Below are 40,935 nucleotides of genomic sequence, written 5' to 3' on the forward strand. Positions count from 1 at the left end.
GCCTTCGCCGGGACGACGAGGGAGAGATCGAACCAGTTCGCTTGTCCGGGATGACGGGGGATTGGATGGCTCGCGCACCATGCGAAAGGTCGCCTTTGACCTGTTCCGCCAGCCTGTTATGGTCGCCGTCGGCGATCGCCTGACGGACCGTAAGTCCATCGGGCTTGCCGGAACAGCGCTTCCGCCGGTCGCAGCCTAACTCAACCAACGCCGTCTTGCGCGCCGCCCTTGCGTGCGCCCGAGCGCGCATGGAGCGCTTCTGATGTCCCGCCTTTCCACATTGTTCTCCGCCTTTATCGTTCTGCTCTCGGCCGTCGCGCCTGCCGCCGCCGAGGACAAGACCATCACCGTGTTCGCCGCCGCCTCGATGAAGAACGCCCTCGACGAGATCGACGCGGCCTACACCGCCAGGACCGGCGTCAAGTTCAGCGTCAGCTATGCCGCAAGCTCGGTGCTGGCCAGGCAGATCGAGCAGGGCGCGCCGGCGGGCGTGTTCGTCTCCGCCGATACCGACTGGATGGACTACGCCATCAGCAAAAAGACCATCAACGAGCCGAGTCGGGTCAATTTGCTCGGCAACAGCATCGTGCTGATCGCGCCGAAGGATTCAGCGATCGACAACGTTACCATCGCGCGGGGATTTGACCTCGCCAAGCTCGCCGGCGACGGCAGGATCACGACCGGCGACGTGAAGTCCGTGCCGGTCGGCAAATACGCCAAGGCGGCGCTGGAGAAGCTGGGCGCATGGCAAGCGGCCGAGCCGAAATTCGCGATGGCCGAAAGCGTGCGCGCCGCGCTGACGCTGGTCACCCGCGGCGAGGCCAACCTCGGCATCGTCTATTCCACCGACGCCAAGGTCGAGCCCGGCGTGAAGATTGTCGGCACCTTCCCGGCGGACTCGCATCCCGCGATCATCTATCCCGTCGCAGCGACCGTGACCGCGAAGGGCGAGACCGGCGATTATCTCGCCTTCCTGCGCTCGGCCGCCGCCAAGACCATCTTCGAAAAATACGGCTTCAAGTTCCTGATCAGCCCCACCACTTGAGAGTTTCCGACTTGAGGTTCTGTAACTCGATGCCTGCGGCGTGATGACCGAGATTTCTCCGGCCGAATGGACCGCGATCCTGCTTTCGCTCAGGGTCGCCGTCATCGCAACGCTGGTGGCGACGCCGTTCGGCATTGCGCTGGCATGGTTGCTGGCGCGGCGCGATTTCTGGGGCAAGTCGATTCTCGATGCGCTGGTGCATCTGCCGCTGGTGCTGCCGCCGGTCGTCACCGGCTATCTCCTGCTGCTCACCTTCGGCCGGCGCGGCCTCGTCGGCGGTTTTCTGGCCGACACTCTCGGCATCGTCTTCTCCTTCCGCTGGACTGGAGCTGCACTCGCCTGCGGCGTGATGTCGTTTCCGCTGCTGGTGCGCCCGATGCGGCTGTCGATCGAGGCGATCGACCGCCGGCTCGAGCAGGCAGCCGAGACGCTGGGCGCAGCTCCATTCAAAGTGTTCTTCACGGTGACACTGCCGCTGGCGCTGCCCGGCGTGCTCGCCGGCATGGTGCTGGGCTTTGCCAAGGCGATCGGCGAGTTCGGCGCCACCATCACTTTCGTCTCGAACATTCCCGGCGAGACCCAGACAATTTCCTCGGCGATCTATTCGCTGATCCAGACGCCGGACGGCGACGCGGCAGCGGGCCGTCTTGTCATCGTCTCGATCGTGCTCGCGCTCGGCGCGCTGATTGCGGCAGAGTGGTTCGCACGCCGCGCCACCGCGCGCCTGCACGGGAACTGATCATGCTGCGCGTCGATGTCGAAAAGCAGCTTGGCGAATTCTCGCTCGCCGCGTCCTTCACCAGCGAAGGCCGCGTGACCGGGTTGTTCGGGGCGTCCGGGGCCGGCAAGACTTCGCTGGTCAATATGATCGCGGGCCTGTTACGCCCCGACCGCGGCACCATCGTCATCGACGGCGACGTCCTCGATGACAGCGCCGCCGGCATTCACGTCCCGACCTGGCGCCGCCGCATCGGTTATGTGTTCCAGGATGCTCGCCTGTTTCCGCATCTCAATGTCGCGCAGAATCTCGACTATGGACGGCGGATGAACGGCCTCGCCGCCGATCCGGCGCAGTACAAGCGCATCGTCGACCTGCTCGATATCGGCGCCCTGCAGGATCGCCGTCCCGGAAAACTCTCCGGCGGCGAGCGCCAGCGTGTCGCGCTCGGACGCGCGCTGCTGTCGCGGCCGCGCCTGCTGCTGCTTGACGAGCCGCTCGGCGCGCTCGACGAGGGCCGCAAGCTGGAGATCCTGCCCTATCTGGTGCGGCTGCGCGACGAAGCCAACGTGCCGATGGTCTATGTCAGCCACGACGTGGCCGAGCTGCGCCAGCTCGCGACCCAGATCGTGATGCTGAAACAGGGGCGGGTCGTGTCGTTCGGCGGGGTGAAGGTGTTGACGTGAGGGGGCGCCAAAGCAACATCTACCGCTCTCGTCCCGGCGAAGGCCGGGACCCATACCGCGTGATCTATCAAGAGAGCACAGTGCAGGTACCGGCAAAGAAAGAGTAACTGCTAGCCGTCGCCAAACTACTTCCTGTGGTTATGGGTCCCGGCCTTCGCCGGGACGACACACCGGGGCTCACCGCGCCTTCCGTCGCTTCGGCTTCACCGCCGCGAACATGCTCGTCAAATCCTCCGCTGCCGGCGCCGCATCATCGTCCAGATGCAGGCGGCTTTCGACGTGGATGAAATGCTCGCGCGAGACGGCGATGGCGCGCGTCCGGCGCCGCGTGGATCGTGCCGCGCGCGGCGATCGCGCCGCATTGGATCACAGCGGTGCTGGCGGGGGTGTGAACCTCGCCGACACCGTTACGGGTGACCGCAACTACCAGCCGCGATTGACGTTACGCACCTCACCGGTGTTGGCGTCCACGTAGACCTCCATCCAGCGGCCGGCGCGGTCGCGGCCTTGGATCTGCCATTCATCGCCGAGGAACTGGGTGTGCGAGACAGTCATGACGCCGATATCGGTGGCGACATCGAGCGCGGCCTGCATCGATATCTGGTCGCCTGTATCATAGGCCATCGCCGGCGCCGCCGATCCGAGGCCGATTGCGACGATGGCCGGCAAGACGAGTTTTCGCATGGATTGCTCCTGTCGAATAGTTTGACCGCTATGTCTTGAGAACGAGCGGCGTGGCGGAGCGTTCCGGGGGGTAGGGGTCACGAAGCCGCGCAAATCCACGGCGGTTGCGGCGATTCGGTGGCGGTTCCTCGCCCGAAACCGTCATTCCGGGGCGCCCGACTTGTCCGCCGAAGCTAAGAGCAAAGGCGGAAGGGTGAACCCGGAATCCATTTCGCCACACGTTCTGAGGTGAGATGGATTCCGGGTTCGCGCTAACGCGCGCCCCGGAATGACATTGGGAATTAAACCCCCGCCACCGACGTCCACAGCTCTGCCAGCTTGCGCCGCAGGGACTGCGCGCGCGTCAATGGCGCTGGTGCCTCCTCGTCTTCCGGCAGGCGCAGGCCGACGACGTTGACGCGGCCGCCGGAGATGCTGCGTGCGACGAGCACGATCGTGTCAAGCGCAAGCTCCGCTCCCTCCTTCGGGGCACGGTCGAGATGGACGTCGAAATAGTCGGCCAGCGTCAGCTTGCCCTCGTCGTCACTCACGTTCACGCCGTAGATCTCGGCAAGCTCGGCGAGGGTGTGCTCGCCGGAAACCATGAAGTCGCCGAGCAGATGCGGATCGGGCGCCGAGCTCGGCTGCATGTCGACGAAGAAGCGATCCAGCGACTCCGCTTTTTCCGGCGGCGCCAGCAGATAGATGTAGTCGCCCGGCGCGATCGGGTCGGCTTCCGTGGGCGTCAGGATGCTCTCGCTGCGGATCACCAGCGTCGGCTTGGACCAGGACGGGATCAGCCCGCGGCGGAAATACAGGCTCTTGGGCCGCACCGGATAGCCGACGAGCTGCTGCTCGAGCTGGCCGGGCAAATCGAGCTCGACCCGGCGCGGGCCGCGCTCGGCGCGCGGCAGCGCCACGTGCAGCTTGCGCGCCGCCGGCGCCAGCGTCCAGCCTTGCAGCAGCAGCGAGATGATGACCACGACGAAGGCGACGTCGAAATAGAGATAGGCCTTCGACAGGCCGACCAGCATCGGGATCGACGCCAGGAAGATCGCGACCGCGCCGCGCAGGCCGGTCCAGGCGATGAAGACCTTTTCGCGCCAGTTGAAGCGGAACGGCGCGAGGCAAAGGAAGACCGCGATCGGCCGCGCGACCAGCATCAGGACAAAGGCGATCGCGACCGCCGGCAGCACGCTGGCGCCGAGCCGGCTCGGCGAGACCAGCAGGCCAAGCAGGACGAACATCACGATCTGCGCCAGCCAGGTCGCCGCGTCCAGGAAGGCAACCACCGAATTATGCGCGCGCGTCGGCCGGTTGCCGATGACGATGCCGGCAAGATAGACCGCGAGGAAACCGGAGGCATGCATGATCTGCGAACCGCCGAAGATGACGAGCGCCCCCGTGGCCACGAACGGCGCGTGCAAGCCCTGCGGCAGCGCCACCTGGTTGAGTGCAATGACGACCAGTCGCCCGCCGATCACGCCGACGATGGCGCCCAGCACCGCCTCCTGGACGAACTCCATCAGCACGTGCCCCGCCGTGCTCGACCCCAGCGAGATGTATTCGACCAGCATCAGGGTGAGGAAGATCGCGAAGGGGTCGTTGGTGCCGGATTCCGCCTCCAGGGTCGCACCGACGCGCGGGCGCAGGCGAAGACCCTGGGTATGCACCAGCAGGAACACTGCGGCCGCGTCCGTCGAGGCCACCACGGCGCCGATCAGCAGCGACTCCGTCCAGTTGAGGTCGAGCGCATATTTCGCGAACGGCGCCGTGATCAGCGCGGTCAGGAGCACGCCGGCGGTCGCGAGCATCACGGAGGGCGCGAGCACGGTGCGGATGCTGGCAAAGCGTGTCCTTAAGCCGCCGTCGAACAGGATCAGCGCCAGCGCCACCGAGCCGACCAGATAGGTGGTGCGGACGTCGTCGAACTGCAGCTGCCCTGGACCGGAATCGCCGGCCAGCATGCCGATCACGAGAAAGACGAGCAGCAAGGGCGCGCCGAAGCGCAGCGCAAGCAGGCTTGACAGGATACCGGCCAACACCAGGACGGCGCCGAGCAATATGGCGAGGCTGACAGAGTCGAGGGAGGCCATCCACCTTCCGGGTGCAAATCGCTGGAAAGGCATCCTTATCGTCGGCACACTCCCGCGCCAACTCATTTTCGCCCGCTCGCGGCAATCTGCGCGTATTTTGCGGTCTTAACTCGGATCGCATGCCGGTGTATCGATGGCCCGGCCGCGTGCTTTGTGGGATTCTGCGGCCCCTCGAATCAAATCTTCCCACCCGCTTCCCGACGAGACCTCACGATGGACATGGACCTCAAAGACTTCATGGAGTTCGTGCAGACCACCGCGCGGAGCGTCGGGGCGGAAATCTCTTCGCCGTGGTTCTACCTGCAATTCGGTCTCATTCTGGTCGCGGCCGGCATCGCCTATGCCGCCGAGGCCGGCGTTCGCAACCGCGTCGACATGACCTCGCTGGCGATGCGCTGGCCGCTGCCGCTCCGGCATTTCGTCCGCGTGATGGTCACGAGTGCCTCGACGGCAGTGTTCACCCTGCTCGTGATCGTCTCGCGCGTCGTGATGTATCACGCCACGTGGCCGAGCCGCAGCTATCTGCTGACGGTCGCCGCCAAGCTGGGGTTCGCCTGGCTCGCGATCCGGCTCTTGACCTCGGTGCTGCGCAACGCCTTCATCGTCAAGCTGGTGTCGATCACGGCATGGTTCGTTGCAGCGCTGTCCATCACCGGCCAGCTCGATGCGACCGTCGATTTGCTCGATTCCTATGCGATCGTGCTCGGCGGCTTGCGGCTGACGCCGCTCCTGGTGATCAAGGCCGGCGCGCTCCTGCTGTTCGCGCTCTGGCTGACCAACATCGCCAGCAATTTCGCCGAGAGCCGGATCAACTCGACCACCGACCTGACGCCGTCGGTGCAGGTGCTGCTGGTCAAGATCATCCGCATCGGGCTGCTCGCGGTCGCCATCGTGATCGCGCTCGGCTCGGTCGGCATCGACCTGTCGGCACTCGCGGTGTTCTCCGGCGCGGTCGGCGTCGGCATCGGTATCGGCCTGCAGAAGATCGTCGCCAATTTCATCTCGGGCATCATCCTGCTCGCCGACAAGTCGGTGAAGCCGGGCGACCTCGTTACCATCGGCGACAATACCGGACGCATCAGCGCGATGAAGACGCGCTATATTTCCGTCGCCGCCGGGGACGGGCGCGAATTCCTGGTGCCGAACGAGGATCTGGTGACGCAGAAGGTCGTCAACTGGACCTATACCGACAAGAACACGCTGGTGAAGATCGCCTTCGGCACCAATTATGACGCCGACCCAAAGCTGGTCTGCAAGCTCGCCGCCGAGACCGCCGCCGCCCATCCCCGCGCGCAGAAGGGCAAGCCGCCGAACAGCATCCTGACCGAGTTCGCGGAAGCCGGGATGAAGTTCTCGCTGACCTTCTGGATCGCCGATCCGGACGGCATGGACAACGTCAAGAGCGACGTGATGCTGGCGTTGTGGGACGCTTTCAAGCGCGAGGGCATCCGGGTTCCCTATCCCGTCCGCGAAATCCGCATCCGCGGCGGCGCGCTGCCGGTCGAAACCACCGTAGAAGTCCCGAATTGAGCCAGCTTTCGGGCGCATGGCAGGCTTTGGCTTGCATGAAGGCCCGCGATCATTAAATTAGGACCCGAAATCAAGCCTTTCCGCCGACATCGAGATCAGCCCCGAGCCCGTAAAGACCGTATGATGAGCTACGTCGAAGCCTCCGATACCTCCCTGCGCAAGACCGGACAGATCAAGCTGCATGGGCCAAGTGCCTTTGCCGGTATGCGCAAGGCGGGCGCGCTGGTGTCGAAGTGCCTCGATGAGCTCACCGACATCGTCAAGCCGGGCGTGCCGACCGAGCGCATCGACGAATTCGTCCGCGAGTTCGCCTTCAGCCATGCCGCCTATCCGGCGACGCTGATGTATCGCGGCTATCGCTACTCGACCTGCACCTCGCTCAACCACGTGGTCTGCCACGGCATGCCCGGCGACCGCCCGCTCAAGGAAGGCGACATCGTCAACATCGACGTCACCTTTATCCTCGACGGCTGGTATGGCGATTCCAGCCGGATGTATGCAGTCGGCCCGATCGCACGCAAGGCCGAGCGGCTGATCGAGGTAACGTATGAAGCCATGATGCGCGGCATCGCAGCGGTGAAGCCCGGCGCCACCACCGGCGACATCGGCCACGCCATCCAGAGTTTTGTCGAGCCGCAGGGCATGAGCGTGGTGCGCGACTTCTGCGGCCATGGCCTCGGCCGCATGTTCCACGACGAGCCGAACATCATCCATATCGGCCGGCCCGGCGAAGGCGTGCAGCTCAAGCCCGGCATGTTCTTCACCATCGAGCCGATGATCAATCTCGGCAAGCCGCATGTAAAGATCCTGTCCGACGGCTGGACCGCGGTGACCCGCGACCGCTCGCTGTCGGCGCAGTTCGAGCACTCCGTCGGCGTCACCGCCACCGGCGTCGAGATTTTCACACTGTCGGAGCGGCACGGCGAGAAGCAGGTCGGGTGAACATTTGGGGCGCCGGCTGCTGCCGCCGTAGCCAAATCAGTATAAGGCAGATTTGCCGTCGCAATTGACGGTTGCAAAAGAACCGACCCGCGGCGATGCTGGCGGCCGATGCCCGCCAAAACCGACCACGACAAGAGCAAGCCGGAAGAAGCGCCGCACTATCTCGGCCATCGCGAGCGGCTGCGCGAGCGCTTCTACAGCGCGGGGGCGGATGCGCTCAGCGACTACGAGCTCTTGGAGATGGCGCTATTTCCGGCGCTGCCCAGGCGCGACACCAAGCCGCTGGCAAAAGCGCTGATCAAGACCTTCGGCTCGTTCGCCGAAGTCGTGCACGCGCCGGTGGCGCGGCTGCGTGAGGTCGAGGGCGTGGGCGAGCCCGCGATCAATCAACTCAAGCTGATCGCGGCGGCGGCGCATCGCGTCGCCAAGGGCGAGGTGAACAGCCGCAACGCGCTGTCGTCCTGGAATGAGGTGATCGACTATTGCCGCACCAGCATGGCATTTGCCGACAAGGAGCAATTCCGGCTGCTCTTCCTCGACAAGCGCAACCAGCTGATCGCCGACGAGGTGCAGCAGACCGGCACCGTCGACCACACCCCGGTCTATCCGCGCGAGGTGATCAAGCGCGCGCTGGAATTATCCGCAACCGCGCTGATCCTGGTGCACAACCACCCCACTACCCCTTCTTCGAGCACGCTGGATCACGCTCGATCCCTCTGAAACACTTATAGAATTAGATGTTTTATCGCATTGCGCATTGGGGGCGGCCATGGCAAATTGGGAGCGGTTAAAGGGATAGAGAACGGCTTTCCGCTCCCAGCAAACGCCCCCCGTTTCTCCCCGACCGATCCCAGTTGCGGAACAGAAGAAACGCCATGCCAAGCCTGACCGACACCGCGATCCGACATGCGCTGAAGCGCGTCGAACTCAGCCAGAAACAAGAAAACCTCGCAGATGGTGAAGGCCGCGGCACCGGCCGACTCGTCCTCGTCCTCAAGCCGATGCCGAAGCGCGTGACCGCTGATTGGATGGCGCAGCAATGGCGCGACGGTAAACGCGCTAAAAAGAAGCTCGGCGCTTATCCGTCGACGTCCTTGGCTCAGGCGCGCGAGATATTCAAGCGCGACTACGCCGATGTGATCCAGAAGGGCCGGAGCATCAAGATCGCAACAGACACCCGCCCCGGCACCGTCGCTGATCTGTTCGAGGGTTATGTCGCGTCGCTCAAGGCCGCCGGCAAGCCGTCCTGGACGGAGACAGAGAAAGGCCTCAACAAGATCGCCGACACGCTCGGGCGCAACCGACTCGCGCGCGAGATCGAGTCTGAGGAAATCGTCGAACTTATCCGGCCCATCTACGAGCGTGGCGCCCGGTCGATGGCGGATCACGTTCGATGTTACATCCACGCGGCTTATGGTTGGGGGATGAAATCGGACAACGACTATCGGAATACATCCCCGCGCCGCTTCCGTATCCCATACAATCCGGCCTCGGAAATTCCGACCGAACCCAAGGTCCAGGGCACGCGCTGGCTTAATGAGGAAGAGTTCGTGCAACTCTATCGCTGGCTGGAATGCCCCGATACGCCGGTTCATCCCTCCTATCCTCGCGCTGTGCAACTGATCATGCTGACCGGTCAACGCGTCGAGGAAATCGCGCGCCTGCATGTCGATCAATGGGATGCGCCGGAGAGGATCATCGACTGGTCCAAGACCAAGAACCTTCAGCCGCATGCCGTTCCAATGCCGTCGCTCGCCACCGAGCTGATTGCGTCGATCAAGCCAAATAAGTACGGCTGGTTCTTTCCCTCAGCGAAGGACCCATCCAAGCCCGTGAGCCACGGCACGCTCTATAGCTTCGTTTGGCGCCAACGGGACCGCGGCGTGATCCCCTATGCAACAAACCGGGACCTCCGGCGGACCTTCAAGACTCTGGCCGGCAAAGCCGGTGTGTCAAAGGAAATTCGAGATCGTCTGCAAAATCATGCGCTGCAAGACGTCAGCTCCAAGAACTACGACCGCTGGCATTACATGCCTGAGAAGCGTGCCGGTATGGCAAAGTGGGACAAGTTCGTGCGCTCCATGCTTATCAAGAAGCGCCTGAAGGCGGCGGCATGACCAAGCGCCCCTCCAGGCCCACGGCTCCGCGCAATGGCGCGGGATCGGCGACCGAGATCGACGCGCAGAGCTACTCGGCATTCGTTGGCGATCTCAAGAGGAAGATCGCCGAGGCGAGGCATCGTGCCGGCCTATCGGTGAACCGCGAATTGATCCTGCTGTACTGGACGGTCGGCCGCGACATTCTCTTCCGGCAGGAGCAGGAAGGTTGGGGCGCCAAGGTCATCGATCGCCTCGCCGGCGACCTTGGCCGCGCTTTCCCCGAGATGACAGGCCTGTCCGCCCGAAATCTCAAGTATATGCGGGCGTTTGCGGAGGCCTGGCCGGACGGCGAATTTGTGCAACAAGTTGTTGCACTATTGCCCTGGGGCCATAACGTCCGACTGCTGGACGCCGTCAAGTCGCCTGAGGAACGCGCCTGGTACGCTCGCCAGGCCATCGAACACGGATGGAGTCGAAACGTCCTCCTCCATCAGATCGACAGCAACCTATTCACCCGTCAAGGCAGCGCGCTCACAAACTTTTCGCGGACCCTGCCGGCGGATCAGTCCGAACTGGCCCAGCAGATCCTTAAAGACCCCTACACTTTTGATTTTCTCTCGCTCGGCCCCGAGATGCTGGAGCGTGACTTGGAGCGCGGGCTGATCGAGCACCTCCGCTCGCTCATCCTCGAACTCGGCAAGGGCTTCGCCTTCGTCGGCAGCCAATACCATTTCGAGGTCGGCGGCCAGGACTACTATCTCGACCTTCTCTTCTATCACTTACGGCTGCGCTGCTTCGTGGTGATCGAGCTGAAGATCGAGGACTTCAAACCCGAATTCGCGGGAAAGATGAACTTCTACCTCTCGGCGGTCGACGACCAGCTTCGGCACAAGGATGACCAGCCGACGATCGGCATCATTCTTTGCAAGGGCCGCAACGAGGTCATCGTCGAGTATGCGCTGCGCGATACCAGCAAGCCGATGGGCGTAGCCCACTATCAACTCTCGCCAGCCCTGCCGCCGCAGCTTCAGCAAGATTTGCCAACCGTAGAGGAATTCGCTCGCGAGTTTCCGCTCATGTCCGTTATCAAGTTGCGGATCGAGATCGAGCGCGCGCTGCGCGATTTCATGGCCGACAATGGCTTTGCTCCCACTCGACCGATCGCCCTGGCCGCGATGTTGCGCGAGCTGCAGCGTCGCGGCCTCGCGCCTGCCAGTACCGCGCAATTCATCGACTCGCTACAGGTCATGAACGAAGTCGTGCATGGTCTGAACGTCGACCCAGAAAGCGCGCAGCGAGCCGTAGACGTCGGCACGGCTTTTCTGGCTGAAGTTCGAAACTCGCGCGGAAACGACCCCGTACACGGCGAAATATAATGATACACGAACTCTTCCTTCGACGTTATCCTCAGCAGATATATCGGGCCGATCGCCCATCTCCCGAGATCCACACCACTTCTTCGTGCAGGCCACACAACGTGGGACGATTTTTCACGCAAATCGCACGCCCGCACGGCTGGCGTTTCTCGCCTGTGTCGCGATATTCCATTCCGTTGACCGTTTCGCCGAAGGTAGCGGGAAGAGATCGGGCCAAGCTGATATTGAGTTATGCTAGCGTATCGCGATTCGGGAGAATACGATGCGCAAAGGAGAGGCCAAGGCGGCATTTGAAAGCATGTTCGATAGATGGGAGAAAGAACTTGGTATCACCATCACTGCGGAGCATGACCCTAGTTTTTCTGATTTCTGCTTTTGGGTAGATCGCAATCATTTCTCACACTATTTTCAATTCGGGTCCGTGATCGGCGCGCGTGAGGATGTCGAGAGTTGGTTCATCGATCGCTTTGGGCAGCGTTGGAGATATTAGCAGGCATTTGCGCGGGTACGAGCTGCATGGCCCCACGTGGTCGGGTTGCGAATGTCCGCCGTTCACGAATGTGTCGCATCCCCTCCATGTCCTTTCCGAAAGAACTGAAGTGCATTGCCGCGCATGATTCGGTCAATCAGGCCACCGGTGTCCTCAAGCGGGATCCAGCCTTCAGCGACCAATTGTGAGAGTGTTTGCGCAATTCCACGGCGCGCTACCAACGCATGGCCCATAAATTGGCTCGACAGCGACATAGTCGCCACCGAAGGTGAAGATCTTGCTGGACGGAACCGCCATCAGAAACTCCTTCAGAAAGCGAACGCCTGCCACCGGATTGATAATCCATGCCCAGCACATGTCGATCGCGGCCTTAGGGTAATGTTTGGCCAGGGCGATAAACTCGTGCTCGTACGGATAACCGATATGCATTAGGGCGAATCGGGTTTCTGCAACAGACGGCAGACGTCTGCGGCATTGCTGCGAGTACGACCGAGTTGCATCACGCCGTGGCCAGCCAAAAAGCCGGTGTGCAGCTTGACCGGAAGGCCGCAACCGCCAGCCTTGCCGACGCAATAGTGGAACAGATAATCTTGCAGCGCCTTGAGATCGTCATGACCGAGAGCATGTAATGCGCCGACTCTGTCGGCATGGTGGGGAAATAGCCTTGACGCATGCGCTTTGGTGACTGACAGGCTCGAAATCGAGAGCGCGCGAATAGGCAATTTGCGATTTTACAGCCACGGCTTTGGCGCCGTATGTTGCGAAATACAAGTCGATTACGTCACGTCGAGCCACTCGTCGGGCGTCTGCCTGTCTCGGCCTCCACCCACGCAAAGTCAGCAGCACTACACCGTCGTCCGTTAAGAAGGCGAATTGAGCGGGGCTGGACCGGCCAGCACGCGCCATAGTTGGACCAGGAACAGGCACAAGAGTTCTCTGAGCCAGGCGAGGATGCGGCGGAAGTTGTGGCCGACGGCTGAGAGGATGACGTTGGCGGCGTCTCCGGCACGGCCTTTGAGATGGCAGCGACCGAGGTGACCTTCGGTCTTCATGTGGCCGATGATGGGCTCGATGGCGGAGCGGCGGCGCAGCTCGCGCTTGATGATCCCGAAGACGCCGCGCTTCTGGCCGGAGATGAAGACGCGACGAGGATTTTGAGCGTCGTGGCCGCGATACCCCTTGTCGACATAGGCCCGCACGATCGGACATCCGGTGATCGTCTCGGTGCGGTCGATGACGTTCCGCAAGGTGTGACCGTCGTAGGGATTTTCGGGCAGCGAGCTGGCATGCAGTACGAACAGGCCGCCGGAAGCTCGGCGATTGTTGGTGACGATGGAGGCCTTCACGCCGAACTCGTAAGGGGCTGAGGCCTTGCCTTTGCCGATGCACTCCACCTCCGGGGCATGAAAGGAATAGAGCTTCCAGCCGCGCTGGCGCTGCTGCTGGGAGCGGATCTGGCTGGCTCGGCCAAGCGGAAGGGCGAATGCCTCCTCGAGGGCTGGCTGGCCCTCGATCTTGCGACGGATGTCGCGGATGATCCGGCCCAGCCGGCTGCGCAGGATACGCAACTGCCGCTGATGCCGCCCGAACTGTTTGGCATGGGCGTAGCGGCCCGCCATCATCGCGGCGGCCTTGGCCACGCGAGAATAGGATTGCCGCAGCCTGACGCCGTGCCTTCTCGCCAGGCGGTTGAGGCCCTTGATGGCCGCATGAAGCAGCTTGGCGTCGGTCGGGAAGGTGATGGCCTTCGGCTGCACCGTGGTGTCGACCGTGACGCGCTTGAGGTCCTGGCTGCGTAAGGCGCCGGCTTCGTGCGCCACCCGCAGGCTCTCGGCCAGCAGCAGCTCCAGCTTGTCGCCGAGCCGCTTGCGCCAATGGCTCAGGTCCGAGCGTTCGTGCGGGAAAGCGTGCTGGAAAAACTCTTCGCCGGTGAAGAACTGGAAATAAGGGTCGTGGACCCAGCGCTCGCACACCCCCTCACGCCCGTGAGCTTTGCCCCCCATGACGAGATCGGCAGTCGAAGGGATCAGCTGTACAATGCTATCTGCTGATAGGTTCAAATTAGGGACACGCAACACCAGATTCCGGCGAAATGGAACGGGTGTTCTCGAAATCGGGGTCTCGCAAGAAATGATGGTCGTGGGGGCTCGTATTACCCGGTTTTTGCGATTGGTGGAAACAGTCATTCCGCGATTGGCGGCCTAGACCATTGCCCTCCCAAAGGTGGAAGTCACACGTTCGTATCGTGTTTGGTGCGCCACTCATTACAAAACTGGGCACTCCAAAAACTGTCAATCGGCGTTCAAATTTGGCTCTGCGTATTCGATGATCCCTTTTGTTTTTATGGCGCGCCAATAAGCCTAGCCTGAAGGAGATCGAGCTTAGCGCGCCCGTACATCTGCCGTTTGACCAGCTTGAGCTTGGTGATCTGCGCTTCCACTTGGCCATTGGACCATGGTTGCGTGATAGCTGCGTGCACCGCGCGCTTATCACTGGCGATGCCATTCGCGAACGAGCCAATGAGGCTGCGCTTGGATTCATCTATCCAAGGTTCGAGCTCGATCGCGGCCCTCTTTCTGATCATCCAGTGGAAGCGGCCAACGAGAGCGTGGGTAGCGGCCAGCCGAGGAACGCTTTGTTCCATAGCGGCAACCGTCAGGGTTTCGGCCTTGGTTAGGTGGTCGCGCTTCCTCGTCATCAACTGCGCTATCGTCCTGGCGGCGGGGACCTTCTGCAATTGTTGACGGCTGATAGTCTCGGCGCGCCGCCGTCGCGTCGCCCATTCCGCCACCACGCGCAGCGATCGCTTAAAGCCTTGCCCTCTTAAACGGCGCCAGAGTTCGGCACCGTTGCGACAGCCGCCTGACCATTGCGCGTCCAGGAACGGCAGGTGCCCCATCCAGGGTGCTTTGACGGGTGCGGAACATATCCGTACCGCCGCCGCGACTAATTTGGCGAACCAGATTGCGACTATGTCCTGTGCGGCGGACGATCTCCTTGAGCGGCACACCATCGCTGACAAGAGCCGCAATTGCGGCATGGCTGTCCTGGCGCCGCAGATAGCCCTGATAGCGAAGCTTTTCCGCGCAGGTCAGCAGTTTAAGATCGATCGTCGTCGCCCCGATTGCGGTTCGGATTTTGCTCATGGAGCGGCGCACCGCATCAAGGAAGGCCGCGCTCGCGTTTTCCATCAGATGCCAGCGGTCGGCGACCTGGACGGCGTTCGGGAGCGCCTTGGCTGCTGCCTCGCCATATCCACCACCGCGATCTCGCGACACAATGTTGATGCCCGGGTGCTTCGACAGCCACGCCTGAACGGTCGCCGTTTCCCGGTCGGGCAGCAAGGCAACGATCCGCCGACGCTCCAAATCGCACACGATGGTCCCGTACCGACGGTTTCTCCGGAACGCCCAGTCATCGATACCCACAACAAGCAATGGATCCGTCGGCATCGCCGTCCGCCGGCGGACCACCCGCAGCAAGGTATCGTTGCTGACAGGCAGCATGAGCCGCTTGGCGAAGCTTGCTGCCGGCCGGCTGCCGAGCGCCAACCCCAGGTGATGGACGATGTGTTCGAGCCGTGTCGTCCGACGCCGTCGAATGAGAAAATACCGTTTGAAAGAACGAATTGAAGGACAATCGCCCATTGGCATGCTCGCCTCGCCTCAACTGTCTATCCCAGCCAAACCACAAAACTACTGCAGTCCGTTGCGCTCGGCTACAGTCCCGTTAAGGTTGAGCAACAAATTTTGCGATGCTCATGGTGATCCTACAGTCCTGCTTATGGGCGCATAGATGCGATGATTCAGGTCAGCGCGCTCGGTAATGCAGGCCTGCGGGGCCGCAATTTGAACGGGATGCAAATACAGTGGTTCGATCAAGAACCGAAGCTGCTAGGGTGAGACACCGATAGGGGGCGAGAGATGAAGTGCGGTGCAGTTGTGTTTCACATTGGTTCCGATGGCGGCGCTTGCATGTGTGACGCACGCGGGGGCTGCAAAACGCGCCTCGCGGACCGAGCGGATCAAGCAATACACTCAAACCTACCAAAGCACTTGCAAGCCACAGTTGATTTGTACGCCTGACTGCTAGGATCTCTACGATCTTTTGCACCGCGAGGGGATTGATGTGGGAGGCCCGTGCAAGCCTAGTCAATAATTGGATCGAGGTACAGTTCTGCAACTCCGAAGTGGTTGAAGTCCGAAGTGTTTGAAGAGAGAATTGACGAGTATTTTTTCCGTCGACTTCCGAGTCCACGAGAAGGTCGCCCAAAGCGCGGCAGTTGTTGTTCGACCTTTGTCATTACTTCGGTGCCGGCACCTTGAGGCTTTTAAGGGACTCTCCAAGTTCGCGGACTTTGGCCGCCCCGACGTCAGTACCGAAGCCCCACAAAAATGCCGCGAATATTTCGGGATAGGTGCCGACGAATGTCGGGGCCAAGAGAAAGGGCTCCATTGCTGGAGCCCCCTCAGTCGGGCCGTTCTACTCACAGCGGAAGATACTGCGCCACACGTTGCCGCGATAACACGCGGCCGAAGCCCTAAAGCCGATACACTGCGCCCGGTTTAGCAGCGTCCTCATCGTGGCTGCCCACTGCCGGGAAGCCTGCTGTTTTTATTTTTGTCGGCTAACCATGCATCATCCTGTTGGTATTTGTGTTGGTATCGGCAGCAATATGAGAAAAAGTTTGTTTTCAATTCAATTGGTTAGGTACTAGACGATTGTCGGCCAGGGCCGCGTGCCGCGTCGTTGATAGACGCGTCATCGAAAGTGATGCGCGATCTGCAACGTCCCGCATTCCGTTGGATGTGAGGTTCGACGTGCAAGCTCTCCGGCTCGAGCGCCGCTTGATGGCAGGAGAAGCGACAGTTCGGAAATGAGCACACGGGGAGAAGACTTCCGCCAAACGCTTGTAACGGCTACAGAAAAGTGTTACGCGATAGGAAACGATTCGGGACGGGATGGTTGTGGATATCTGCTTTCGCGAAGCCAGGCTGCGCCGGGTCTTCAACGACGATAGCCTGCTTCGGAAACGGTACGGCGACGATCTCGCTTCGAAGATCGCGACGCGAATGGCCGTGCTGAGAGCGGCCAAGCACTTAGGCTTTGTACCTCAACGGCCGCCAATAAGACTGTGCAAGCACGACGGATCGCCGACGATGTTCACCGTCGATGTGGATCCGCCGCGACGACTCCGCTTCGTAGCGATCGGCACTCGCCCGCAGAGAGATCAGCGCCTCGCGCTGGACCGTGTTCACTCCATAGAGATCGTGGCATTCGACCCGAATTGACCGTCGCCATTCATGGATCCAACGAATGATGCAAGGCAACCGTTACGATCCGAACTACGCAGCGCCGCCAGGCGCGCTAATTCAAGAATATCTAGACGAGCACGGGATATCTGCTCGTGAACTGGCGCGGCGTTGTGGTCGCTCAGCGAAGCTGATCACCGAAATCGTACTTGGGAAAGCGGCCCTCGAGCCTGACACCGCACTCCAATTGGAGCGCGTCCTCGAGCTCGACGCATCGGTATGGATCCAGATGGAAGCTGCATATCGGCTGCATTTAGCGCGGGAAGAGGACGGTCACCGCCTTGCGGCATTCGAATCTTGGGTTTCTCAGTTCCCTCTAGAAGAACTTTTCGAAAGAGGTTTCTTGGAGAAGACGAAGAATTCGGCCGACAAGGTCCGTCAATTCATTAAATTCTTCGGCGTGGGAAGCGTCGAGGCGTGTCAGGACCGCTTTAAGGAAATGACCGAGGTCGCCTATCGACATTCTCCGACCTTCATGAGTTCTAAAGAGTCGCTTCTGGTTTGGCTTCGCATGGGCGAGATAGACGCCGAGCGGATCCACTGCAAGGACTACGACCGCAACTCCTTTCTCGACGCCCTCCGCAAGATCCGAACCCTAACGAACAAGCCGCTCGAGAAGTTCGTACCGGAGATGACGACGCTTTGCAGCCGGGCAGGCGTCGCCTTCATCATAGTACGTCCCGTCAGTCGACTTGCGCTAAGCGGCATTTCGCGCTGGCTTTCCCCCAGGAAGGCACTGATCCAGCAGACGATGCGACACCTTTCAAATGATCATTTTTGGTTCACTTTCTTTCACGAGGCCGCCCACCTGTTGCTTCACAGCAGAAAGTACGTCTTCATCGACAATGGCAACTCGGGAAATGCGAATCCAAGCGAAGAGCTGGAAGCGAATGACTGGGCCGCAAATTTCCTGATTCCGAAGCAGGCGCTCGAGGACTTCATCGGAGCGGGATCCTTCGACGAGAATTCTGTGCACGAATTTGCAAAAGAGCAGGTTATCCATCCAGGGATCGTCGTAGGTCAGCTCCAGCACCGCGGTGCGGTCGGGTTCAACCAGCTCAACAAACTGCGCGTCTGGTTCGAGTGGGCCGAGTAGCAGCCGCCGTCCAAAATACCCCTCGTACTTTCTGGCCCGTCACGATCTGGCAGCCGTTCCCAAGGCGGCCGGATGGGTTGTCCCGCGTCGCTTGCCCAGTGATTGATATTTTCTGTTTCGCAATAGGAAACATAAAATTTGACATACTCAAGCGTTCGGGCATAATCCCGGCATGCCCGGCACGATTCTTTGTCCGCGGGCCATCGGCTCGGCGCCCGAAGGGCCGCGAAGGAGACAGCTATGACTGAAAACCTCAACGTCACGGTCGTTTACCCGGCGGCGCGCAAGCCGTTCGAACAGCACGATGCACCGCCGACGGAAACGCTCGGCACCTTGAAGCCGCTGGTGCTGCAAGCGTTCGGTCACGAAGAAACCACCGGACCGGACGGCAGCACGACGACCTAACGTTCTATCGCGGCAAGGAGGCGCTCACTGATCTCGGCCAGACACTCGGCTCGATCGCGGGACGCGCGCACGCCCCGACTATTTGCTTCCTTCCTTGCCAAGCCGCACGCTTCCAATGTGCAGCGCTTTGATCCAGACACGCCAGTCGACGAAAGACACCTGCAATGAAGAAATGCAATTCTATCACAACTAAAGCGCTGGGCACGGCCGCTCTAGCGCTGACCTTAGTGACAGGCGCGGCGCTCGCAGGCGAATACAACACCGACAAGATTGGCGAGGTTCTGCTGCACTCGCGTCGCGACCTAACCCTGGTGTGCGCTCATCGAGGCCTGCATGGCACGCTGGTTGGTACCAACATCCACATTCCCGAGATCCGGGATATTCCCGAAAACTCTCGTGCCGCGATCAAGGCCGCCGCGGACAAGAACATCGAATGCGTTGAAATTGATCTGCGCTCGACCAATTGGGGCGACGTGATCTTGCTCCACGACACCAAGCTGGGCCGTACCACGAACGTCGGCGCAGTCAGGGGCAGCGGCATGCAAAACTACGACCCGTACAGTGATACGGGCTACAATCCGTTGCTCTCGGAATACTATTTTCCGCCGGAAGAGTTAAAACTACGGACAGCTAGCGCCAACGTGAATTCGGTCTCCAAAGAAAACTTGCCGAGCCTGGGCGACATCTTGCAATATATCAAAGACAACAAGATCGCTATCATTCTGCTTCTGGACATTCGGGATGTCGACACCGCCCGTTCGGCGTGGGATATCGTGAAGAGACACAAGAACGCTTGGGGCACCCCGGCTAGCAAGTGGGTGTACTTCAAGATGAATGTCTCCAAAATCAGAGCCGCCACGCCGGTGGACTTTGAGGAGCTTGGTATCTTTGACACGAAATCGGAGGCGGGATCTTTCCGCTTCATTCCAGGGTTTCTCCCGAACTTTATCGATACTAGTAGAGGGACCGATCAAGCGCTCCAGAACTGGCGCGCTTATTACGACAGGCCTTACGTGTGGGGGACCGAATTAGTGGTGAAGCAATACGACAATCGGCTCAGCTTCCCGCTAAACAACATCATGAACGCCTATTCCGCGTTGCGGACAACCGGTTATCCCAAGGTGATGGGCAATTACCAACCGGTTCCAGAAACAAAAAACTATCAGTATTTCTCGCACCTTGGGCGGTGCTGCGTCATGCCGACGGATTGGTACTGGAAGTCCAAATTTGGCTATGGGGAGGATACCGCTGATCATCGGGAAGACTTGAACTGGATGATTAACCTCGCAGGTTCGAGCTACGGCTACGTTCTCACCGACGACCCGCTGACCGCCATCCAGACTCTCAAGAAAGCCAACCGCCGTAACACGAGCGTGATCTGGAACGACTGAGCTTCGATTGTCCCCATCGCTCCTTCCGCGGCAAGGTGTGCCGCGGTTTGCTTCATGCGAAAGCCTGAGATGACGCCGCCATCCGATAACACAACGCCGACCCCTCCATCAATTCACCGAAGCAAGCGACGGCAGCCACATCGGACGCTTCGCAGATCATCAGCTGGCGCAACGCATCCTCCTCGAAGAAAACGTCGCCCTCGAGAAGCAAGCAGTCCGGTGCGCCTGAACGTCGACAATAATCAGTTGACCAGGCTGCCCGATCCGCTTCCGGCGGCTCTACGCCGGCGGGCCGAACCAGTTGTCCGTCCAGACACTTCGTACGCCAAAGCTGTTTGGCATAACGACTGAACGTCCCCGCTCATGGGAAAGCATTCAGGTTGTCGGCACCTGGTGACAACCACGTTTCTCGTCCGCGCCGCTTGCGTTTCGGGATGTAAGAGGCCGGATATGGAATGTAAGAGGTCGGACATATTGTCACGCCCGACTCGTTGGGTTGAATCGCACGTAGCGTGAGGTCGCACGATCCTGAACGTAGTTGGCGATGGCTCCAAAGCTTCACGATGGATAACAAACGTTGCGAATATCACAAGTGTTGAGCCGCAGGCCGCCTGAGGCTGTTGCGCACTCTTCGGGGTGCTTGGTGCGCCAAGCAGTTTATGCACCGCATCGGTGACGTCGGTGCGCTTGCCACCGGAGCAGGGCGACCAATTCGAGACCAAGCGGGGACGTGAGCGATGATCCGAAAGTACCGGGGCGGTGGCGCCTAGCCGCAAGAGCGCATTCGATGCTTTCGTTGCGTCGACCTGCGTTCCGAGAGACGGTGATGCTGGGCATTGCGCTAGAAGAAACGCGGATTGGGAGAGATATGATGAGTCAGAGCCAGCGCACCTGTTGGACCTACAGAGCACATCGATGTGCGACAGCCGTCGCGGTCCTTGCGACAACAACGGCTTGTGCACGGAGCCGGCACGTCCGCCGATATTGTTCAGTTGGTCCTTCGGTGGGCAGTGATTGCGTGAGTAGCTGTCATCCTAACAGTGCTGCGTAGTCGTTCTGAAGTCATGATGCGATCTGGAGTCTTGACGCTACCCCTCGTACGAAGTGCCCGAAGACCAAGACCCTGCAATTCGGCTCGGCTCGCGGCTTGCTTCGTTCACGGCGTCATCACCAATCGCGGTGTGGTCATCTTCGAGGCGGACTCGGCGCGCATTGCCGGTAGCGTCTGGGTTTGCTGTGCGGCGATAACTTAAGGCGCTCGGTTGTGGACCGGGACAATGCAAAGGAGTCTTTGATGCGATCTGGAGTTCTTTTTTGGGCAGCCACAACAATTGCGCTCCTCCCAAGCGGTGCAGTCCATTCGGCGGACTTGGAGCCTGCAGTGAGGCTACCGGCAGCGGTGTGGAGCTGGTCCGGAGGATATATTGGCGGGCACGTCGGCGGTGGGTACGGCCGGACCTCCTTCAGCAATCCCTACGGTCCGTCAATCTATGGGGGCGTGGTCGATACCCCTTCGTTTCTGGCAGGTGGTCAGACCGGCTACAACTGGCAGATGAGCAGCTGGGTCGTTGGCGTCGAACTGGATGCCAGCGGTGCTGCCTCCGACGGCACAAATACCTGCCTCGCCGCCTCCGGCAGGATTGTGAGCGCAAACTGCAAGGCAAGTCCAAACGTCTTTGTCAGCGGGACCGGTCGCGTAGGTTATGCGTTTGGCGCGCAAGGCCACACGCTGGCCTACCTCAAGGGAGGCGTAGCTTGGCAAAACAATCGGGGCGACGTCGCCAATAACAACGAGTTTGATCAGTGGCCACAGGAGAAAACTCATTTCGACTATGGTCGCGTCGGTGAGGTCATCGGGCTGGGCGTCGAGCAAGCGCTTACGCCTGCATGGTCCGTCAAATTTGAGTATGATTATCTGCATTTCGGCGGCCCGAGTGTCGCGACCCCTCCGACCGTGCAGGATCCGCCGTTTGCCATTCTTCCGGCGAACACAACCAGCCTATCGAGCAACTACCACATTGGAAAGGTCGGGTTGAACTACCACTTTGGCGCCGACCCGCGCGCCTCGCAATGGTTCGATGCGCCGCTGTATGCAAAAGAACCCAGCAGCGTGCCGCCGATTGCGTACACGGCCGGTTGGTCAGTCGAAGGCGGATCGCGGCTCTGGCTCAGCCGGGGAAGATTCCAGTGGGACCACGGCATAGACCCAAGCATTCTCATATCGAGGCTCACTTATCACGGACTAGACGGACTTTCGGGAGAACTATTTGGCCGTGTTGACAGCCCGTGGGGAATATTCCTGAAGGGCAATATTGGCCTCGGGCGCTTCAACAAAGGAAACATGAATGACGAAGATTGGGGCGTTGACCTCTCCTACGTCAACTCAGTATCAGGCCAGGCAAACGGAAACTTCACGTACTACACGGCCGATGCGGGTTACGACTTCCTGCGCGGCACCAACTACAAGGTCGGCGGATTTATCGGTTGGACCTATTACGGCCAAAAGTCGGACTCGCTAGGAGACGTGCAGATCGCTAACCCCATGATGCCAAGCTTGGCACCGGGTGACGACAGGGTCGTCGGCAGCCAGGATACTCAGTGGAATGCGCCTCGTGTCGGCCTAAGCGCCGAAACCATGCTCACCGAGCGTTGGCGCTTAAGCGGCGACGCCGCTTACCTGCCTTGGACCGGTTTCAGGGGTCGTGACAATCATCTCTTGCGCAAAACGACCACCTTCGATGATCAACGCGGGGATGGAGGCGGGGGGGGTCCAGCTTGAGGGCGTGTTGTCTTATCTCGTTACCAGCAACTTCAGCGTCGGCGTCGGTGGCCGCTATTGGGCAATGTGGACCAAAAAGCACAGCGATACGACATGTACCGGCTGCGGCCCGGACCCGATCAGTGTTGATGAGCTTGGTAGTGAGAAGTACAGTATGGAGCGCTGGGGTACGTTCTTACAGGCCTCCTATAAGTTCAATTGAAACGGCTCAACCGTAGCCAGGCTCCAGACTCCGGAAGAGCAGCCACCGCGAAAAAGGTCGACCGGCCGAGCAGATAGAACGCGAGAAGGATGTCGACAATCATCATCCCCACCGCATGCCTAGAGCGGGTTCGGTTCGAATTGCATCGCAGGCGAGTCTCAAAGTGAGCGAAGCGTGATTCATCCTTGTGGCCGGGAGGAGGCCGGCAAGGATGGCGCATGCAGACGCTTCGGATTCGGGTGATCAAGGCTGTTGTTGAGGACGGTCTTTCGCGGAACTAAGGCGGCTCGGATTTTCCGGGTCGGGATCGCGAGTGCGATTCGTTGGGTGAGCGCGTTCGAGGTGACGCACCGCACGACGCCTTTGCCAACCGGCGGGACCGGCGTTCCGTGCTGAGGCCGCACAGGGATTGGCTCCCGGAACTGCGGCGCAATGAGAACGATCTGACGCTCGATGCGATCGCCGAGCGTCTGCTTGGCACGCACGGCGTGGAAGCTGACAAGTCGATGCTGTCGCGCGCTTCTTCGCCGGTCGATCCCCGTCAGCCGCTGGATCTCTCGTTGGCTCGTCTGGCGCTCAATTAACGTAAATACGGCGCTTTGCAGATGCGGCTTCAAGACGCTCAACTCCCGGTCCCCTCTTCCCTAAAGGGGGCGAAAATAAACGTCCTGCTGCGCGCTTTGCGGCCGATCAGCCGCCCAGCCAGGCGGAATCAGGTGGGGGAGTTTGAGGTGACCTCACCCGGGGGATTTTGACCGACCGTCGGGGCAAGCGGACGAGGCCGATCGCGCGTCGCAGCGCGACGGGAAAGCTATCCGCAGAGCCGTCAGGCTGGACGATCTCATAGGCGAGTTCGAGGTCTTCGGTGCCACGAACACGAACACGGTAGACCGGTTCGCCCGCGACCTTGCCGTCGTGTTCGAGGGCAGGAACGGCTGTATCTTCGCCGGTCCATTCCCAAGGGCAAGAGGGTTTCATCTAGCTGCTCATTCCGGCACCGACGGGCAGGCACAGAACAGCCTCGATGGAGAACCCGGCTTCGATATCTCGGTCGTGATAGTCGGGTTCGGAGAGAGTCGTCGGATTGACGGGGCTGAAGAGAAGCGCGATGGCTTCGAGGATCGCGGTCTTGCCGACGTCGCCGCCACCGAGAATGACATCACGCCGCGCGACGGCTTCCACTTGAGAGAGGTGATGCCGCGAAAGCGGTCTATGGTGAGAGCGTAGATCGCAGCGGCCGGCGGTTTGGCTGACGGTGCGGTATCGGTCATCTGGCCTCCCAGACTTGTCGCCAGGCGAATTCCGAGGGACGGATTCGATAGCGAGCGAAATTGCCTTCATGCAGGCCTATCAGTTCGGCTTCGACGATTTCGGCGAAATGCTCGCGGTCGTCGGGGACGATCTCTTTCTCCGACCAAGCTGCTATTCTTGCTGCGACGTCACTCCAACCCACGCGCGCGCGGACAAGTTCGGCGATGAGCTCGCGAAACTGTTCGCGGTAGCGAAGTCGGAAGGGATCGGGTTCGCCGAGGGATTGGCGAACGGCGGCGTAGCGAGCGGCCGAGCGCCCATAGGCCCAGATGAAGACGTCCTTGAGAAGGTCGATTTTCTTCAACTCGTAAACACCGAGCACGGCTTCCGTATAGATCTGCCGGGGCACATCGGCGAACGACAGCGGCGCTAGGTTGCGCTTGATGAGCGGGATGTTGGCGGCGAGGCGCGACACGCGCTTGTTCACGTCGTCGAAGGGCTGCAGGTATGGAAGCTGCACCATCACGAAGAACGCTTGTTCGAAGGGGTCGCTGATCGCGGCAGCGGTTGCCAGTATCTGATCGAAGCTTTCCTCAATGAGCTGCGGCACCTCCAGCGGATGGAAGGCGGAGCGTTCGATACCCGGCGATGTAACGCAGCCTGCCTGCCGCTCGGAAAACGTTTGGGACGCGCGCTGGAGCCGCGCGATCGCTTTGCTTGTGGCACTCAACAAACCACAGTCTCCCACCGACGTATGATAGTTATTCCTTCCCACGACGTGGACGCGCTGGCTTGCGACCTTTAGGCAAAGTCTTGGGAATCCCCGCACGTTTGGCCCGCACGTTTGGAAGGCCGAACAAAGAACTCGGACAACTGAACGTCCAGCGTTTCGGCGATGCGGCTGAGAAGATCAATTGTCGGGTTTTTCGATTGCCGCTCAAGACAACCCAGGTAGGAGCGGTCAACCCCGGCCTCGTAAGCCAATTTCTCTTGCGAAATACCGCGCTCCACGCGGATCCGACGCACATTTCTGGCCACAAGCGCGCGAGCTTTCATGCGCCAAAGCATGTCATTCGGCCGGGCCGTCAAACCACTGGCTATAACCAGAGCGGCGGCGAGACAAACAAAGGCAAGGAAGTTTCGCGCCAGCCTGTCGTATCGCGTGGCGATGCGCCGAAAGTCCTTCAGGCGGCTAAAGGCGTTCACAATAAGATGGCGTTCTCGATAGAGGCGTTTGCTAAAGCGCAAAGGTTGCGTGCGATGCTGCGGTTTGGAATGACCGATTTGGTCCCACGCCGATGCAGTTCGGCGCGGTCGCAAGCCTTATCACCGAGCATGTGTTTCGACGGCTTCACTCGGCGGAGACGCGTGGACTCAACCCAACTGCCTGTCCTGGTTGACGGCGATGGCGGCTTCGGGAATTTCAACAATGCGCGTCTTCTGGCACGCAAACTTCATCACCTTGGCGCTGCTGGTGTCGCGCTGGAGGACAGCTGTTTTCCGAAGACGAACTCGCTTATTGGCGATGAGCATCCCCTCGCCGACATCGACGAGTTCTCCGGCCGTCTGCGGGCAGTGAAGGATGCAATTGCGGAAGACTTCGTCCTTGTAGCCCCGGATCGAAGCGCTGATCGGCGGCCATGGAATGGACGAGGCAATTTTGCGCGCTCACGCTTATGCCGACGCGGGAGCCGATGCGATCCTCATTCACTCGCGACGGAGCGCCGCACAGCAGGCTGTATCGCAAGGCAGCCGGGCGGGAGGCCAAGCTTTGCTATATGGGCCACGCCACCATGGAGAACCGGCATGGGCTGGCGGTGGCTGGCATGGTCACGCACGCCAACGGCACCGCCGAGCGTCGCGCCTCGGAGATCATGCTTAAAGCCAAGAGCAAAGCTGCCGGTGGCCGCATCACGGTCGGTGAGGACAAGGCCTACGATACCGCCGATCATGTCGCCAATCTTCGCGCCATCAACGTGACACCACATGTGACGCAGAACCAGGCCGTCACCAAAGCCGGCAAGACCCGCAACAGCGCCATCGACGAACGAACCACGCGGCATCCGGGGTACGGCATGTCGCAATCGCGACGAGCGATGGTCGAGTGCATCTTTGGTTGGGGCAAGCAGCACGGGACCATGCGCAAGACCAAACATCGCGGCATCGGCTGCGTCGCCGCCGACTTCATGCTCAATCTGATCGCCTATAACCTTGATTCGCATCCCTAAACTCTTTGCCGCTTAGCCACCGCGCGTCAGCGTACACCCAACACCGGACAAGAAAATTATATCCAAATCCGCCGTGCCGCCCCCACAATGACCGGCCAGAATAAGAAACCTCTCCACTTCATGGTTTTTCTGCAAACTGCTAAACCGCGTTTGTCTCAAGTCGACCCAGAAAGCGGACGGAATCGCCGGTCATGAGGTCGGAGCTGAAAACTGAGCCTTGCTCGCATCCATCGTGGCGACCTGTAAGCTCAACGGAGTCAACACGGTCGCCTACATCGCCGAAACACTCAAGGTGATCATTGTGGCCTATCCCCAAAAGCAAAATCGACAGCCTCGTGCCATGGCGATTCCGCAAAAGCGTCAAGCCAGCATCAATAGGGTTGCGGCTAAGCGCTTACGGTTGAGCGCGCCTTTTAAGCGAATTACGTGACTAAGAATAACTGACATCAACAGGGTGTTGATATCGAAACTGGTGCCACTTCAACAAGATGCGGCGACGAGGCGCTGAAAGTTAGCTGATTCCCATCGCAGAACTTCCGTATCGAGAATTGATGCTCGATTCTGCGATCGCGATACCGGAACGCAACAACTTGCGCCCACTATCAACGTTAGTAGTTGATCTGGATCAAAGACGCATGTCACTGAACAGTTGACAAACGTCGGATCAATCAAGCGTTACCTGCAGGTGTTCGGCATGGAACATCAACCACAATTTGCTCTCGCCAGCGGCCCTGATCAACGCACTGATGTGTCGCCTGCAGAAATGCATCGCGCTCAGGTTTGCTCCAGCCATGACCTCTCCGTCCTCATGGAAGCGCAGGATGCGCACCTCGGTGCGACCGCCAAGCGCGCAGGCTTCAAAGGCCTCTGCGCGTCGGACCGGTCACTTGCCTGCTCTCTTGGCGCTCGCAACGCCAACGAAGCTTCATGGAGCCAACTCGCTGACGTGGCCGAGCGCATCGCAAAATCGACTGAACTGCCTGTGCTCATTGACTTCGACAACGCGCCCATCTTGGCACGCGAGCTCCGTCAGCGTGTCGCTAACGCATCGCGGTCGGTAACAGTCGTTTCCGAGCTCACTCCTTGGCGAGTGCCATCCCGTCGCCGATCGTTGAAATCTCCGGCCAGCCGCGAGCAGAAGAATAGCGGTTGTCGGAACATTGGATCAATGATGCTTCGGCAAGAATCCTAGAAACCATTCACGTGGGACCACCCTTTGCCGGAGATAGCGGCACAGACCCTTGAGAGGATCAGCCATCAAGTGCATCCCCAAGCCATCCACACCTGGCTGCCCCAACTATCATACTGGACCAGGAGGGTTTACGTGGCTGCCGACGACTCGGCAGGCGTCATAATTTTGCAGAGTGGGAATCTCTCTGTCTCAACCGAGGAAGCTCCGGAAGCGGTCCGATTGTGCATTGGCCGTCCAATGCCTCTCGACAAAATAGAGCGAGCGATCACGACCGTGGCGAAGACCCTCGTTGCCAATAGCTTCTCCTGCGACAAGTGTCCGGCTGGCTGAGGGAGGAATTGATGTTGGTCGCGGTTATCGGAGCCGGGATTATGGGCGCGTCGCTCGCACTTCATTTCGCCGCGAAGGAAATGACGGTACTGTTGTTTGAAGGCGCCGCCCCCGGCTCTGGGGCAACCGGATCAAGTTTCGCCTGCTTAAATTTCTTCGCTGGGGGGACGTCGGACTATATGCAGTTCAGGTCCGAAGCCCTTGGCTACCACGTGGCACTTGCACGCCGAATTGGTCTGGCAGACACCATTAGAGCAAAGGGAACCTTGCGTTGGTCAACCGAATCCACGCAAGCTAAGAAACTGCTTCAGGCCGCCGGCGTGGCCGAGGGACTAGGAAGGCGCGTTGAGTACCTTTCACGAAATGATGCATTGAAGCTTGAGCCCAATCTGAGCATCGTTGGGCCTCCCGAAGTTATTGTACGGGTTCCTCAAGAGGGATGGCTCGATTCTGTTCACTTCACAAGGCGCATGATCGACGCTGCCGTCGCTACCGGGCTCGCCCACTGCGTCGCTGAAAAATGCACAAGGATAGAGCCTCTCAACCAAGGCGCCGTGGTCTGGACTAATCGTACTTGCTATCTTGTCGACGCAGTGGTGCTGGCCAGCGGCATCGGAATCAACGCTCTGCTTGAAGATCTCGCGTGCGCGCCATTGGTTCATGAGTCACCCGACGTACTTACGCGAATACAGTATTTCGGCCCTCCGATCGAGCACGTTGTCTTTGCTAATCATATTCATTTCCGGGCAAACGGGCCTTCCTCTCTCATCGTCGGCAATGCCGACGATCCCATGGGCGTCGGGGACCCTGGTATCACGGCTGCCGGAGAGAATGTCTCGTTAGTAAGGGACGAGCTCAAAGAACCCTCCTTTGGGGACTCCGTTGCCCCGCAAAGAGGGACCCGCCCCGTTCCCAAAGATGGCTACCCGATTGTCGGGCGACTACCTGGTCAAGAGCAGATATTCATTGCGGTTACGCACGCAGGCGTCACGCTTGCCCCATATATCGCGCTACTTCTCTCCACGGAAATTGCAAGGGAAGAATCATGTGATGTGCTTGGCGCCTTTCGACCCGAGCGCTTCAATCTGCCGATAGATCAAAACAGAATGCCAAGAATCCAGTAGGTCCTGCCCTTAATCGTTGAAAGCATCCAATGGGCAAGCGGTCGCGGCGCGAGACGCGTGCTCTGTCGTGCGTCCGACCTCATAAAAGCACGGATTGAACGAAGCTGCGAAATGGTGGGCGCTATGGGGTAGGGCAGCCAGTGCGGTTGCGGAAGGCTCGCCTGCCGTCGCCGCGCATCGGCGAGTCATTCGTCGGATGTGAATGAACCATTGATCATTGATCGGGTAAAGGTCCGATTCAGCGAGCGATTTGCTGCGCAGAACCGCTGAATGTGCCGCCGAACGACTTTGCGCTGACGAGCGCGGAGACGGCAACATCGGAATTGTAGCCGAGAAGGGTGATCACAGAAGGGATAGACGGTGCGCGCGCTGGTCATGACGTATCACAACGAATGTCCCGCTGGCAGGTTCGCCGACCAACGTCGATGTCCCGCGTGGTGCCGCCACAATGCGCGCAGACGGGGATCTCGTTTAACGAGGGAATCGGCGCTGGCTTCTCGATCTGCCGGGAACGGCTGACAGCGAGGTAGACCTTCAGGAGAAAGCGACGAATGACTTGGTTCGACAGCAGCAGCCCGAGCCGTCTGCCTCCTGCCCCGTGTAGTGAAGCGTAAGCTCGCATGGGCACGTTCCGTCCAACGCCATCATCGGGCCTGACCAGCAAGGAGAGCATCTAGATGTTCCGTCCGTGCGTCCGCATCAGGTGGCGGCGATACGCTGTCCTGGAGCAGCGGCTCCGCGTGCCCAGCCCCCTCTTCGGTGAGTAAGTTTCCAGAGTGCAACGCCTCCGCATTAAACAATTTCACGGGCTGGTCGGTCACTTGCCTGTTCTCTCGGCTACCGAGTTCCTAACCAAGCCTCATGGAGCCAACTCGTTGACATCGTTGACGTGGTCGGGCGCACCATAGGCTTGACCGAACTGGCTGTTCTCATTGACCGCGATAGAAGCTTTCCGGGACTTGGGATCAACGACGGCACCGTGAACAGGATCTTCGAGTCAATCGTGACAGGCCGCCGCCGACAGAGCTTGGTCCCCCGGGCTTTGAAGGGGCGCGGCGGGGAGTCCCAAGCGCGAGCGAGACCCTCGGCGCGGTGCGCCTTTTTTTCCAAGAACCGCTGGCGCGGTGAGCGCGATCGTGCCGCTCACCGCGGCGGACCTGGATGTGGCGATGTGCGTGGCGACAGCCGCCGGCCACGATCCGCAATTCGATCCAATCCGCCCAGGCCGGCCGGCGCGTGCATCGGTGTTTGGTCCGTTCGGACACATCTGGGGCCTCATCAAGCGCCGGGCCGCTGCCCAGGTTACGACGTCAGAGCCGCTAAGTTGTTGATTTGTTGTGCTTCGGTTCGGTGTTTGTGGTGCGTTTTATTTACGGTGGTTTCACCCAATTCATTGCGATTTTCGCTGCGTGCTCAGATGATGTAAGTTTTGGGGTCACTCGCCGGCGTTTCAAGCTTACGTTTTTGACCAAATTGTCAGGAGACGAGCATGGCCACCCACACTCAAAGTGCCCGCACGTCGCACGCTGAGTTCATGCGAGCTGCGAATGACGAGCTAACCCAATTCGAGCGCCGCGAGCGTGAGTTTCGAAGGATAGACCGCGACGAACGGGCCAAAAGATTGTAGTTGCCGGTGGAAAGGTACGATGGCGAATATTGGCGCGTACGGAAACCATTAAGTCAACTTCATCGAACGTAAGACCGCCCTCTCGGCGGTCACAAGAACATGTCTCAAGGTGCCCGACCAAGAGGCTCTGGGTTCATACGTATACTCATGATCATCAAGCTGCGGTTCCGTTTTTATACGCGTTGGGATTTCTCGCGCGGAGCACACACGACGAGTGCGCGGGCGAGATGATATTCCGTCTCGAGCCCTGCTGGTGCCGGCGAGCCGCTGTTGGAGTTGCTTCAACTCGGCGTGGACAATGGCCCGGTCGTTTCAGCCTCACCAAGCTCCTCCCGGCCATGACGCGGCAGCCCTATTCAAGGACCGACGCGCCTCAGCCCGCCTTCGTGCCGGTCACGACCGCGAGTGCATCGACTAGACGGTCGAGATCCGCCTCCTGGGTATAGAGCGCCGGCGTCACGCGGATGCATTGCCCCTTGGCTACACCCGCCCGGCGCACGGTGAGCACCTTGTAGCTATCCCTGAGCTCCGCCACTATGGCCTCATTGTCGGCCTTGCTCGTCTTGCCGGCAACACGGAAGGACGTAATGGCGCCGTAGAGGCCGACCTCGTCCGGCGTTAGGATCTCGACGTCCTTGAACGCCCGGACACGGCGCACCCAATAGTCGCGCAGATAGCGCAGCCGCGCCTGCTTCGCGACTGCGCCGATCTGCTGGTGCAGCGCAACCGCCGCAGGGACCGTCAGCACAGCGGCGAAATTGAGCGTGCCGGTGTGTACCCGCGAGCGGATCTCGGTCTCCGGGAAGTCCTCATCGCCCATGTCGCGGTCGATGTCGGCGAGGCGCTCCTTCCTGATGTAGAGGAAGCCGACCCCGAGCGGCGCGCCGATCCACTTGTGCAGGTTGAAGCCGACGAAATCGGCCGCAAGCTCACTTACCTTGAAATCAAGCTGCCCCCACGAATGGGCCGCGTCGACGATGGTATCGATGCTCCTGGCCTTTGCCATGCGGACAATTTCGGCGACTGGCATGACGAGGCCCGTCCGATTGCTAACATGGGTGAGCAGTAGGACTCGCGCCTTCGGCGTTACCTCGAATGCGCGGGCGTAGGCGTCCAGCACGCCCTGCCGGGTCGCAGGCTCCGGCACGTTGAACTTGACGACGTCGACGCCGCGGCGCGCCTTGAGCGCGTTCATCGCATATTGCATCGAATCGTAGTCGAGATCGGCGTAAAGCACGGCGTCACCGGGCTTCAACCTGTTGTAGCCGCCGATAAGAAGCTGCAGCGCCTCGGTCGCACCACGCGTGAGCGCGATCTCTTCGACCGCAGCACCCACGGCTGCCGCCACGTTGGTGCGCACGCCTTCGAAATCCGCTGCCGAGCGCTGCCGGACGTAGCAGGTATTCTCGTAGTTGACCATATCGGTTTGACGGATGAACTCACGCCGCACCGGCTCGGCCATGATGCCCCAATACCCGTTCTCAAGATTGGCCACCTCCGGCGTCACAGCATAAAGCCCGCGTACGGCACCCCAATAGGTCTTGTCGGCGAAGATCGCAGCCGCCGACCCGCTCGGGAGCTTCGGCAAGCTCTCTGCCGACATCGCCGTTGTCGACATGAAGGGCGCGACCGCGAGCCTTTTAAGCATCGACCAGCGCTGGGACGAAAATGTCTTGATCAGATGCATCTCACCTCCAGACTAAGCAGAGCAACGCTCAACGGAGCGGATTGACGGCGTCGTGACGGTCCAGCAACATGCATCGTCCCCGCTGCGGACTCTGCAGTTTGACGCACTCGTAAAATGCCCCTAGTGGCCTTGTTCTGGAACCTCGCCAACGTGGATAGAATCAGGCTCCGATCACTTCCCGCAGCCGAAGAGCACGTCGCATATGGCGACTGCATCTACATGTGACCACACCGCTCCTGACGCAATCCGCTCCAAATTGGTATCGCTGTCATCACAGTTGCAGTCAAAGCCGCCGATCAGTCGCCGGTTGGGAACGCGCCGTTGAGGCGCGCCAGCTAGGCGACTCTCGTGGGCGGCTGCCTGGTTGCCTTGATGCGCATCACGCTGTGTCGGCCATCGACGCTGACAGGCACGTCGCCATCAATGGTCGCGCGACGAACGACACGATGCTGCTCGCCGTAATCATTGACGGGATAATGTTGCGTAGCGCGGTTGTCCCAGATCGCGACATCGCCCTCCTTCCAGTTCCAGCGCATGGTGTTTTCGGGCGCCACGATATGCGACTGGAAGAGATCGAACAGCCTCTGGCCATCGTATTTCGGGATATCAACAAAACGCAGCACCGAATCGCCTAGCACCAGCGTGCGCTCGCCTGTCTCGGGGTGAACACGCACAACGGGATGCTCGGTTTCATAGATCGTTCGCGTGAAGACCTCGTCATGATACTTCTTGTCGGCCTCGCTGGCGCGGGTCTTTACGGCATAGTCGTAGGCGTTGCTGTGAACGGCCCAGAGCTCGTTGGCAAGCCGCTGCAGCGGCGGCGGCAGGTCGAGATAAGCGGCCGCGGTGTTTGACCAAACCGTATCGCCGCCAAATGGTGGGATCACAACTCCTCGCAGCACCGAAATCTTGGGGTAGGCATCGACGAAGGTCATATCGGTGTGCCAGATGTCGGCCCGGCCACCGCCGCGGGCAGAATCAAGCTCGAGAATAGATCCCGTTCCGTTGGTGGCACCGAGCGTCGGATGCGGCACAAGCTTTCCCAAACGAAGAGCAAAGCGCTCCTGCTGCGTGTCGTCGAGATGATCTTGGTCGCGGAAGAAGATGACTTTCCGCTCGAGCAGCACGCTATTGATCGCAGCGATCGTCTGGTCCGGCAAATCGCCCGACAGCTTGATATTTCGGATTTCGGCGCCGATGCGCGCTGCGCGTTTGACGACGTCCGCAGGCGGAATGACATTATCAATCATGGCCGAGTTACTCATGCCGCATTTCTCCAAGATTAGGGTTTCCGTCTCCAGGCAAAATTATTCAGCTACGACACGTTCAGCTCAATGTCAGATTGCGGACGCAGAAAGAGCCTGGATGCGGCGGATGGTAGGTGACGACGGCGCTAGCTTTCATGCGTGAGCTCCTGTTGCGGCCCAATTTCTAATAAGCGCCGCGCCGATCGCGAAAACCGGCCGACAAGCCGAGATGTCGCTCTGTATTGTCGCCGATAACATAATTCCCGCTCATGACGCGGCCAAGCCGCTGGGCAACGCATCGAACATCTTCGAAGGCTGCGCAGAGAGTTTCTAGACGGAACTTGGCGCTCAGTCGGCTCCTCTAAGGCCTAGCTCTACACAAGACTATGTCGGTAAGCCATTCAACCGCCACATCGCCTGACGAGTCTTGGTGACGCTCCAGAAGCGCATCGATCTCCCGCGCGATCACGGCAGCGCCAGACCGGTCGATCGCCTTTTTTATATGCGACATGGAATAACAGTAGCCCCGAAACTGATTGGCGCTAACCGTCTGACGCCATTCTACGTTATGTCGCTCTACCGCTATTAGATCCGAATGCGAACGGAGTTCCGTCTCAAAATCAGCTTTCCCGTAGCCTCCCAAGGAATCCGAATACTGCCCACGACGATATTCAGGGATATGGCGCTCTTGAAAGCTGTAGAAATTATCTAGGAATGCGCTCTCCCAGTACCGGTGGTTGTTCTGCAGCAGCAGCAACGTTCCAGAAGGCTTCAGCACCCGGGCAGACTCTTGGTAGAACAGTGGCCTATCGAACCAGTTGGCAGATGTTGCTGCTGCTACAAGGTCGCATGAACGATCCGGCAGTGGAAGTTTCTCGGCAACCCCCACCTGCACGTCGAGTCCACCAAAGCTGGCCGAACGCTCTTTGGCGATAGCTGCCATATCTGAGTTCGCGTCAATGCAGGTCAACTTCTCGATGCTTGGCACCGCTTGTATGAGCTGCCGACTGAAGATGCCCGTTCCAGCGCCAACATCTACAGCTGAGCGGATCGGCCCAGGTGCCACATGATAGCGTGAGAGAATGCCAAAGACGCCCTGAGGATACCCAGGTCTATACTCATCGTAGCCGACCGCGCAGCCATCAAAGAGCTGCCATGTTACGGGGATATTCATGACGACCTCTTCATTCAGAGTCACCGTTGGATGGCTACGGCCGGTCTGCCGGCACGAGACCGAAGAGCATGCCGGCCGAATTGCTCGGACACAGGTTGTTCTCAAGGGACCGCGAGCGAAAGTATGGTTACCCGAATCCGACAGAAGCTACGAGGACCTAAGCTGAGACATAGCAAGCGTCATACCAATCATGTCGCTCGCGAAGATTCCACGTCGAACCATGGGCTTAAGAAGGTAGGCGATCGATTGCGACGTGTTAAGCGTATCGAAGCACTCGCGACATGCGTCAGAGATCCGACAGAACCTTATGTGCCAACGGCGACATCAGTTGACATAGATCACGAACGACACGATGTAACGCGGGATGCCCTTTGCTCGGTGCATCTTCGGTGAGAACTTGGCCGCGCCAGCGATGCGGATCTCTCAGAGTTCACAGGTGAAACACGCTCACCCGATTAGCGCTCGACGATGCGTGCATCCTCGGGAGAACGCCTAGATGTGATGCCAGGACGATCACGTCGATCGTTAGCAAACAAGCCCTGCATCAATCCAATAGGGACTTACAAAATTGGCACTCCGGTCAACTACCGACGTTAACAGTTGATCGAAAGAACCGACACATGGCAATCATTCTCTATGAACGTGAGCAAGTCACACCTTCGGAATTCGGCACGCAGCATCAACCAGGATCTGTGCTCACTAAGGAACCTGGCCGATGCGCTGCCTGGCCGCTTACAACAGTGCTCACTCAGATCTGCTTCGGCATTCGACGAGTTCGCCCAGACGGATAAGAGAGAAGCAGATAGCTTAGCGGCGGCCAAACGGTTCCGAGCACCCTCACAAGCTCCACAATCAGCTCCGGAGCTGACTGGCATGTTGGCGCAACGGGTAAATTTAGTTCCAGATTCGGGCACTGCCGCTGCCCGTGAGGCCGCCGAGATGGCTGCCGCAGCAGGCCGTCGGTTAATTGACCTGGCCGCCGGCGAAGTCATCATCGAGCCACCAACATCTGTGCGCGAAGGAGCGATTGCTGCCATCAACGCCGGGACGAACCGCTATACCGATTCCATTGGGCTAACGTCGCTTCGCAAGGCTATCGCCGAAAAAATGTCGGCGGACACAGGAATCGACTGGAATACGGATGAGATCGTTATCACTGCGGGTGCAAAGCAAGGACTGCTCGACGCTGCCCTGGCCGTGTTCGATCCAGCTGACGAAGTCATCATCATTCGCCCCTGTTGGCCGACATTCCCGGCTCAGGTTCTTCTGGCCGGTGCAAAGCCCGTGTTCGTTGAGGCTCGTCCTCCGACATATGTCCCAGAGATCACTGCAATCCGCGCCGCCGTCACGCCTCGCACCAAGGCCATTATCATCAACTCGCCGAACAATCCGACCGGCGCAGTCTATGATCGAACAACTCTCCAGGCCATCGGTGATCTCGCAATCAACTACCAGCTCTGGATCGTTTCGGACGAATGCTACTCCAGCTTCGTATTCACCGGCGCGCGCCATCAGTCGATCGTCATGGCGCATCCCGGCGTGCGTTCACGGACGATCCTAGTCAACGCCTTCTCCAAGGAATTGGCGATCACCGGTTGGCGTCTAGGCTATTTCTTAGCCCCTCCGGAGATCGTTTCCGCGGTCAAGAAACTGCAAAGCCACACGACATCCAATCCGAATGTGATCGCGCAACACGCGATCCTGCGTCACCTTCAATTCGGTGACGGTAGCTTTGAACGGGCGATGCATCAGCGCCTGTCCCTGGCTCGCAACGCTGGTCTTCTCATTCTGTCTGGTCTGCACGACGTGGCCACGCCGGGCGCAAACGGCTCATTCTTCTTCTATCTGGATCTCAGCAGATTTGTCGCTGGTCTGCCGGCTAACAGTTGCGTACGATCCGCCGACGATATTGCACGATTGCTTCTAGACGAAGCCGATGTGGCATGCGTCGCCGGCACAACGTTTGGCGACGTGAACGGCCTGCGTCTCTCCTTCGGTGCTCCGCCAGACCTGATGGAGTCGGGACTGAGACGCGTCGTCGAGACATTGAACAGCCTGAAGACCAGGCAAGCAGCGGCCTGAACCTCACCAGAAGGTCTTGAAATGCGGATTACAGGATACTTGCTGATTCCCGACGGTACCAAGATCTGCGCTGGCGGAGAGATTTCCGCATTGCCGATGGGCCGTGCGCTTCGCGTTACAACTGCCCACTCGCTAAGAGCAGAAGGAGCAACGTGATGCTCGGGTATCTGCATGATTATGCAAATGCCATCACGGCTGTCGCCTATCTGTTTGCAGTCATCGGGCTGTTCCTGGCCTTAAACGGCAAGATAGAGCTCGGCGTTGCGGCGATGCTCTGGACTTGGTTTCTGGATCATTGGGACGGGCATGTTGCCCGCAAGACCAGCCATCTTCGCCGTCCAGGTGTAGCGGAATTCGGCAAGAGCTTCGATGGCTTTGCCGACTTCATTCATGGCATCTTGTTCCCGGCCGCCATCATTATGCTTGTTGGTCGAGGTTCGGCGCTGTCGTTTTTCGCCAGTCTGCTCCTGGTTTTGTCGGGTGCGATCAGGCTGAGCTATTTCGAGAACGTCGGCCTAACGGCTGACGCTCGTTTTATCGGGATTCCAGTTTCGTATGATACTCCATTACTTGCCGTGATGTTGTTGCTCCGACCGCTAATGTCCGGGGGGACGTTCGAAACGGCGTTGGCCCTCCTTTTTTCAGTCCTTGCGGTCCTCCACGTATCCGATTTCGTGAAGGTCCCGGCAATCCGAGGCCTAGGCGTTCCGATCGCCACGGCCGTAGCGATTGCGGTGTCGTTGGCTCTAATGGCCATCACTTTTATGGAAGCGAATCGTCTAGGAGGTCCCCAATGAATAATGCGTTTGCAGCAGCACCTGCCGTGAAAGCCTCACTTCAGACCCAGTTTGACGAACGTCTTAAAAAGCCGATCGCACTTAGGTTAAATCCGCCGCCGCCAGTAGCACATGTCTTTGATCCGGTCCTCAGCACCGCAACGAGCAACATTCTGGAAAAGGGGGCTCTCAGCGAAATTATCGGACATCATCGTTGGTGCGGAACCGAACCCGACCGGCGAGCCGGCGCTGAATTCTGCGCCTCGCGCCTGGGTTACCGACCCGACGAAGCGCGTGTTGTTCTGACAAGCAGCACCCAAAGTACTCTGAACATGCTCATTCCCGGCCTCGTCGGCGCAGGCGGGACGCTGGCGGTTGACGAGCTAACCTATCCGCCGATCAAAGGTTTTGCAGCTCGTTACGGTGTAAGGCTGGCGCCGGTCCGAATGGATGACGACGGCATGATCCCGGACGCATTTCGAACGGTGTGCCAGACGCATCGTCCGAAAGCGCTTTACCCTCTCGCCACACTTCAAAACCCGACCACCGTCACCATGTCCGTGGAACGACGCAAGGAAGTCGTCGCGATTGCCAGAGAGTTCGGCGTCTCTATCATCGAGGATGACATCTACAGCCTTATTCCCAGAAATGCGCCACCGCCGCTTTCTGCCCTTGCGCCAGAACTTTCTTGGTATCTGCTCGGCTTAGCCAAGAGTGTCGCGCCGGGAATGAAGGTGGCCTATGTCGTTGCCCCATCAAAGGAGGCGGCGGCGGCCCTCTTTTGGCCGGGAGTGCGGGCGACCTTCTGGATGACGGCGCCGCTCAGCGCTGCACTCGCCACAGAATTGATTGAGACTGGATCGATCGGAACGATTCTCGACGCTGTTCGCAGTGCAACGGGCGAGCGGCATACTTTAGTCCGCCAACATCTGACAAAGATCAATCACCGGCTCGGGGACGGGGGTCTCCATGTCTGGATGCCCGCGCCGCCGAACGTTACGAGTACCGATCTAGCTACGCGGCTTGAACAAGCTGGTGTGCTTGTTTCGACAAGCGATGGCTTCGTGATCGGCGAGGCGAAGCCGCCCCGAGCGATTCGGTTCGGCCTCGGCAACCCATCGGACGATTCAATCCTCGAGAAGGCCCTCACAATCATCGCTGCAGAGTACAACAAGTACCGATTGACCGACGCCTAGCGTCTTGGAGAGAATAACATGTCCATGCGAGTCACGGCAACGAGTCAACCTGCGTCGAGCCAGATTGACAGGCCCTGGGACGATTTTGATGGTCTCGGCCATTTTTATCGGTTTCGTCCGGAGTACCCACGGCGCATTGCAGAACAACTGAGGTTCATGCTCCGTGATTGCAAGGGTGGTCACATCATCGAGGTCGGCGCCGGGACCGGGCTGTTCACGCGCAGTCTTGCCGCGGTTTTCGGCTCGAGCTTCCAAATCGTCGCGGTTGAGCCGAATGAAGATATGCGGCGGCATGCTGAAACTCAAACGGCAACCGACGTGATTGTGCACTACGCGGATGGGGTCGCGGAACATCTCCTAGCCGCAGACGGTTCTGCTCAATTGGTGACAGCTGCTAGCGCAGTGCATCGCTTCAATCGTTCGGCGTTCTATCGGGAGGCGCAGCGTGTCCTGGCGCCTGCGGGCGTGTTCGCGATCGTTCAGTATCAGCCTTACGACAAGGGCAATGCCTTTGCGGATAGCTTTCTCTCGGTCATCGAGGCCGCACTTCCCGGTTACCGGCGGCATCGGCATTCTAGACCTGAGGGCGGCTACTCAGAGATTGATATTGCGGTCGAGTTAGGAGCCGAAGCTGACCTGACGGACGTGAGGCGAGACACTTTCGTGTTTACTGGGCTGATCGACCGCGAGACCTTTCAGCATCGTGCGCGGTCATTCACAATCGTGCAGAAGGCGATCAGACACGTGGGGGAGGATGTGATCTTTGCGGCTCTCGACACGCTCTTCGAACAGCACCGCGACAGCAATGCGCTTGTTGAAATGCCCTACGAGGCCGAAATCATCACAGCACGTCGCGCCTAGGGTGTAGGGAAGCTGTCCCGTCTGTGGACGGTGAGGATCAGAATGCGTTTGGTATTGAGTGGCGCAACATTAATCGATGGCCGTGGAGGCAGGCCAATTGCGAATGCCGAGGTCGTTGTGGAGGCCGATCGCATAATTGCTGTCGGCTCTGCAGGTGAGCTAGCCGATCGGGCCGAAGCGAAAGTTATAGACCTGGCCGGGAAGTATCTTTTGCCGGGATTCATCAATGCTCACGACCACCTAACAACAAAACGGCTTCGGGGCTCGCGCACGGATCGGGCGGCTGTCGATGATGCGCTAATGGTCACGCGCGGCATCCAAAACGCACTGGTCAACTTACGAGAGGGCATAACAACAGTTCGCGACGCAGGCGCCCCTAGAGGATTGTCCCTGTCGCTCAAGTCTGCGATTACAAGGTCCGATATCGTCACGCCTCGCATTCTCGCCGCCGCTCAAGGTCTTACCGAAACAGCGGGCTACGCGCACGAGATCTTTGTCGAGGTGGACACACCTCTTGAGGCGAAGAAAGCCGCCGGAGCGATGATTAAGCGCGGCGCTGACTTCATCAAGTGTATGGCTAGCATCGAATGGGGTCACGCCGAAGCTAAGCCATTGAGCACGGTCAATATGGATGTTGCAACGATGAGAGCCGCTTTCGATCTTGCACACCACCACAGCCGCAGATGCATGGCACACGCGCTCTGCGACGAAGCGATCGCGAACGCGGTCGAGGCTGGAGCTGACACCATCGAACACGGCGTATTCCTCAGCGCTTCTACCGCAAGGAAAATGGCTAAAAGAGGCGTGGGTCTGGTACCTACCCTTAGTGGCTATAAGGAATTGCGAAATGACTGGGGCCGAGGTCAAGACATCATGCGTCACAGCGTCAAGATTGTGGAACAACACAAAGTAGGCTTTCGACATGCCCTTGAGGCAGGCGTGACGGTTGCTTTTGGTTCGGATAGTCTAGGCAACTTGCTCGATGAATGCAGGACGATGCAGGAATGGGGAATGCCCCCGATGCAGTGCATCGAAGCCATTACCCGGAATGCCGCCATGCTATTAGGTATCGATGATCAGGTGGGAAGCATTGCTGCGGAAAGAGTGGCCGATCTCGTCGTTCTCGACGCTGACCCCATATCCAACATCGCGGCACTCGGCGAAGTCGAGCTCGTCGTTAAATCTGGGCGCTTAATAGATCCTGCAATGCTGCCTGTATAGTTCAGGGGCAGATAGGTTTGTTTACATTGTGGCGCGGTGAAATGCTCGATTTCCACCTAGTCGCCACGAATACTGGCATATCGCTAGATGGTAACCGGTATGAGCTCCC

Annotated in this window: 36 protein-coding genes and 5 pseudogenes; 25 read left to right on the forward strand and 16 right to left on the reverse strand. The window is 59.6% G+C overall.

The window, feature by feature from the left end; all coding sequences use genetic code 11:
• Positions 1–262: 262 nt before the first annotated feature.
• From modA to modC, 3 genes are read left to right on the forward strand one after another with little or no spacing between them, the layout of a single operon-like run.
• Entirely contained in the window at positions 263–1,045 is a 783-nt protein-coding gene (gene modA / locus FXV83_RS21245; RefSeq protein WP_148741353.1) for a molybdate ABC transporter substrate-binding protein, read from the forward strand.
• A gap of 43 nt (positions 1,046–1,088) precedes the next feature.
• Entirely contained in the window at positions 1,089–1,784 is a 696-nt protein-coding gene (gene modB, locus FXV83_RS21250) for a molybdate ABC transporter permease subunit (RefSeq protein ID WP_148741354.1), read from the forward strand.
• Between the two features lie 2 nt (positions 1,785–1,786).
• Entirely contained in the window at positions 1,787–2,449 is a 663-nt protein-coding gene (gene modC, locus FXV83_RS21255; RefSeq protein ID WP_148741355.1) for a molybdenum ABC transporter ATP-binding protein, read from the forward strand.
• A 423-nt stretch (positions 2,450–2,872) separates the two neighbouring features.
• Here the strand turns inward: modC and FXV83_RS21265 are convergent, their stop codons facing one another.
• On the reverse strand, positions 2,873–3,133 hold the full coding sequence (locus FXV83_RS21265) for a PepSY domain-containing protein (RefSeq protein ID WP_148741356.1): 261 nt from the start codon (positions 3,131–3,133) through the stop codon (positions 2,873–2,875).
• A gap of 281 nt (positions 3,134–3,414) precedes the next feature.
• On the reverse strand, positions 3,415–5,208 hold the full coding sequence (locus FXV83_RS21270; RefSeq protein WP_148741357.1) for a potassium/proton antiporter: 1,794 nt from the start codon (positions 5,206–5,208) through the stop codon (positions 3,415–3,417).
• Positions 5,209–5,421: 213 nt separating this feature from the next.
• On the opposite strand from FXV83_RS21270, the gene FXV83_RS21275 reads away from it, so the two are divergent.
• The 6 genes from FXV83_RS21275 to FXV83_RS21300 all read left to right on the forward strand — a co-directional run bounded on the left by FXV83_RS21275 (position 5,422) and on the right by FXV83_RS21300 (position 11,645).
• Entirely contained in the window at positions 5,422–6,738 is a 1,317-nt protein-coding gene (locus FXV83_RS21275) for a mechanosensitive ion channel family protein (protein WP_148741358.1), read from the forward strand.
• 123 nt (positions 6,739–6,861) lie between these two features.
• Complete coding sequence (gene map, locus FXV83_RS21280; protein WP_148741359.1) at positions 6,862–7,680, forward strand: type I methionyl aminopeptidase; 819 nt, start codon at positions 6,862–6,864, stop codon at positions 7,678–7,680.
• Between the two features lie 108 nt (positions 7,681–7,788).
• Positions 7,789–8,400 (forward strand): JAB domain-containing protein, encoded by a 612-nt coding sequence (locus FXV83_RS21285; protein ID WP_148741360.1) that lies wholly within the window; start codon positions 7,789–7,791, stop codon positions 8,398–8,400.
• Positions 8,401–8,555: 155 nt separating this feature from the next.
• Positions 8,556–9,797: a tyrosine-type recombinase/integrase gene (locus FXV83_RS21290; RefSeq protein WP_148741361.1), complete on the forward strand. Its 1,242-nt coding sequence runs from the start codon at positions 8,556–8,558 to the stop codon at positions 9,795–9,797.
• Positions 9,794–11,155: a PDDEXK nuclease domain-containing protein gene (locus FXV83_RS21295; protein WP_187436051.1), complete on the forward strand. Its 1,362-nt coding sequence runs from the start codon at positions 9,794–9,796 to the stop codon at positions 11,153–11,155. The genes FXV83_RS21290 and FXV83_RS21295 overlap by 4 nt, the downstream gene beginning before the upstream one ends.
• A 262-nt stretch (positions 11,156–11,417) precedes the next feature.
• The gene (locus tag FXV83_RS21300; RefSeq protein ID WP_148741363.1) at positions 11,418–11,645 is read left to right on the forward strand and encodes a hypothetical protein; all 228 of its coding nucleotides are present in this window, start codon (positions 11,418–11,420) and stop codon (positions 11,643–11,645) included.
• Positions 11,646–11,816: 171 nt separating this feature from the next.
• Here FXV83_RS21300 and FXV83_RS21305 read toward each other — a convergent pair whose 3' ends face one another.
• From FXV83_RS21305 to FXV83_RS21315, 4 genes and pseudogenes are all read right to left on the reverse strand, one after another.
• Entirely contained in the window at positions 11,817–12,074 is a 258-nt protein-coding gene (locus FXV83_RS21305) for a hypothetical protein (RefSeq protein ID WP_347341072.1), read from the reverse strand.
• Positions 12,074–12,367: a hypothetical protein gene (locus tag FXV83_RS45165; protein ID WP_347341073.1), complete on the reverse strand. Its 294-nt coding sequence runs from the start codon at positions 12,365–12,367 to the stop codon at positions 12,074–12,076. The genes FXV83_RS21305 and FXV83_RS45165 overlap by 1 nt, the downstream gene beginning before the upstream one ends.
• 138 nt (positions 12,368–12,505) lie before the next feature.
• Positions 12,506–13,624, reverse strand: a pseudogene (locus tag FXV83_RS21310) (IS5 family transposase); the annotation flags it as partial.
• 362 nt (positions 13,625–13,986) lie between these two features.
• A pseudogene (locus tag FXV83_RS21315) lies at positions 13,987–15,238 on the reverse strand (ISL3 family transposase); the annotation flags it as partial.
• A 1,368-nt stretch (positions 15,239–16,606) separates the two neighbouring features.
• Here FXV83_RS21315 and FXV83_RS21320 point away from each other — a divergent pair.
• The 4 genes from FXV83_RS21320 to FXV83_RS21330 all read left to right on the forward strand — a co-directional run bounded on the left by FXV83_RS21320 (position 16,607) and on the right by FXV83_RS21330 (position 19,849).
• Positions 16,607–16,936, forward strand: a complete 330-nt coding sequence (locus tag FXV83_RS21320) for a hypothetical protein (protein ID WP_148741365.1) — start codon at positions 16,607–16,609, stop codon at positions 16,934–16,936.
• A gap of 25 nt (positions 16,937–16,961) precedes the next feature.
• Positions 16,962–18,053 carry a HigA family addiction module antitoxin gene (locus FXV83_RS21325; RefSeq protein WP_148741366.1) on the forward strand — a complete coding sequence of 364 codons (1,092 nt, stop codon included), beginning with the start codon at positions 16,962–16,964 and terminating at the stop codon, positions 18,051–18,053.
• Positions 18,054–18,293: 240 nt separating this feature from the next.
• Complete coding sequence (locus FXV83_RS42880; RefSeq protein ID WP_187436053.1) at positions 18,294–18,458, forward strand: hypothetical protein; 165 nt, start codon at positions 18,294–18,296, stop codon at positions 18,456–18,458.
• A gap of 164 nt (positions 18,459–18,622) precedes the next feature.
• Entirely contained in the window at positions 18,623–19,849 is a 1,227-nt protein-coding gene (locus tag FXV83_RS21330; RefSeq protein WP_148741367.1) for a glycerophosphodiester phosphodiesterase family protein, read from the forward strand.
• 26 nt (positions 19,850–19,875) lie between these two features.
• Here FXV83_RS21330 and FXV83_RS44150 read toward each other — a convergent pair.
• Positions 19,876–20,066, reverse strand: a pseudogene (locus FXV83_RS44150) (phosphocholine cytidylyltransferase family protein); the annotation flags it as partial.
• Positions 20,067–21,143: 1,077 nt separating this feature from the next.
• On the opposite strand from FXV83_RS44150, the gene FXV83_RS21340 reads away from it, so the two are divergent.
• Positions 21,144–22,628 carry an outer membrane beta-barrel protein gene (locus tag FXV83_RS21340; RefSeq protein WP_148741368.1) on the forward strand — a complete coding sequence of 495 codons (1,485 nt, stop codon included), beginning with the start codon at positions 21,144–21,146 and terminating at the stop codon, positions 22,626–22,628.
• Between the two features lie 7 nt (positions 22,629–22,635).
• On the forward strand, positions 22,636–22,830 hold the full coding sequence (locus tag FXV83_RS44155; protein ID WP_148741369.1) for a hypothetical protein: 195 nt from the start codon (positions 22,636–22,638) through the stop codon (positions 22,828–22,830).
• A 179-nt stretch (positions 22,831–23,009) separates the two neighbouring features.
• Here FXV83_RS44155 and FXV83_RS21350 read toward each other — a convergent pair whose 3' ends face one another.
• The 6 genes and pseudogenes from FXV83_RS21350 to FXV83_RS21370 form a co-directional block, all read right to left on the reverse strand.
• Positions 23,010–23,447, reverse strand: coding sequence for a hypothetical protein (locus FXV83_RS21350; protein ID WP_187436056.1), 438 nt, complete (start codon positions 23,445–23,447; stop codon positions 23,010–23,012).
• Between the two features lie 73 nt (positions 23,448–23,520).
• On the reverse strand, positions 23,521–23,808 hold the full coding sequence (locus FXV83_RS43510) for a hypothetical protein (RefSeq protein WP_210250742.1): 288 nt from the start codon (positions 23,806–23,808) through the stop codon (positions 23,521–23,523).
• Complete coding sequence (locus FXV83_RS21355; protein ID WP_148741371.1) at positions 23,809–24,012, reverse strand: hypothetical protein; 204 nt, start codon at positions 24,010–24,012, stop codon at positions 23,809–23,811.
• Between the two features lie 85 nt (positions 24,013–24,097).
• Positions 24,098–24,811 (reverse strand): Fic family protein, encoded by a 714-nt coding sequence (locus FXV83_RS21360; protein ID WP_235939970.1) that lies wholly within the window; start codon positions 24,809–24,811, stop codon positions 24,098–24,100.
• A 71-nt stretch (positions 24,812–24,882) separates the two neighbouring features.
• A complete protein-coding gene (locus FXV83_RS21365; RefSeq protein ID WP_347341075.1) occupies positions 24,883–25,149 on the reverse strand; it encodes a helix-turn-helix domain-containing protein in 267 nt (88 codons plus the stop codon).
• A 42-nt stretch (positions 25,150–25,191) separates the two neighbouring features.
• Positions 25,192–25,323, reverse strand: a pseudogene (locus FXV83_RS21370) (IS5/IS1182 family transposase); the annotation flags it as partial.
• 120 nt (positions 25,324–25,443) lie between these two features.
• Between FXV83_RS21370 and FXV83_RS21375 the strand changes: the two are divergent.
• The 5 genes and pseudogenes from FXV83_RS21375 to FXV83_RS21395 all read left to right on the forward strand — a co-directional run.
• Positions 25,444–25,825, forward strand: a pseudogene (locus FXV83_RS21375) (isocitrate lyase/phosphoenolpyruvate mutase family protein); the annotation flags it as partial.
• Positions 25,826–25,874: 49 nt separating this feature from the next.
• Positions 25,875–26,309 carry a transposase gene (locus FXV83_RS21380; RefSeq protein ID WP_347341074.1) on the forward strand — a complete coding sequence of 145 codons (435 nt, stop codon included), beginning with the start codon at positions 25,875–25,877 and terminating at the stop codon, positions 26,307–26,309.
• A gap of 217 nt (positions 26,310–26,526) precedes the next feature.
• Entirely contained in the window at positions 26,527–26,739 is a 213-nt protein-coding gene (locus FXV83_RS21385) for a transposase domain-containing protein (protein ID WP_187436055.1), read from the forward strand.
• 264 nt (positions 26,740–27,003) lie between these two features.
• Positions 27,004–27,501 carry an isocitrate lyase/phosphoenolpyruvate mutase family protein gene (locus FXV83_RS21390; protein WP_148741373.1) on the forward strand — a complete coding sequence of 166 codons (498 nt, stop codon included), beginning with the start codon at positions 27,004–27,006 and terminating at the stop codon, positions 27,499–27,501.
• A gap of 341 nt (positions 27,502–27,842) precedes the next feature.
• Positions 27,843–28,955 carry an NAD(P)/FAD-dependent oxidoreductase gene (locus FXV83_RS21395; RefSeq protein ID WP_148741374.1) on the forward strand — a complete coding sequence of 371 codons (1,113 nt, stop codon included), beginning with the start codon at positions 27,843–27,845 and terminating at the stop codon, positions 28,953–28,955.
• Between the two features lie 2,000 nt (positions 28,956–30,955).
• Here the strand turns inward: FXV83_RS21395 and FXV83_RS21400 are convergent.
• From FXV83_RS21400 to FXV83_RS21410, 3 genes are all read right to left on the reverse strand, one after another.
• Positions 30,956–32,269: an aminotransferase class V-fold PLP-dependent enzyme gene (locus tag FXV83_RS21400; RefSeq protein WP_148741375.1), complete on the reverse strand. Its 1,314-nt coding sequence runs from the start codon at positions 32,267–32,269 to the stop codon at positions 30,956–30,958.
• A gap of 335 nt (positions 32,270–32,604) precedes the next feature.
• Positions 32,605–33,534, reverse strand: a complete 930-nt coding sequence (locus tag FXV83_RS21405; protein WP_148741376.1) for a TauD/TfdA dioxygenase family protein — start codon at positions 33,532–33,534, stop codon at positions 32,605–32,607.
• Positions 33,535–33,877: 343 nt separating this feature from the next.
• On the reverse strand, positions 33,878–34,690 hold the full coding sequence (locus tag FXV83_RS21410; protein WP_148741377.1) for a class I SAM-dependent methyltransferase: 813 nt from the start codon (positions 34,688–34,690) through the stop codon (positions 33,878–33,880).
• Positions 34,691–35,563: 873 nt separating this feature from the next.
• Between FXV83_RS21410 and FXV83_RS21415 the strand changes: the two genes are divergently transcribed.
• The 5 genes from FXV83_RS21415 to FXV83_RS21435 all read left to right on the forward strand — a co-directional run bounded on the left by FXV83_RS21415 (position 35,564) and on the right by FXV83_RS21435 (position 40,826).
• Positions 35,564–36,772 (forward strand): pyridoxal phosphate-dependent aminotransferase, encoded by a 1,209-nt coding sequence (locus tag FXV83_RS21415; protein WP_148741378.1) that lies wholly within the window; start codon positions 35,564–35,566, stop codon positions 36,770–36,772.
• Between the two features lie 155 nt (positions 36,773–36,927).
• Positions 36,928–37,569 carry a CDP-alcohol phosphatidyltransferase family protein gene (locus FXV83_RS21420; RefSeq protein WP_148741379.1) on the forward strand — a complete coding sequence of 214 codons (642 nt, stop codon included), beginning with the start codon at positions 36,928–36,930 and terminating at the stop codon, positions 37,567–37,569.
• Positions 37,566–38,744, forward strand: coding sequence for an aminotransferase-like domain-containing protein (locus FXV83_RS21425; RefSeq protein WP_148741380.1), 1,179 nt, complete (start codon positions 37,566–37,568; stop codon positions 38,742–38,744). Before FXV83_RS21420 ends, FXV83_RS21425 begins: the two co-directional genes overlap by 4 nt.
• Before the next feature lie 18 nt (positions 38,745–38,762).
• Entirely contained in the window at positions 38,763–39,605 is an 843-nt protein-coding gene (locus tag FXV83_RS21430) for a class I SAM-dependent methyltransferase (protein WP_148741381.1), read from the forward strand.
• Positions 39,606–39,647: 42 nt separating this feature from the next.
• Positions 39,648–40,826, forward strand: a complete 1,179-nt coding sequence (locus tag FXV83_RS21435; protein WP_148741382.1) for an amidohydrolase family protein — start codon at positions 39,648–39,650, stop codon at positions 40,824–40,826.
• Positions 40,827–40,935: the final 109 nt, after the last annotated feature.

Origin of the sequence: Bradyrhizobium hipponense (assembly GCF_008123965.1) — a bacterium.
Classification (GTDB): Bacteria; Pseudomonadota; Alphaproteobacteria; order Rhizobiales; family Xanthobacteraceae; genus Bradyrhizobium; species Bradyrhizobium hipponense.

Excerpts from the sequence above, each read along its gene's own strand:
- FXV83_RS21305 (WP_347341072.1), bottom strand. The coding sequence starts at position 12,074 with ATGCATATCGGTTATCCGTACGAGCACGAGTTTATCGCCCTGGCCAAA.
- FXV83_RS21425 (WP_148741380.1), top strand. The coding sequence starts at position 37,566 with ATGAATAATGCGTTTGCAGCAGCACCTGCCGTGAAAGCCTCACTTCAG.
- FXV83_RS21295 (WP_187436051.1), top strand. The coding sequence starts at position 9,794 with ATGACCAAGCGCCCCTCCAGGCCCACGGCTCCGCGCAATGGCGCGGGA.
- FXV83_RS42880 (WP_187436053.1), top strand. The coding sequence starts at position 18,294 with ATGACTGAAAACCTCAACGTCACGGTCGTTTACCCGGCGGCGCGCAAG.
- FXV83_RS43510 (WP_210250742.1), bottom strand. The coding sequence starts at position 23,808 with ATGAAACCCTCTTGCCCTTGGGAATGGACCGGCGAAGATACAGCCGTT.
- modB (WP_148741354.1), top strand. The coding sequence starts at position 1,089 with ATGACCGAGATTTCTCCGGCCGAATGGACCGCGATCCTGCTTTCGCTC.
- FXV83_RS21395 (WP_148741374.1), top strand. The coding sequence starts at position 27,843 with ATGTTGGTCGCGGTTATCGGAGCCGGGATTATGGGCGCGTCGCTCGCA.
- modC (WP_148741355.1), top strand. The coding sequence starts at position 1,787 with ATGCTGCGCGTCGATGTCGAAAAGCAGCTTGGCGAATTCTCGCTCGCC.
- FXV83_RS21400 (WP_148741375.1), bottom strand. The coding sequence starts at position 32,269 with ATGCATCTGATCAAGACATTTTCGTCCCAGCGCTGGTCGATGCTTAAA.
- FXV83_RS21320 (WP_148741365.1), top strand. The coding sequence starts at position 16,607 with ATGGTTGTGGATATCTGCTTTCGCGAAGCCAGGCTGCGCCGGGTCTTC.
- FXV83_RS21405 (WP_148741376.1), bottom strand. The coding sequence starts at position 33,534 with ATGAGTAACTCGGCCATGATTGATAATGTCATTCCGCCTGCGGACGTC.
- FXV83_RS21410 (WP_148741377.1), bottom strand. The coding sequence starts at position 34,690 with ATGAATATCCCCGTAACATGGCAGCTCTTTGATGGCTGCGCGGTCGGC.
- FXV83_RS21290 (WP_148741361.1), top strand. The coding sequence starts at position 8,556 with ATGCCAAGCCTGACCGACACCGCGATCCGACATGCGCTGAAGCGCGTC.
- FXV83_RS21380 (WP_347341074.1), top strand. The coding sequence starts at position 25,875 with ATGGAGAACCGGCATGGGCTGGCGGTGGCTGGCATGGTCACGCACGCC.
- FXV83_RS21340 (WP_148741368.1), top strand. The coding sequence starts at position 21,144 with ATGCGATCTGGAGTTCTTTTTTGGGCAGCCACAACAATTGCGCTCCTC.
- FXV83_RS21325 (WP_148741366.1), top strand. The coding sequence starts at position 16,962 with ATGATGCAAGGCAACCGTTACGATCCGAACTACGCAGCGCCGCCAGGC.
- FXV83_RS21265 (WP_148741356.1), bottom strand. The coding sequence starts at position 3,133 with ATGCGAAAACTCGTCTTGCCGGCCATCGTCGCAATCGGCCTCGGATCG.
- modA (WP_148741353.1), top strand. The coding sequence starts at position 263 with ATGTCCCGCCTTTCCACATTGTTCTCCGCCTTTATCGTTCTGCTCTCG.
- FXV83_RS21270 (WP_148741357.1), bottom strand. The coding sequence starts at position 5,208 with ATGGCCTCCCTCGACTCTGTCAGCCTCGCCATATTGCTCGGCGCCGTC.
- map (WP_148741359.1), top strand. The coding sequence starts at position 6,862 with ATGAGCTACGTCGAAGCCTCCGATACCTCCCTGCGCAAGACCGGACAG.
- FXV83_RS21285 (WP_148741360.1), top strand. The coding sequence starts at position 7,789 with ATGCCCGCCAAAACCGACCACGACAAGAGCAAGCCGGAAGAAGCGCCG.
- FXV83_RS21390 (WP_148741373.1), top strand. The coding sequence starts at position 27,004 with ATGGAACATCAACCACAATTTGCTCTCGCCAGCGGCCCTGATCAACGC.
- FXV83_RS21365 (WP_347341075.1), bottom strand. The coding sequence starts at position 25,149 with ATGCTTTGGCGCATGAAAGCTCGCGCGCTTGTGGCCAGAAATGTGCGT.
- FXV83_RS21330 (WP_148741367.1), top strand. The coding sequence starts at position 18,623 with ATGAAGAAATGCAATTCTATCACAACTAAAGCGCTGGGCACGGCCGCT.
- FXV83_RS21430 (WP_148741381.1), top strand. The coding sequence starts at position 38,763 with ATGTCCATGCGAGTCACGGCAACGAGTCAACCTGCGTCGAGCCAGATT.
- FXV83_RS21435 (WP_148741382.1), top strand. The coding sequence starts at position 39,648 with ATGCGTTTGGTATTGAGTGGCGCAACATTAATCGATGGCCGTGGAGGC.
- FXV83_RS21420 (WP_148741379.1), top strand. The coding sequence starts at position 36,928 with ATGCTCGGGTATCTGCATGATTATGCAAATGCCATCACGGCTGTCGCC.
- FXV83_RS21300 (WP_148741363.1), top strand. The coding sequence starts at position 11,418 with ATGCGCAAAGGAGAGGCCAAGGCGGCATTTGAAAGCATGTTCGATAGA.
- FXV83_RS21415 (WP_148741378.1), top strand. The coding sequence starts at position 35,564 with ATGTTGGCGCAACGGGTAAATTTAGTTCCAGATTCGGGCACTGCCGCT.
- FXV83_RS21275 (WP_148741358.1), top strand. The coding sequence starts at position 5,422 with ATGGACATGGACCTCAAAGACTTCATGGAGTTCGTGCAGACCACCGCG.